Source organism: Bacteroides sp. BFG-606 (assembly GCF_024788145.1).
Lineage (GTDB): Bacteria > Bacteroidota > Bacteroidia > Bacteroidales > Bacteroidaceae > Bacteroides > Bacteroides vicugnae.
This window is the reverse complement of the sequence record NZ_JANUIL010000001.1, coordinates 3403574-3461244: the sequence shown is the minus strand read 5'-3', so window position 1 is coordinate 3461244 and position 57671 is coordinate 3403574. Positions and strand designations below refer to the sequence as shown.

At 38.1% G+C, this 57671-nt stretch carries 43 protein-coding genes, 1 tRNA gene and 8 pseudogenes (2 of these 52 running past the window's edge); 18 read left to right on the top strand and 34 right to left on the bottom strand.

Annotated elements, in window-relative coordinates:
- A pseudogene (gene mobC, locus NXV01_RS12695) lies at positions 1–1167 on the top strand (conjugal transfer protein MobC); it begins 855 nt to the left of the window's first position.
- 96 nt (positions 1168–1263) lie between these two features.
- On the opposite strand, the gene NXV01_RS12690 reads toward mobC, so the two are convergent.
- Positions 1264–2895 carry a hypothetical protein gene (locus tag NXV01_RS12690; protein ID WP_151879371.1) on the bottom strand — a complete coding sequence of 544 codons (1632 nt, stop codon included), beginning with the start codon at positions 2893–2895 and terminating at the stop codon, positions 1264–1266.
- Positions 2896–2934: 39 nt separating this feature from the next.
- Positions 2935–4407 carry a hypothetical protein gene (locus NXV01_RS12685; protein ID WP_151879372.1) on the bottom strand — a complete coding sequence of 491 codons (1473 nt, stop codon included), beginning with the start codon at positions 4405–4407 and terminating at the stop codon, positions 2935–2937.
- A gap of 272 nt (positions 4408–4679) precedes the next feature.
- Here NXV01_RS12685 and NXV01_RS12680 point away from each other — a divergent pair, with 272 nt between their 5' ends.
- The 5 genes and pseudogenes from NXV01_RS12680 (at position 4680) to NXV01_RS12660 (ending at position 11902) form a co-directional block, all read left to right on the top strand.
- Positions 4680–5966, top strand: a complete 1287-nt coding sequence (locus NXV01_RS12680; RefSeq protein ID WP_151879373.1) for a DUF3945 domain-containing protein — start codon at positions 4680–4682, stop codon at positions 5964–5966.
- Between the two features lie 101 nt (positions 5967–6067).
- Positions 6068–6514 carry a DUF1896 domain-containing protein gene (locus NXV01_RS12675; RefSeq protein ID WP_151879374.1) on the top strand — a complete coding sequence of 149 codons (447 nt, stop codon included), beginning with the start codon at positions 6068–6070 and terminating at the stop codon, positions 6512–6514.
- Positions 6504–6683 (top strand): hypothetical protein, encoded by a 180-nt coding sequence (locus NXV01_RS12670; RefSeq protein WP_005655137.1) that lies wholly within the window; start codon positions 6504–6506, stop codon positions 6681–6683. The genes NXV01_RS12675 and NXV01_RS12670 overlap by 11 nt, the downstream gene beginning before the upstream one ends.
- Positions 6684–6836: 153 nt before the next feature.
- A pseudogene (locus NXV01_RS12665) lies at positions 6837–10798 on the top strand (N-6 DNA methylase).
- Between the two features lie 81 nt (positions 10799–10879).
- A complete protein-coding gene (locus tag NXV01_RS12660) occupies positions 10880–11902 on the top strand; it encodes a hypothetical protein (protein ID WP_151879375.1) in 1023 nt (340 codons plus the stop codon).
- A gap of 162 nt (positions 11903–12064) precedes the next feature.
- Here NXV01_RS12660 and NXV01_RS12655 read toward each other — a convergent pair whose 3' ends face one another.
- Complete coding sequence (locus tag NXV01_RS12655) at positions 12065–12394, bottom strand: hypothetical protein (protein WP_151879376.1); 330 nt, start codon at positions 12392–12394, stop codon at positions 12065–12067.
- A 5-nt stretch (positions 12395–12399) separates the two neighbouring features.
- Positions 12400–12696 (bottom strand): DNA-binding protein, encoded by a 297-nt coding sequence (locus NXV01_RS12650; RefSeq protein ID WP_192938727.1) that lies wholly within the window; start codon positions 12694–12696, stop codon positions 12400–12402.
- Positions 12697–13365: 669 nt separating this feature from the next.
- On the opposite strand from NXV01_RS12650, the gene NXV01_RS12645 reads away from it, so the two are divergent.
- The 3 genes from NXV01_RS12645 to NXV01_RS12635 are packed head-to-tail and all read left to right on the top strand — an operon-like array spanning position 13366 to position 17401.
- The gene (locus NXV01_RS12645; protein ID WP_118423694.1) at positions 13366–14214 is read left to right on the top strand and encodes a DUF2971 domain-containing protein; all 849 of its coding nucleotides are present in this window, start codon (positions 13366–13368) and stop codon (positions 14212–14214) included.
- A gap of 55 nt (positions 14215–14269) precedes the next feature.
- Complete coding sequence (locus NXV01_RS12640; RefSeq protein ID WP_118423695.1) at positions 14270–16369, top strand: ATP-binding protein; 2100 nt, start codon at positions 14270–14272, stop codon at positions 16367–16369.
- A 12-nt stretch (positions 16370–16381) separates the two neighbouring features.
- Positions 16382–17401, top strand: a complete 1020-nt coding sequence (locus NXV01_RS12635) for an HNH endonuclease (RefSeq protein ID WP_151879377.1) — start codon at positions 16382–16384, stop codon at positions 17399–17401.
- A gap of 159 nt (positions 17402–17560) precedes the next feature.
- Here NXV01_RS12635 and NXV01_RS12630 read toward each other — a convergent pair whose 3' ends face one another.
- From NXV01_RS12630 to NXV01_RS12615, 4 genes are all read right to left on the bottom strand, one after another.
- Positions 17561–17809: a hypothetical protein gene (locus NXV01_RS12630; protein ID WP_259022594.1), complete on the bottom strand. Its 249-nt coding sequence runs from the start codon at positions 17807–17809 to the stop codon at positions 17561–17563.
- Complete coding sequence (locus NXV01_RS12625) at positions 17760–19598, bottom strand: RNA-directed DNA polymerase (protein WP_259022593.1); 1839 nt, start codon at positions 19596–19598, stop codon at positions 17760–17762. The genes NXV01_RS12630 and NXV01_RS12625 overlap by 50 nt, the downstream gene beginning before the upstream one ends.
- A gap of 168 nt (positions 19599–19766) precedes the next feature.
- A complete protein-coding gene (locus tag NXV01_RS12620; protein WP_151879598.1) occupies positions 19767–20990 on the bottom strand; it encodes a site-specific integrase in 1224 nt (407 codons plus the stop codon).
- Positions 20991–21230: 240 nt separating this feature from the next.
- Positions 21231–21315, bottom strand: a tRNA-Ser gene (locus NXV01_RS12615).
- 133 nt (positions 21316–21448) lie between these two features.
- Here NXV01_RS12615 and NXV01_RS12610 point away from each other — a divergent pair.
- From NXV01_RS12610 to NXV01_RS12600, 3 genes are all read left to right on the top strand, one after another.
- Positions 21449–23950 (top strand): endonuclease MutS2, encoded by a 2502-nt coding sequence (locus NXV01_RS12610; protein WP_259022592.1) that lies wholly within the window; start codon positions 21449–21451, stop codon positions 23948–23950.
- Between the two features lie 86 nt (positions 23951–24036).
- A complete protein-coding gene (gene corA, locus NXV01_RS12605) occupies positions 24037–25089 on the top strand; it encodes a magnesium/cobalt transporter CorA (RefSeq protein WP_259022591.1) in 1053 nt (350 codons plus the stop codon).
- Between the two features lie 19 nt (positions 25090–25108).
- Positions 25109–26317, top strand: coding sequence for an L-serine ammonia-lyase (locus NXV01_RS12600; RefSeq protein ID WP_074557704.1), 1209 nt, complete (start codon positions 25109–25111; stop codon positions 26315–26317).
- 64 nt (positions 26318–26381) lie between these two features.
- Here NXV01_RS12600 and NXV01_RS12595 read toward each other — a convergent pair whose 3' ends face one another.
- The 23 genes and pseudogenes from NXV01_RS12595 to NXV01_RS12485 all read right to left on the bottom strand — a co-directional run bounded on the left by NXV01_RS12595 (position 26382) and on the right by NXV01_RS12485 (position 51127).
- A complete protein-coding gene (locus tag NXV01_RS12595) occupies positions 26382–26882 on the bottom strand; it encodes a PepSY-like domain-containing protein (RefSeq protein WP_259022590.1) in 501 nt (166 codons plus the stop codon).
- Between the two features lie 40 nt (positions 26883–26922).
- Positions 26923–27369, bottom strand: coding sequence for a PepSY-like domain-containing protein (locus NXV01_RS12590; RefSeq protein ID WP_148365906.1), 447 nt, complete (start codon positions 27367–27369; stop codon positions 26923–26925).
- Between the two features lie 119 nt (positions 27370–27488).
- Positions 27489–29048 carry an ATP-binding protein gene (locus NXV01_RS12585; protein ID WP_234132120.1) on the bottom strand — a complete coding sequence of 520 codons (1560 nt, stop codon included), beginning with the start codon at positions 29046–29048 and terminating at the stop codon, positions 27489–27491.
- Between the two features lie 533 nt (positions 29049–29581).
- Positions 29582–29887, bottom strand: a pseudogene (locus NXV01_RS12580) (NAD-dependent epimerase/dehydratase); the annotation flags it as partial.
- Between the two features lie 369 nt (positions 29888–30256).
- Positions 30257–30547, bottom strand: a complete 291-nt coding sequence (locus tag NXV01_RS12575; RefSeq protein WP_234132121.1) for a hypothetical protein — start codon at positions 30545–30547, stop codon at positions 30257–30259.
- A gap of 115 nt (positions 30548–30662) precedes the next feature.
- Positions 30663–31289 (bottom strand): sugar transferase, encoded by a 627-nt coding sequence (locus NXV01_RS12570; RefSeq protein WP_217721437.1) that lies wholly within the window; start codon positions 31287–31289, stop codon positions 30663–30665.
- Positions 31290–31337: 48 nt separating this feature from the next.
- Positions 31338–32655: pseudogene (locus NXV01_RS12565) on the bottom strand (UDP-glucose dehydrogenase family protein).
- A complete protein-coding gene (locus NXV01_RS12560; RefSeq protein ID WP_217721435.1) occupies positions 32652–33725 on the bottom strand; it encodes an NAD-dependent epimerase in 1074 nt (357 codons plus the stop codon). Before NXV01_RS12560 ends, NXV01_RS12565 begins: the two are co-directional and overlap by 4 nt.
- Positions 33726–33730: 5 nt before the next feature.
- Positions 33731–34852 carry a glycosyltransferase family 4 protein gene (locus NXV01_RS12555; protein WP_217721434.1) on the bottom strand — a complete coding sequence of 374 codons (1122 nt, stop codon included), beginning with the start codon at positions 34850–34852 and terminating at the stop codon, positions 33731–33733.
- A complete protein-coding gene (locus NXV01_RS12550) occupies positions 34845–35945 on the bottom strand; it encodes a glycosyltransferase (protein WP_254883760.1) in 1101 nt (366 codons plus the stop codon). The genes NXV01_RS12555 and NXV01_RS12550 overlap by 8 nt, the downstream gene beginning before the upstream one ends.
- Positions 35946–35951: 6 nt before the next feature.
- The gene (locus NXV01_RS12545) at positions 35952–36779 is read right to left on the bottom strand and encodes a glycosyltransferase family 2 protein (protein ID WP_217721433.1); all 828 of its coding nucleotides are present in this window, start codon (positions 36777–36779) and stop codon (positions 35952–35954) included.
- The gene (locus tag NXV01_RS12540; RefSeq protein WP_259022589.1) at positions 36772–37992 is read right to left on the bottom strand and encodes a hypothetical protein; all 1221 of its coding nucleotides are present in this window, start codon (positions 37990–37992) and stop codon (positions 36772–36774) included. The genes NXV01_RS12545 and NXV01_RS12540 overlap by 8 nt, the downstream gene beginning before the upstream one ends.
- 57 nt (positions 37993–38049) lie before the next feature.
- Positions 38050–38727, bottom strand: coding sequence for an acyltransferase (locus NXV01_RS12535; RefSeq protein ID WP_259022588.1), 678 nt, complete (start codon positions 38725–38727; stop codon positions 38050–38052).
- 72 nt (positions 38728–38799) lie between these two features.
- Positions 38800–39999: a hypothetical protein gene (locus NXV01_RS12530; protein ID WP_217721429.1), complete on the bottom strand. Its 1200-nt coding sequence runs from the start codon at positions 39997–39999 to the stop codon at positions 38800–38802.
- 12 nt (positions 40000–40011) lie between these two features.
- Entirely contained in the window at positions 40012–40845 is an 834-nt protein-coding gene (locus NXV01_RS12525) for a DUF4422 domain-containing protein (RefSeq protein ID WP_217721428.1), read from the bottom strand.
- A gap of 9 nt (positions 40846–40854) precedes the next feature.
- Complete coding sequence (locus NXV01_RS12520) at positions 40855–41835, bottom strand: glycosyltransferase family 8 protein (protein ID WP_217721427.1); 981 nt, start codon at positions 41833–41835, stop codon at positions 40855–40857.
- Positions 41801–42829 (bottom strand): glycosyltransferase family 2 protein, encoded by a 1029-nt coding sequence (locus NXV01_RS12515; protein WP_217721426.1) that lies wholly within the window; start codon positions 42827–42829, stop codon positions 41801–41803. Before NXV01_RS12515 ends, NXV01_RS12520 begins: the two co-directional genes overlap by 35 nt.
- A 1-nt stretch (position 42830) precedes the next feature.
- Positions 42831–44369: a lipopolysaccharide biosynthesis protein gene (locus NXV01_RS12510; protein WP_217721425.1), complete on the bottom strand. Its 1539-nt coding sequence runs from the start codon at positions 44367–44369 to the stop codon at positions 42831–42833.
- A gap of 14 nt (positions 44370–44383) precedes the next feature.
- Complete coding sequence (gene glf, locus NXV01_RS12505; protein WP_217721424.1) at positions 44384–45532, bottom strand: UDP-galactopyranose mutase; 1149 nt, start codon at positions 45530–45532, stop codon at positions 44384–44386.
- Between the two features lie 133 nt (positions 45533–45665).
- Positions 45666–46783 (bottom strand): annotated as a pseudogene (locus tag NXV01_RS12500) (chain-length determining protein).
- 21 nt (positions 46784–46804) lie between these two features.
- Positions 46805–49220: pseudogene (locus tag NXV01_RS12495) on the bottom strand (SLBB domain-containing protein).
- A gap of 22 nt (positions 49221–49242) precedes the next feature.
- Positions 49243–49824, bottom strand: coding sequence for a UpxY family transcription antiterminator (locus NXV01_RS12490; protein ID WP_032846245.1), 582 nt, complete (start codon positions 49822–49824; stop codon positions 49243–49245).
- Positions 49825–50176: 352 nt separating this feature from the next.
- A complete protein-coding gene (locus NXV01_RS12485; protein ID WP_309569300.1) occupies positions 50177–51127 on the bottom strand; it encodes a tyrosine-type DNA invertase cluster 3b in 951 nt (316 codons plus the stop codon).
- Positions 51128–51263: 136 nt separating this feature from the next.
- Between NXV01_RS12485 and NXV01_RS12480 the strand changes: the two genes are divergently transcribed.
- Positions 51264–51467, top strand: coding sequence for a hypothetical protein (locus NXV01_RS12480; protein WP_259022586.1), 204 nt, complete (start codon positions 51264–51266; stop codon positions 51465–51467).
- Positions 51468–51546: 79 nt separating this feature from the next.
- Here NXV01_RS12480 and NXV01_RS12475 read toward each other — a convergent pair whose 3' ends face one another.
- Positions 51547–52725 carry a heparin lyase I family protein gene (locus tag NXV01_RS12475; RefSeq protein ID WP_148367959.1) on the bottom strand — a complete coding sequence of 393 codons (1179 nt, stop codon included), beginning with the start codon at positions 52723–52725 and terminating at the stop codon, positions 51547–51549.
- Positions 52726–52848: 123 nt separating this feature from the next.
- Positions 52849–53400: a DUF4738 domain-containing protein gene (locus NXV01_RS12470; RefSeq protein WP_195650178.1), complete on the bottom strand. Its 552-nt coding sequence runs from the start codon at positions 53398–53400 to the stop codon at positions 52849–52851.
- Positions 53401–53545: 145 nt separating this feature from the next.
- On the opposite strand from NXV01_RS12470, the gene NXV01_RS12465 reads away from it, so the two are divergent.
- Positions 53546–54850 (top strand): AAA family ATPase, encoded by a 1305-nt coding sequence (locus tag NXV01_RS12465; RefSeq protein WP_259022585.1) that lies wholly within the window; start codon positions 53546–53548, stop codon positions 54848–54850.
- A 6-nt stretch (positions 54851–54856) separates the two neighbouring features.
- Positions 54857–55687, top strand: coding sequence for a hypothetical protein (locus tag NXV01_RS12460; protein ID WP_148367962.1), 831 nt, complete (start codon positions 54857–54859; stop codon positions 55685–55687).
- A gap of 172 nt (positions 55688–55859) precedes the next feature.
- On the opposite strand, the gene NXV01_RS12455 is transcribed toward NXV01_RS12460, so the two are convergent.
- A complete protein-coding gene (locus NXV01_RS12455; RefSeq protein ID WP_258980034.1) occupies positions 55860–57074 on the bottom strand; it encodes an IS256 family transposase in 1215 nt (404 codons plus the stop codon).
- A gap of 54 nt (positions 57075–57128) precedes the next feature.
- On the opposite strand from NXV01_RS12455, the pseudogene NXV01_RS12450 reads away from it, so the two are divergent.
- The 3 genes and pseudogenes from NXV01_RS12450 to NXV01_RS12445 form a co-directional block, all read left to right on the top strand.
- Positions 57129–57446, top strand: a pseudogene (locus NXV01_RS12450) (two-component regulator propeller domain-containing protein); the annotation flags it as partial.
- Positions 57409–57534, top strand: a complete 126-nt coding sequence (locus NXV01_RS26030) for an AraC family transcriptional regulator (protein WP_148367976.1) — start codon at positions 57409–57411, stop codon at positions 57532–57534. The pseudogene NXV01_RS12450 and the gene NXV01_RS26030, both read left to right, overlap by 38 nt.
- Before the next feature lie 115 nt (positions 57535–57649).
- A pseudogene (locus tag NXV01_RS12445) lies at positions 57650–57671 on the top strand (cellulase family glycosylhydrolase) (its annotated part continues 1110 nt past the right edge of the window); the annotation flags it as partial.

Sequence of the window (57671 nt, the reverse complement as noted above, 5' to 3'; positions counted from 1 at the left end):
ACGGATATTTCGGATGCTTACGAATCCAGTTATACAATCATGCTTAATCTCAATAAAAGTTGGGTGCAGAAGCAGGGAGACTTCTTTGTAGAATCTCCGATTGTGCTTTTTACGGCCATAATTTGGTTTTTGAAAATCTATGAAGGCGGCAAGTACTGTACGTTTCCACATGCAATAGAACTGCTAAATAAAAGGTATGAAGACGTTTTTACAATTCTGACCAGTTACCCCGATTTGGAGAACTATCTAAGTCCGTTTATTGACGCATGGAAAGGTGGAGCGAGTGAGCAGCTCCAAGGTCAGATTGCAAGTGCTAAAATCCCGTTATCCAGACTGATAAGTCCACAATTATATTGGGTGATGTCCGGCAGTGACTTTACACTGGATATTAATAATCCGAAAGAGCCGAAAGTTCTGTGTGTGGGTAACAATCCCGACAGGATTTCAATCTATGGAGCAGCATTGGGACTCTATAACTCCCGTATCGTTAAGCTGATAAATAAGAAGAAACAACTGAAAAGCTGCGTGATAATTGACGAGTTACCCACCATTTTCTTTAAAGGTCTGGATAATCTGATTGCCACGGCACGAAGCAATAAAGTGGCGGTTGTATTGGGCTTTCAGGATTTTAGCCAGTTAAAGCGCGATTACGGAGACAAGGAGGCCGCTGTCATCATGTCAACTGTTGGCAATGTCTTTAGCGGTCAGGTAGTGGGTGAAACTGCCAAAACCTTATCGGAAAGGTTCGGGAAAATCCTGCAAAAACGGGAATCCATGAGCATCAATCGCAATGATACATCTACTTCTATCAATACCCAACTGGACAGTCTGATACCTGCATCCAAAATCAGCACATTGAGTCAGGGAATGTTTGTCGGTGCCGTAGCAGACAACTTTGGAGAGACAATAGAACAGAAAATTTTCCATGCGCAGATAGTTGTTGACAATGAAGCTATACAGAAAGAGACGGCGGCCTACCAGCCCATTCCCGAAATCAGCTGCTTTCTGGATGAGAATGGTAATGATACAATGGAGCAGCAGATACAGGCTAACTACCGGCAAATCAAGCAGGATATTGTGGAACTTGTAGAGAACGAGTTAATCCGCATAGAGAATGATCCTAAATTAAAGTACTTGTTAGGTGATAATGAAAATAATAATTCCTAATAAGGATTTTAGAGGATAGTCCTATTTCAACAAAGCAATATGTCAAAAATAGGACTATTCCAATAATTATATGCCAAATAAGGCATAATATAATAATTACTCAGTTGAAATAATTATAGGATTCTTAAAATATGGGTGAGAATATTTTAATATCCTTTTATTTGTCTTGTCTTCTAACTTAATAATCGGATAGTCCCATGTATTTTCTATGTATTCTTTTATACGAAGCAATGTTAAAGCCTTATATTTTCCATTAAACATATAAAAAGTTGGAGTGTTAATAAAAAAAACAGCTTCAACTTCGAAGCTTAAAATGCTATAATCAATATGAAACATTTCTTCTAAATGTTCTTGCAAAACTTGAAGGTTGTTTATAAGCCAATTCTTCTTTCTTTCAAGTTTTTTTTCATATTCAATAAAATTACTATAATCAATTCTGTAACCGACAGCATCATACCGGGCACGATTATATTTTGTATCTGCAATAAAAACTTTATTCTTATTTTTATTTACAATAATAAAATCAATTTCACCTACTTTCGGAGTGTTTATATTTATATTCTGTTTTTTACCTTTTTGTCTAAATGATTCTATATTTCTACAATATGGATATTTGTTTTGTTGAAATATTTTTTCTATTTCATTTTCTAATAGACGATCATGTTCTAATCCTTTCTTATTCATAAAATCAACCATACCTTTGTCCTTTAACCATTCTTCAGGCATATTATTCCAGTGTATCATATTTGAAGCAATAACCATCATGCTTTCTGCAATCTTATTGTTTCCTATTAAAGCTCTTTCCACACCATCAACAATATAAGTTAAAATGGGTCTAAACATATATCGTTTTTCAGAATAAGGTTTTAAAACAGCATTTTCGAGAGTTAATTTATTAGTTTTGGACAACATTAATCCAGAATAAAACATTGATGTGTTTTCTTCAGAAGTTTTACATTCAGTTGCTAAATTAATTGGTAATATATAAGGCTCTAATGTTTGCTCAGGATTATTACTATGATGTTTTTTTAAATATGGAATTATTCCAATTGCCTTATTATAATCAATTGAGAAATTATCTTCTAACGCTCTTTTCAATTCATTCAATGCTCCTTCATCAAAAAAAGTTTCATAATCTATACCGAAATATCTACACAAGGTTTCGTTGACTTTTCCGAAATTGTTTTGCCATCCGCATGTAAATACATTTTCTTCAAATTCTATATAATAAGCATTTTGAATCATCTTATGGTATGCGATATAAATTGCAAATTCATAAATCCAATTACCTAAATAATATAACTCTTGTATTGTATTTATTATCTCTTTATAATCAAGTCCTTTTTTTGCAGTTAATTCTATATCACATGCTTGTTCTAATATCAATTTTAGAACTCTTCTATAACGAGGAAAGTCAGACTCTATTACCTCTGGTAATTGGAAACCTTCGAGTTGCTTTATATACAGAGCAATTGATGCCTCATGAAATAGAAATACGCTTTTAAAAAATATTTCTGTATCTTGTTTTAATATCAAATCTTTAAATTGACCAATAAAGTATTCAAAGCATGACATTAAAATTTTCTCAACTTTTTCATGGTCATAAGTAGTTGAATTACCATATTGTTCTATAATATATTGGGATAAGCCTATATTCCAATATTTATCTATAAAAGGTTCAAACTCAAAAGTTAATATTGGATATTCATCAATAAATATATGAGACATAATTTTGATTTAAATTAAATAGTTAATTACATATAATTATTATACATTTGAAGCTGATATTTTATTATTTCGAGCATCAATTATTATAAGATTTTCCTTATTTGCTATATTAAGTTCTCTCAATAGGCGTTTAACTTTTTGTTCTTCTTTATCTGTAAAATATAAGATTACAGATATATATTTATCTGTATCATTTGCTTTTGCGTAAATAGATAGTTGGTGTTGTAAATTGGATTTTAGTTTGCTATTAGAAGCTAATTTAAACTCTATTAAAGTTTTATCCATTGCGCCTTTTGATATAGTATAATCAACAATTCCCCGTCCATTTTCAACCTCCCTATTGACATCAAAAGCAGTATTATACCACACGGCTTTAAATGAAATCTGCGCATCCTTCTCTCTTACAACCCCTTGTTGCCAAGATAAGCGATAACCATCTTTGTCTTCTATAAAATTTTTAAAATAATTAATTCGTGCTAAAGACTCATTATACGAATCTGTGTATAAATCTCCCTTTAATAGATTATTTAATTTGAATAAATTTTCCATTTGTTGAAAATACTTTTTCTGAACTTCTATCCATCGCTTGATAAAATCAATATATTTTAACTCGTTATTTGAAAATGATGTGAATATAATTTCATTTTCTATCTTATATCCACTTTTAATCATCAAAGAAGAATATTGAGCTAATTCATGATTTTGGGTAAGACTTGTAAAGTCTATTTTCTGAAGCAGCTTATGTGTCAGCGAATTAAGATAATCAACTAATTTACTTTCTGTTATTAGTCTCCCATGCGCGCACTTTGAATATGGATTATAAAAAATCTCTTCAACCATAAGAGGTGATTGTTGCGTAAAATATTCTTTAGCTTCTCGAAATTCAGGCAAATCAAAAGGGAATAATTTCAACCATACATTGTATTTTGAGATAAGGAGATTAAACGGATTTATTTTTGTGGAAGATGCAGGTTTCATGAAATCATCAAAATAAGATTTGATATAATCATATGTTTCTTTTTTAATGTCCTCATTGTTTTCTATGCGAAAAATAAGTAAATCTACAAATTCTTTTAGAAAAAGTGGAGTTCCACACCCTTTAGGAAAATTCCCAAAACTTTCTATTGTATATTCCAAATAATAAGTAATATCTTGTTTCCAGTCAATTCTGTCTTGATTATTAAGAATGTGCTGATAACAATAGATAACTTTGTCGGCTGTCATTTGTGGTGTATTCGCATAGTCCAGTTTATTAAACTCATTAATTGACAATAGTTTTTGATGCCATTGGCAACAAAAAGGGAATTTATCAAATTTCACTTTCAATTGCCTCACTATTTCTTTATTAGTTTCTTGACAGCCTTTACATTTTCTATAGTCATGAAGGTCACCTAAAGTTGGCTCAATAGGATATGGTTTTGTTAAAAAGGTGGCAATGAAATATTGAATATGTCTACCACCACATTCAACATCATGCTGTTCTTGCAGATAAAGAGCTGTTGGAATTTTCATATTATTCTATAAATAAACAATTGTTATCTTTTATACAAAAGTACAGAAAATAAGGAGAAGCATCATTCTTAGTAAAACAAAAAGTGACTTCCTATCTTTTTTAAGACTCTAACTTATTTAAATAGGGTTGCCATTTCTCGCCAATCACCGCCATCTGTTCCTATCCGTTTCAACAACATAACATCTTATTAATTAATATTCTACATTCGCACCGACGGGCTAAAGTTTACCCGGTATTGATTAATTATTGTATCACTTAAATTATTGATTTTATGGCTAAGAAAAAGCAAGAACAACAAGAACAGAGTCAGGACGAGCATGTAATGGCCATCCTTGACAAGCGAACGAACAAAACCGCAGTTGTTTCCAAAATGAATGAACAGGACGGCAGTCTCGAAATCGTGCCACCCGACAAGAAGAACAGCAGCAGTTTTCTCAAACTGGATCGTACCTCACCGCTGGAACTATTCTTCACCAATTTCAAGAACCAGTACGAAAATCCCACGAGTTTCAGTTTCTTCCTCGTACCTCTTGTCCTTTTGGAAAAGACACTGAATGCCGTAGTTCAGATCCGAAAAGGGGAAGACCCCGGAGTAGAAGGTAAAAAACTGGTGGAGAACAGCGAACTCAACGATGAAGGACGTATCGCCAAACTTGCCCGTCGGTATAAGTTCGACGAACACCAGCTTCCGTGGAAAGAACTTGCCGCATTGGGAGTTGACAAGCAACTCTTGTTTGATAACCACTGCATGGGTGAGATGCTAAAAGGAAGGATTACCTCTATGGCTTTCCCCATCAGCAAGGAAGTAAACGGTGAAAAGAAGGATATGGGGGAAGCCTGTTTCCTCTGTGTCAAAGGGGAGGACGGCAAGGTGCAACTGAAAACTCTAAGCAGGCTCGATAAACCACAGTACGACCTGCCTGCCTATAAAGGAGTATTCACAGACGAGGAAAAGCAATCGCTTAAAGACACCGGGACTTTGGGGGCTGTCAAGGAGATGAAGGATACCCATACGGGAACGGTCTGCAACTGTTATGTATCCTTTCATGAACCGAGCAACCGTATCATCACCATGCCGGTGGATGCCATCAAGATACCCGATTATATCTACGGGAAAAGGCTGGATGACAAACAGAAGCAAATACTCGCTTCCGGCGGACTGCTTTCCATCAACGACATACAGCGCAAAAACGACACGCTGCTTTCCGGTGTCGCTTTCGTCGATCCGAGAATAATGGACATCGCTTTCAAGCAGTCCGGGGAACAATTGAAAGTCAACGACACTATCATGGGGGCCAAAATCACCCCCGAACAGAAAAAGATGCTTCAGAACCATGAAATGGTATTCATTGAGAATATGCGCTACAAAGGCAGGGTATTTTCCGATGATGTGCGTTTCAGCAACAAGAGCAACCAATTGCTGATAGGTCGCAACGCCCGTGAATACAAGCCCGCCATTGATAACCGGAACGACAAGAAAAAGGAAGTGAAACAGCAGTCCCCCCGCCATGTGGCATCCGTAAAGGCACATTCGAAAAAGAGCTTGTCCGTCATGTAGTAGAAAAACTATCCATGTCCACATCAGATATATACCCGGTTCTCTTTTATGGCAGCCGGGTATATGTTTAATATCCGATTAACATTTTAAAGCGATAACAAATGATTATACAAGATAAAAATACCGCAACCGGAGAATTGTCCTATTTTGAGACGACTCTCCTTCTTTATTTGAAGGAAAGCCATCCGCATATTGCCGGTGACAAAGCACTTGTCCGGGTTCGGGCTGACGATGCGGCAGGCAGCTACGAACGTGCCATACATGACGGCTTATCCGTTACGCAGGCTTTGCAACTGGCCGAGGCCGTTCTCTATCAGGACTTGCGCTTTTCCAAATTCGATACGGTTTTCGAAGTCGTGTCGGAGTGGTTTCCCGAAGTGTGGCCCGAAAAACGGGCAGGTTTCTGCCTGAAAGTATTGTCGCCCGCAGAAACAGTATTCAGCAAATATCCCATAGATGACCGGTTTGAATCATCCCCGTCCTATCATACACTTACCGTTGAACTTACAGGTTTCATACAATTTTATATAGAACAATATGGCATATAACAAACGACAACATTTGGCGGACAACATAGCCGCACTTGAATGGATATTCATGCGCCCGGAGTTTTGTCTCACGGAAGAGGGACGCAAGGTTTTGAACGGTTATTCGGGTTTCGGGGGATTGAAGTGCATCCTGAATCCGGCGGAAAAGGACACGGACATTGAAAGATGAACGACAGACAGGGAACTGTTTCCCCAAGTCAGATTGCTGCATGAACTGTTGCGTGAGTATTCCAAAGACGAAAAAGAATACAAGTCATACGTCCAAAGCCTCAAAAACTCCGCTCTCACAGCCTTTTACACACCGGAGCTGGTGGTAACGGCCATGCAGGAATCCTTGCAGCTACCGGGAATCCGTCCGGGACGTTTTCTTGACCCTTCTGCCGGAACGGGCATGTTTATCAGCGGCTTGAAGGATGTTCCCGAAGTCCATTGTTTCGAGAAAGACAAGCTCACGGGAAAAATCCTCTCATCCCTCTATCCGGAAAGCAGAGTGACCATAGACGGTTTCCAGTCCATACAGCCCTATTATAACAACTACTTCGATATGGTTTCATCCAATATCCCGTTTGGAAATACCAGAGTTTATGACCGGGATTTTGACCGGAGCGAAGACGTCGTGCGTAAATCCTCACTTGCTGCCGTACACAACTATTTCTTTTTCAAAGGTATGGACACGTTGCACGAAGGCGGGATACTGGCCTATATCACGACTTCGGGCGTCATGGACTCGCCACAGAACCGTCCCGTCAGGGAATGGCTGGTGAACCATGCCAATCTTGTTTCAGCCATACGTCTGCCGGATAACCTGTTTGTTGATGCGGGTACGGAAGTGAGTAGTGACCTGATCGTATTGCAGAAGAATACCCGAAAATCGGAACTGACTGAAAAGGAACGGAACTTTATTGAAACCCGCCTTATATCAGGCAACATCAATATCAACAACAGCTATGCCGATTTAGACCATATCGTCCATACTTCCGTATCTATGGGCAAAAACATGTACGGACAACCGGCCATGAATTTTATTCATGAAGGAGGTGTCGGCGCCATTTCCGAACATCTCAGGCAGTTATTGGCGCAAGATGTGGAGAACCATCTTGACCGGAAACTTTATGATGACAATCTATCCCGCTCAAACAATTCCACCATCCTCAAAACGGAGTTTGAGACACTATTGGAAACAGCAGGAGAGGCAGAACGGCAGGAGGTACAGGAAAAAAGCTCCGCACAGTCCTATGAACCCATGCTCAACCTGTTTGCCGCCTATGCGGATGAAGAGCAAGCGGAGGTGCAAATCGTAGAAAGCAGACCTTCACCAAGCCGGGCACCGTCGGTATCCCGCAAAAAGAAAGGGAATGAACCGGAAATGTTCAATCTTTTCTCCCAAGAGAACATGTACGATGAAGCCGCCACGCAGGAAGACCTGACTGGGGAACGGGCGGCAGCAGAAGCAAAATGGCAGGAGCGCAGACAAAAATTCGAGGAAGAGCGGAAGAAAGAAATGGAACCACGACTGTTTACCGGAGAGATACGTCCCGAATACAAGAACGGCTCCATCGTGAAATCGGGTGAGCAATACGGATATTTAAGGGGGTGGGTACTCCCGAAGCACAATTCCATCCGCTTAAACTGACAGTCACCCAACAATACCGGGCCGCCTACTATATCCCGCTCCGTGAAGCCTACCACAATCTCTACAATAAGGAAGCCGAAACGGAAACGGAACAGCCGGAACTACGGGAAGAACTGGTCAAGCGGTATGACAGTTTTTACCGCATGTTCAGGGAATTGAACGGAAAGGACAATGCCAAGTTCCTGTTGATGGATGCCGGAGGACGGGAAATACTGTCATTGGAACGTTCCGTTAACGGCAAGATACAGAAGGCGGATATCTTTTCTGTTCCCGTATCGTTCAACGCCAATGAAGTGACACATGTGGATACACCGCAGGAAGCGCTTGCGGCATCCCTGAACAAGTTCGGAGAAGTCAATCTGGAATATATGGAAAATCTCAGTGAAACAGGCAGGCAGGAACTGCTCACACAACTGGAAAACCGTATCTTCTACAATCCTATGATGAAGAACTATGAAATCAAGGACCGTTTCATAGCGGGCAATGTAGTGGCCAAAGTCGAATGGATAGAGAACTACCTGAAAGATTATCCCGATGACGACGCAAGCAAGAAATCATTGGAAGCCTTGCAGAAAGCCATACCGGAGCCGATCAGTTTCGAACTGCTTGATTTTAATCTGGGAGAAAGGTGGATACCCGTGTCCGTATATGAAGAGTTTGCCGGTTATCTTTTTGAGGCAAAAGCCCATATCCACTATACGGAATCCATCGACGAGTTCAGTGTGAGTTTTGAAGAAACGAACGCGAACATCACCGACAGATATTATGTGAAAGGGGAAAAAAGAGGTTATTACGGAAACGACCTGCTGAAACATGCGCTGCACAACACGGTGCCCGACATAACAAAAACCGTGCAGGATGAAGAAGGCAATGATATAAAGGTACGGGATGCCGAGGCCATCCAGCTTGCCGACGCCAAAATCAATGAAATAAGGTCTGCTTTCACAGGCTGGCTGAATGAACAGCTCCCCGAATTTAAACAGCACCTTGCGGACATGTACAACCGCAAGTTCAACTGCTATGTACGCCCGGATTATGACGGTTCCCTGCAAAGTTTCCCGTTCCTTGACCTGAAAGGGCTGGGCATACCGTCCTTGTACGACAGCCAGAAAAATGCCGTATGGATGCTGAAGATGAACGGCGGCGGTATAATTGACCATCAGGTAGGTACGGGCAAAACCCTTATCATGTGCGTGGCCGCCTTTGAGATGAAACGTCTCGGACTGGCGAACAAGCCGATGATTATCGGACTCAAAAGCAATGTGCATGACATAGCCGACACGTTCAAGAGGGCCTATCCGAATGCCAAGGTACTGTATCCGGGCAAGGAGGACTTTACCCCGGAGAAGCGTGTCGGAATATTCCATGACATCAAAAATAATAACTGGGACTGTATCATCCTGACACACGACCAGTTCGGGAAAATACCCCAGTCTCCCGAAATACAGCAGGAAATATATACGCAGGAAATAGACAGCATCGAAGAGAATCTCGCAGTATTCGAGCAGCAGGGCAATGAAGTGAGCGGCTGGATAAAGAAGGGGCTGGAAAAAAGAAAGGAAAACCTTGAGGCCAAACTTGAAAAGCTGGAACAGGATATAAAAGACCGGACGGATGACGTGACCGATTTCAGGCAAATGGGCATTGACCACCTCTTCGTTGACGAATCGCACAATTTCAAAAACTTGATGTTCAATACACGCCATGCAAGAGTTTCCGGTCTGGGCAACCCCGAAGGAAGCACGAAGGCCATGAACATGCTTTTCGCCATCCGTACCATACAGGAGCGCACAGGCAGGGATTTGGGGGCCACTTTCCTGTCCGGTACGACCATTTCCAACAGCCTGACGGAACTCTATCTTCTTTTCAAATATCTCCGTCCGAAGGAAATGGAGCGGCAGGGGATCACCTGTTTTGACGGTTGGGCGGCCGTCTATGCGAAGAAAAGCACGGACTTTGAATTTTCCGTGACCAACCAGGTCGTGCAGAAAGAGCGTTTCCGCTATTTTATCAAAGTGCCGGAACTCGCCAATTTCTATGCGGAGATAACCGATTACAAAACGGCCGAAGACGTAGGGGTTGACAGGCCGGAACTCAACGAGCAACTCTATCACATACCGCCCACTCCCCAGCAGGAAATTTTCATTCAGAAACTGATAAAGTTCGCTGAAACCGGGGATGCAGCCTACATAGACAGGGAACCTTTGTCCAAGGCGGAAGAAAAGGCACAGATGCTGATCGCCACCAACTACTCGAACAAGATGTCGCTTGACATGCGGCTGATAGACCCTGAATACGGCGACAATCCGGGAAACAAGGCGTCCCATTGCGCGGCCAAGATTGCGGAATATTACTATAAATATCTCGACCAAAAAGGCACACAGTTCATTTTTTCAGACTTGAGTACCTATAAACCCGACCAGTGGAACATCTACAGTGAGATAAGGCGCAAACTCGTGGAAGACCATAATATTCCGGAAAAGCAGATAAAGTTCATTCAGGAAGCAAACAGCGACAACGCACGCAAGGAACTGTTCAGCGATATGAACTCCGGGCGCATCCGTTTCCTTTTCGGGTCCACACAGAAACTGGGAACGGGAGTCAATGCGCAGGAGCGTGCCGTGGCCATCCATCATCTGGACATACCCTGAAGGCCGTCCGACCTGGAGCAGCGTAACGGACGGGCGGTAAGAAAGGGCAATATCATCGCCAAGCAATATGCCGATAACAAGGTGGACTGTTACATCTATGCGGTGGAAAAGTCTCTGGACAGTTACAAGTTCAATCTGCTGCAAAACAAGCAGGTGTTCATCAACCAGCTTAAAAGCCGCAATCTGGCCGCCCGTACCATTGACGAAGGGGCGATAGACGAAAACGGCGGAGGCAATTTCAGTGAATATGTGGCTATTCTTTCAGGCAACGACGATTTGTTGGAAAAGGCAAAACTGGACAAGAAACTGGCAGTCCTTGAAAGTGAAAGGCAGGCGTATCACCGTAATAAAGGAAACGCGAAAGGAAAGCTGAATGAAAAGACCGCCGGAATAGAGAAGAACAACATTTTTATCGGACGCTTTACCAGAGATTGGGAATACCTCAATAAAGTGGCTCCGGTAGATACGGAAACCGGGCTTCGTCCCAATCCCCTGAAACTGGACGGTGTGGACTCGGACAATATCGAGATACTCGGCAACCGGCTTGCCGCAATCAATCAGAAGGCCCGGACGGAAGACGATTACATGAAAATCGGAACTCTGTTCGATTTTCGTATCCTTGTCCGTACCGAAAGGAGCTGTGACGGAGACACGCAAGCCTTGCATAACAAATTCATGGTCGAGGGACTGGACGGTATCAAATATACCTATCATAACGGTTACATTGCCAAAGACCCGAAACTGGCCGTAATGTATTTCATCAATGCGCTGGAACGTATTCCCGGCATGATTGAGAAACGGGAAAAGGAAAATGCGGAGTTGTCAAAAGATATTCCGGTCTTGCAGGAAATAGTGGCAGCCACATGGCCCAAAGAGGGAGAAATCAAAAAGTTGGGTGAAGAGCTTGCCACATTGAACCGGAAGATACAGCTTACCCTTAAACCGGTAGGACGGCATGGAAATGTAGAAGGTAAAGAAACGGGAGCGGAAGAACAGAGGCTTGTCAGTGGCAGTGACGTGACTCCGGATTTACCACGGCAGGCTAAACATGTACCGTCTATGGAAATCGCAAACCCGGCAAGGGAACTGAAAAAAATATCCTAATGTTTCCTGCGGCACATTGCTGTAACCCCCGGAAGCTACGCAGGCTCCACTTCCGCAGGTTACAGCAAAGAGCCGCTTTTCAGGAAAGGACAAAGGCACGGCCGGCACCCGGATAAATCCGACCTTGCCGACCGTGCCCTTGTCTGTCAGCCGTAAATTACATCATTCCTCTTCCTCAAAGGAAAGGCTTTCCACCTGTTTGTTGATTACTTTCCAGTCAATCGAGTCTTTCAGGTTGATAATATCCACAATCGAATAATGCTTTGTCCCGTTCTCTTCTTCCGCAAAACGCAGCCGTCCGCTCAAACGCCGTTTCTCAATCTCTGCCGGATCAAGATTTATCAGTTCGCAGACTTCATCGGGCAGCATGGAAAGCGCCACGTCATTTTCCTGACAGATATGTTGCAGGACGGCCAGCATGTTCAACGACTTCTTATAACTTCTCACGAGTGCAGCGAATGAACCGCTTTCAATTTTAATCATCTTCTTCATAACATTTATTTTTTAGAGTGTTCTTCTTTTTCCAGCAACATGGCACGCAGCACGTCCGAGCGGCGGTAATATATCTTCCCCTTGTCTCTGTGAAAGGGAAGTGTCCCGTCATTACGTCGTCTTAAAAGTGTCCTGTCCGACATTTTGGTGAGCAGGCGCACACCTTTTGAATCCAGTATCTCGCTGTCCGGCAAATTATATACGGCAGGAGCCAATAACTTTTCAATGTTGGTAACTTTAGCAAGTATGGCACTAAGCATGTGGATTGTCTGTCCACCCGGTGCAGTTCTTCTGTTATTCATAATGACCTTATTTTTATTGTTTATGGTACAATATTACGGAGATATTATAAGGCCATTGGTTACTCAACCGTTGAGCAACCGCCAAAAAAAGACAGAAAACGCCAATTTGAGACAAAAAAATAGCCGGGAGGCACTGTCCCCGGCTATTCTATAACAAGTAGGCATCAATAAGTTATGCCTTCAATTATTAATATGTTAATAATCAGATTTATATAAAAAATAAATGGCAGTATATTTTGCTATATTCTAAATATTGCCTACATTTGTATATGAGTTATTTGAAACTATGCAAAGCAGTGTAACCCGAAGCAAGACTTCCGTCTCCAAATCGTTACCTGCATCTTTTAAACTCTCTATATTTACTTTATCTTCAGAGAGTTATATCAAAATATATTGTTTCATACGGTGAAACAAATACATATCAGTCTTCTAAAATTATTATTTTCCCATCTTTTTCATTATATTTGCTCTATCTTGTTTGCGTGCAATGACTACCTGAGTAGAACCAAAGAATTATCCACGTCTTACCTTTTTACAAATGGCAGATTTAGTTTGCACACATAGCAAAAAAAGTTTGAATTAAACATTAACCGATTGATTAACCTATCAGTAAATCGGTATAGGATTTCTGATATATAAAAAGTTTGCATAAAGCTAAAATCTAAGAATATGGATACATTATATCATTACACCACAATTGATGCCCTCTTGAATATGGTGAAAACAGATAGCCAACTACATTTCTGGGCAACTCGATATGACTATCTGAATGATGGTGAAGAATTAAAAAAAGGAATAGAAGTATTAAATTCAATTATCCCCAAAATCGAAAAGGAATTCAACACAGAAGAAGCAAAAAAAATTTCAGGCTATATCACCGAGTTAGGCAATAAATTAGAGAAGTATTACAAATCGGGCAATGCCGGATTCTATGTCATATCTTTATCAGAAGAAGCTGACTCTTTACCCATGTGGCGCATGTATGGTAATGACTGTAACGGAATAGCAATAGGGTTGGATTTTGATACTGTATATCATGAATATGACAAGACAGAAATCGTAGGAAAAGAAAAATTTAGAGAAGTATCCTACGAAGGGGACAAAAATATCGAGCATACAATAAAAAGCATTTATGAGCTATGGAAAACTCTGGAAGTCCAAGAAGGGATGGAACTGGCAAATGAATATGCCAATATAGTCAACCTGCTATGTATCTATATCAAATCCCACCATTTTGCGTATGAAAAAGAGTGGAGAGTTGCTTTATATGATTGGGATATAAAGCCAGATGATATTGACGAAAAGTATTACAGACCTATTCGGTTTAGAAACAAGAACGGAATTATCATTCCGTATAAAGAAATATCCCTAACCACAAATGCTATCAAAAGCATAACATTAGGGCCGGGATATGATTTGAACCGCAGCGAAGCATCGTTAAAGATGTTCCTGAAATCAAAAAATATAGATACCGACAAAGTAAAAATCACCCAATCCAATGTACCGTACTACCCATAAGCGGGCTTACTCGGACAATATCGAAAAAATCAACTCAAATATATCTATATAAAAAATGGAAAAACAGTATAAAAAAGAACTCCTCAAAGTAATAGCCATACGCCCTTTAGAGGATTGCGAGCAATATATACTCAAAAGACTACATAAAGGAAAAACTTACTTCTTTTACAACAACTATAAAATCAAAGAGACGGAGCAAGATCCAGCTAAAGAGGAGAAGGAAAGAATGTGTTATTTTGATGAAAGTGCAGAAGAACTCCCTGCGGACTTCTTTTCTATATCAAATCTGAATCACCGTCCCATAATTAGTGTTTCAGCCTTGGTTGGAAAAAACGGAGATGGAAAAAGTTCTCTAATCGAACTTTTCATCAGAATCATTAATAATCTGGCCTGCCACATTCTGTCTGGAGAAAACGAAGATTTTATCCAAGCGCAAGGGGTACATGCAGAACTCTATTTTTCGCTCGAAACATACCAGATAGCAAAGAAACGGATAACCAGGAGGCAGTTCTTTAAATTGGAAGTCAAAAACGAACAAATAAAGCTATATACCGATTATGGCAATTCCGTTATTCACAACGGTACCGTCACAGACATCACTAGCCAGCTCAAAAAAGAACACCTCTCTGAACTATTCTATTCAATTGTTGTCAATTATTCCATATATGCAAATAATGTAATGGATTTCCAACAAGAATGGGAAGACCAAGACGACTATAGCAGTTGTTGGATGCATTCTCTCTTTCATAAAAACGATGGCTACACATGTCCCATTGTGCTTCATCCATTCCGGGACAGAGGCATTATAAACATTAATACCGAAAACTATCTTACCAAGAACAGGCTTATCTCACTTTATTTGCAACCGGTTAAAGACAAAAAATTCAATTTCCGCCAAGTTACTGATACCCAAATAGCACATCGGTTGACTTACACTTTGGCAGTTAATAAAAAGTTCGAAAATATAAAGGAAGAATGGTATAAATGGGAAAAGACGCAATCGAAGAAAATGCCGCACAGCCAGTTCAACAATACCATTACTTTCAATGAATTATACGATGAAATTATAAAAAATTGGTATGCCATCTTCCAAATAAAAGTAACTAAACCAGAACTTCCCTCGGAAAAGTTGAATATATACCAGAAAGCAGAGCAATATCTGGTATATAAAACAATATCAATATCCAAGAAGTATAAAAGGTACAAAGACACATTGTGCTTGATGCCAGACTCCATAGGCAATTATGGTCAAGAATTTTGGAATGATTTAAAACCCTTTATTCAAAATATGGCCAAAGACCACAGCCATATCACACTGAAGTTGCGACAAACAATCATTTTCTTGAAATATTACTATAATGCCTGGAATTCTGAAATTAGAAAATTCATCCTGGCTGATGGCGATACTGAAATACTCGATGACTTGAATAAAATGATAGAAGAATTCAAAAAAGAATTCTGGCACTTCAGAGAAACCAATTTGCTTCCCCAATATAAGGATTTTCCAATATGGGACTATATGGACTTTCTGCCATCTCCCATTTTCAATGTAGAAATAGGGCTTCAGATTGTAAACTCAAACGAGATAGAAAAATTCGAGAAACTCAGTTCTGGCGAAAAACAACTAATCTATAATGTCAGTTCAATCCTATATCATATTCGTAATATCAACTCAGTATTTGAGAATCCCAATACCGGTATAGTCAAATACAAGCATCTAAATTTAATTTTAGAAGAAGTAGAATTATATTTTCATCCGGAATTCCAACGCAGATACGTCAACTATTTGTTGAACTGCATCAACAGCATTAATCTACAACATATTGAAAGTATCAATATTTGTTTCGTAACACACTCGCCTTTTATCCTGTCTGATATTCCACAAAGCAATATCTTATTTCTTCAAGAGGGTCTCCCCTACTTCTTTGATGAGGAGAACAACACTTTCGCCTGTAACATACACAGCATGTTTACTAACCAGTTCTTCTTGCAAAACCACGTAATGGGCGAATTTGCACAACAACTTATCACTAAAGAAATAGCCCCCTTATTAAGAAGTGAGGAAATCGACAAGGAAAGATTGGAGACTATTATCAAGCTTATAGGAGAACCGGTTCTTAGAGCAAAACTTCTAGATATGTTAAATGACAAATAAGGAGGTAAAGCCATGTTTCGGATAAAACAGACAAAAAACAAGTATTCATTAGATCGTTTGGCTAAAAAATATTATAAGAAGCTGAATCCTTGCGCTCCCAAAAGAAAAACTCATACATTAGAAAATAGAATAAAGGAACAAGAAAAGGCTGAGACTGTTATTGAAAAGAAAAGATTCTATCAGTTATTGACTCAAAACCACTGTGCCAACTTAAAAAAAATAATAATTGGCAAACCAGCTGTTTTAGAGGCATGGTACAACAGAGTAGAAAGCCTTGTCAATCGCAAAGAGATCCTTCCTTTGTGGGAAATAAAAAATGGAAAAATAAAATCAACTGATTTTGGGAATGAAATATTATCCCTATTCAATTATAAAGGACAGAGGAAATCCGAATACACATTCTATTGGCTATTTAAAGAACTGAATATATTGGTTTGTCCATATTGTGGCACATCATACCTCGAATTTATAGATACTCCAAAACCGAAACTACGGTTCCACATTGATCATTTTATACCGAAAGCAATGGCTCCTTATCTATCTCTATCGTTTTATAATTTAATACCCGCATGCAATAATTGTAATTCCGGAGAAAAAGGAGAAAAATTTTTCAGACCGTCAACACATATCCACCCTTATATACATGATTTCAATCAATGGGCAAAGTTTACCATTTCTGCTCCCATTATTTCTAACAATCTCAAATCCTTTGATATCCAGATAAAGGCTATTTCCCATCGCAAACGAATCGAAAAAGCTAAAAAGGATCTTAATTTAGAACCTATATACAAAAATTTCAAAAACAGGGTCATACGTTTGGACGAAATAAAAAACGAATATAACGAAACCGCAAAACAATCTCTTTTGAATAATGGAACCTATAGCGGAACAATTTTCTCAAATAGAGAAGAAGTGCTAGCATACATAGCAAAAACTACGGATATACCTTATAATGAAGAAGAGGCAAGAAACAAATGCCTTGGTAAAATGCGCTTGGATTTAGCCAAGGAATTTGGAATCCTAGACCCATAATACTGATATCATTTATCATGACAAGCATCTCCAAAGAAAGTTTAGGGTCTTTAAATATATAGTCACAAAAAAAGTACAATGGCTTGCGTGATTCACTTACCCATTGTACTTTTTACTTTGAAAAGGATATTCTTATTTTCCCAATGTGAAGATATAAATTTATTTATATGTTGAGTAATGATTTAATTGAGATAAATAAGTTTCAAATAGTTCTGTCTCATCAATAGGCTTATCAGAGGCTTTTTTATCTAGTATACTATTAAAAAGATTCTCTTTTAAATCAATATATTCAGGGTCTTTTCTTAACTCCTCTTCTATTTCTAATATTCTTTTCTGTTTATCATTTTTTATTTCTTCTTCATCTTTTCCGAAAAAAAGAGAACCATAAATCATCAGAGTCTTCCTCATATTGTTTTTCTGCTTGTTCTTTAATTATCTTATAAAATAATTCCTCAGCTTGTTCTTTTGCCTCTCTTCGAAGTTTAATATTCATCTTTCTCCTATCAAATACATATTCAACAGTTTGGGTTCTAAGAGATGCATCTGAATCATAAAAACTTATATTCGTTTCATACAATATCTTAAAATAGTGATTTCTTTTTATTCTTGTCGAATTAATATTTAACCACCCTTTTAGGACTCCCTCATATAACAATAACCAATTTGAACCTAGCAGTCCTTCTTGAACTAATTTTTTACATAACGTTCGTAATTCAACAATTAATTCTTGTTTCAACGAGGATGTACCAGAATTAATAATATCCAATAAAATAAGTCGACTTATAGAATCTCGCATTAATAAAATCTTCGAAGCTTGTTCTTTGGTTATATCAAATTTAAAAATTTTACACATCCACAAGCACCAAGAAACCTCAAAGCTTTCATTCGTTTCAGCGTGGGAGTCTATAATAGAAGAAATAATAATGTGTAACTTTTCACTAGTTCGTTTTGTTAGAGAACCACTAAATTCAAATCTTCTCAATATGATTCTATACACAATTTCTATAATTGAAGGACATGTAAGCAAACTTTTCAACATTAAATCTTCAAAAATTTCCCAATTCTCAGATATATTAAAATACTTACGATCAAAAATATCAGAATCAAAAATAGCAAATGAATAATTAAATATTTGATTTTTTTTATGAGGTGAATGAGAAGCAAATTTCCAAACAATGCTAAAATATTGTTTTATGCTATATTCAAAATTATTATTTAAGTTGAAATTTCGTAGTTCAATCGAGAAATCTTCAACAAAATGAAATGGATATTCTTTTATTGACACTTTCGACTCATTAATTTCAAGATTATATTCGTATAAAATCTGTTCTACTTTCTTTAATACTTCATCAGCTCTTTCTTTTGAATTAGTATAAATATAATAATCATCAAAATACCGACATGCAGAAATGTCTCTTTCCCGCTCTACAAATTTATCAACTTGAGCAAGTATTAATTCAGCAATAATAAGCGATGTATCTGGACCAACAGGGATACCAATTGTTTGGTCTTCTTGAGTTGCTCTAGAGGCCACATCAATTTCATCTCCAATAACAAACATTTTATAATCATACAAATCTCTCGAATCAGAGGATGTCTTAAACTTATCAATATTATTATAAACCTGTTTTGCCCTATCTTTACCCAACAAAGCCCATGGTATTGAATGAGTATAAATACGGTGATAAAACATTGATATATCCAATCTCAACTCGAAAGTATGTTTAAAAGAAAGATCCAATGTCTTTGTCACAAAGTCAACAAAACGTTCGCTTCTAGTTCTAAAACATCTATCAATTAGTGATTTTTGAAATATAGGGCTACTCATTGAAAGACTATCATTAGCTAATTGAGGTTCTAATTTATCCCAATTTTCAACTATACATTTTGAAAGTTTTATATAATGTATTGGATTGGGGATCGATAAATATCTCCTACACAATAAACTCTTTGTAATAGAATATATCCCACATTTTGATCTTTTATTTGCAAGCCTAGTTTTTTTATTATATGTACTTTTCCTTTCACTAAAACTAGATATATCTTCTCCTGAATTTCTTACCAGTGAATTTTCTGGATTTTGCCACTTATTTTTAATCATAGAATAATTATTTGCTAAATCAATAGTATTAAATGGTGGTGGCAACTCTTTAGGAAAATATCCTCTTCCTATTAAATCCTCTATTTTTAGTTCCATATTTATATATTATTTTACAATAAAGCAAATATAACATTTATTTTATAAATATACAATATTACATCAAAAATAACCTTCTTCATCTTTTTCAAACATAGAATTTATTATCTGTCCAATTTCATGCATATAGTATAGAATTTTTCCATTCTTCTAATAATATGTCTACATTTATATAGAAAAAGAAAAATCAACTTCTATCTGTGACATCTCACGTATCACTGTACGGTCCAGCACACGTGCATAATGACGGGTCATCTGGACATTGGTATGCCCTAACATCTTAGCAACGCTCTCTATCGAGACACCATTGGCCAGAGCAAATGTGGCAAAAGTATGACGCCCAACATGGGTGGTCAATCTTTTTTTAATACCACAAATATCAGCCAGTTCCTTGAGGTATGCATTCATTTTTTGATTACAAAGCACCGGAAAAAGCACACCATGTTTCTTACAATATTCATTGGTGGAATACTTTTCCAAAATCTTCAATGGTATTTCCATTAATGGAATATTACACATGATTTTGGTCTTCTGTCTTCCCTTACGTATCCATTTGACCCCATTCGAATCCTCCACGATATGCTCCTTTCTCAAACCATGAATATCCGAAAAAGCCAGACCAGTAAAACAACAGAACACAAAAATATCTCGCACCTGACTTAACCGTGGAATATCAATCTCCTTTGAAATCAGTTTTCGGATTTCCGAATCTTCCAAGAAGTCCGGCTCCACCTTATCCAACGAGAACCTGATTTCCAAAAACGGATCATTTTTCAGCCATCCCTTAGCCAAAGCAATACGGATAATCTTCTTAAAGTTCTTCAGATACTTGGTGGCTGTATTATGGCAACACTTTTTCGCTGTCTTAAGCCAGAACTCATAATCCTCAATAAACTGGCGGGAAACTTCATCCAAAAGAACATCTTTCTTATGATATGTCTCCCAGACAAAATCCCGTGTATGCTTCAAGGATGTCTCATAACGCTGTACGGTCGCAGGTGCCATGTCCGTACCGGACAATTGAGCACATTTATCATTATGTTCCCGAAAAACCTCAAACAAAGTACGCTGCACAGGAGCATCCTTACCCAAGAAACGCTCCAGGACACTATTGGCAGAAACGGATACACCCTCTATCTCCAATTCACGCTGAATCTTCATTATCCGTAAGCGGATTGAGTCAAGATACAAATTCAGTTCCTTGTACTCCCGTTTCTTTTCCAAAGCCTTTCCTTTTGCCGCACTCCAGAACTCCGGAAGAATTGTTTTCTTCACTGAAGCATCAACCCGGACTCCATTCACTGTAATTCTCATCATTATCGGAGCCTCACCGTTCCGATTCAATTTCGTCCTACGAATGTAGAACAATAGACAAAATGTTGTTCTTTCCATCTTACTTGTTTTTTAATCACAAAACTAAATTTCCAAGAGCAACAAGTCAAGATGCAAAACACTGATAAACAATGAATTATTTACTTAACAGGTGTACCTGGCACTGAAGGCAATCAGGTACACCGAATAGTACACCGAAAGAATGCTTTGATATGCTTATTTTTGCTATGTACCAAAAACAAAAAATCCCCGTAAAGTATTAATTTACAGGGATTTTCTTTGTTTTGCAATTCTTTCCAGCGGAGAGACAGGGATTCGAACCCCGGGTACCTCGCGGTACAACGGTTTTCAAGACCGCCGCAATCGACCACTCTGCCACCTCTCCAAAACTCCTTTATCAGAAGTGCTTTCCGTTGAAAGCGGTGCAAAGGTACGAATCATTTTTAAATCTGCAAACATTCTGATATTTTTTTCGCGAATAAATCGTATTTTTGCAGTTCATTAGTAAGAACAGAAATATGATATACCCTCAAAACTTTGAGCAAAAGATAGGATTCGACCAGATAAGACAGTTACTAAAAGATAAGTGCCTCAGTACTTTAGGCGAAGAAAGAGTTACAGACATGAACTTTTCCGAGCAACATGAAGAGGTTGAAGAGAAATTAAACCAAGTAACAGAGTTTGTCCGCATCATCCAGGAAGAGGACGGATTTCCCGATCAATTTTTCTTTGATGTCCGTCCTTCGTTAAAACGCGTGCGGATAGAAGGAATGTATTTGGACGAACAAGAACTATTTGACCTACGCCGTTCATTAGAAACCATCCGTGACATCGTACGCTTTCTGCATCGGAATGAAGATGAAGAAGAGAACAACACCCCCTACCCCAGCCTGAAACGACTGGCAGGAGATATTGCCGTGTTCCCGCAACTGATAGGAAAAATAGACGGCATCCTTAACAAATATGGGAAAATCAAGGACAATGCCTCTACCGAATTAGCCCGCATACGTCGCGAACTTGCCAGTACGATGGGAAATATTTCCCGCTCGTTAAACAGCATCCTGCGTAGCGCACAGTCCGAAGGTTACGTGGACAAAGATGTAGCTCCCACCATGCGTGACGGACGTCTGGTGATCCCGGTTGCCCCCGGACTCAAGCGAAAAATCAAAGGTATCGTACACGATGAATCCGCCAGCGGAAAAACAGTGTTTATAGAACCGGCGGAAGTGGTAGAAGCCAACAACCGCATCCGCGAACTCGAAGGCGATGAACGACGTGAGATCATTCGCATCCTTACCGAGTTCTCAAACATTCTCCGTCCATCTATCCCGGAAATTCTTCAATCATACGAATTTCTGGCAGAGATAGATTTTATTCGTGCGAAAAGTTACTTCGCCATACAGACCAATAGTCTGAAACCCGCCGTCGAGAATGAGCAACTACTGGATTGGACGATGGCCGTGCATCCTTTATTACAACTTTCACTAGCTAAACATGGAAAGAAAGTCGTACCACTGGATATAGAACTTAATCAGAAACAACGTATCCTTATCATATCCGGACCGAACGCCGGAGGTAAGTCCGTCTGTTTGAAAACAGTCGGTTTGCTGCAATATATGCTGCAATGCGGTATGCTGATTCCCTTGCACGAACGTAGTCATGCCGGCATATTCAGCAGCATCTTTATCGATATTGGTGACGAACAATCTATTGAAGATGATTTGAGTACCTACTCTTCTCACTTGACCAATATGAAAATCATGATGAAGAGCTGTAACGAACGAAGCCTCATCCTGATTGACGAGTTCGGTGGAGGTACGGAGCCGCAAATCGGAGGTGCTATTGCCGAAGCTGTACTGAAACGTTTCAACCAGAAAGGAACATTCGGAGTCATCACTACCCACTACCAGAATCTGAAACATTTTGCCGAAGATCATGAAGGAGTAGTAAACGGAGCCATGCTTTACGACCGTCATCTCATGCAAGCACTTTTCCAATTACAAATCGGAAATCCGGGAAGTTCGTTTGCCGTAGAGATTGCACGAAAAATCGGACTACCGGAAGATGTCATCGCAGATGCTTCGGAAATCGTAGGAAGCGAATATATCAATGCAGACAAATACCTTCAGGACATTGTGCGCGACAAGCGTTACTGGGAAGGAAAACGTCAAACCATCCGTCAACGGGAAAAGCACATGGAAGAAACCATTGCCCGTTACCAGACAGAGATGGAAGAATTGCAAAAATCCCGGAAAGAGATTATCCGGCAAGCAAAAGAAGAAGCGGAACGCATGCTTCAGGAATCCAATGCCCGCATTGAAAATACGATTCGTACGATAAAGGAAGCACAAGCCGAAAAGGAAAAGACACGCCAGGCACGTCAGGAACTGACAGACTTCCGTACTTCTCTGGATGCACTGGCATCTAAAGAGCATGAAGAGAAGATTGCAAAAAAAATGGAGAAACTAAAGGAGAAGCAAGAGCGGAAGAAAAACAAGAAGAGCGAACCGAAAGCTGTAGTCTCTTCTCCATCAAGTGCCCCTAAAATAGTGCCGATTGCGGTAGGAGAGAATGTAAAAATCAAAGGACAGACAAGCGTCGGCCAAGTGATGGAAATCAGTGGTAAAAATGCGACTGTTGCCTTTGGAAGCATAAAAACGACCGTAAAAACAGACCGTTTGGAACGTGTCAATCATATGCCCAAGACGGAAGGGATTGCTAAAAGCACCTTTGTCAGCAGCCAGACACACGATCAGATGTATGAAAAAAAGCTTAGCTTCAAACAGGATATTGATGTACGCGGAATGCGTGGAGACGAAGCCTTACAGGCAGTCACCTATTTTATTGATGACGCCATATTAGTCGGCATGGATCGTGTACGTATCCTTCACGGCACAGGAACGGGAATACTTCGTACACTTATCCGCCAATATCTGGCCACCGTACCGGGAGTTAGCCACTATGCCGACGAACATGTGCAGTTTGGTGGTGCCGGAATCACAGTAGTCGATTTTGACTAACACGTAAACAAAACGTTCAAAGAACTTGTTCTCATTTAGAAAACCACTACCTTTGTTACAGTGGTTTTCTAAAACGAGAATAAAGCATGAAGAATAATCTGTTAAGCGAAAAGCTTATTTACACAGGAGAAAGTCTTACTCCTACCCATTTACATCTTTGTACTTACAATGCTACCGAGATACAGGAAAGCTCTAGTGATACTTTTCAGGCCATCAAAGGTACGCTAAACAATGATCAAATCAATTGGCTACAGATACACGGAATGAAAAATACAGAAACTATCCGGGAAATCTGCAGTCATTTCGAAATAGACTTCCTTGTCTTACAGGATATATTAAATGCGGATCATCCGACCAAGATAGAAGAGCATGATAAATACATTGTTCTGATCTTAAAAATATTCTATCCGAACGAACATAAAGAAGAAAATGAACTGGACGAACTGCTCCAACAGCAAGTCTGCCTTATCATAGGAAATAATTATGTACTGACTTTCCTCGAAAAAGAAACTGATTTCTTCGATGATATCAGTTCAGCCTTGCGTAATGATGTCCTGAAGATACGCAGTCGTCAAACAGATTATCTGCTTAGCGTACTGCTCAACAACGTGATGGGAAACTATATTTCAACCATCTCTTCCATCGATGACGCACTCGAAGATTTGGAAGAGGAACTGCTTACTATCACCAACGGAGATGACATCGGTATCCAGATTCAGGCATTACGACGCCAATATATGCTAATGAAAAAAGCAATCCTCCCCTTGAAAGAACAATATATAAAGCTACTGAGGGCAGAAAACCTGCTCATCCATAAAGTGAACCGCGCCTTTTTCAATGATGTAAACGACCACCTACAATTTGTATTACAAACCATCGAAATCTGTCGGGAAACCCTTTCTTCATTAGTCGATCTTTATATCTCCAACAATGATTTACGTATGAACGATATCATGAAGAGGCTGACCATCGTATCCACAATTTTTATTCCTTTAACATTTCTGGTTGGAGTATGGGGAATGAATTACAAATGGATGCCGGAACTGGAATGGCAGTACGGGTATTTATTTGCCTGGATTGTAATGGCAATTATCGGTATTATTGTATATTTGTACTTCAGAAAAAAGAAATGGTATTAACAAAAACACATCATCAGTCATGAAATCGATTAAAGAGCTATACAGGATAGGCACAGGACCTTCCAGTAGCCACACTATGGGACCGCGCAAAGCTGCCGAAATGTTTTTGGAACGTCATCAGGATGCTGCATCTTTTAAAGTCACCCTTTACGGCAGTTTAGCCGCTACCGGTAAAGGACACATGACGGATGTAGCCATTATAGACACCTTACAGCCCACTGCACCAGTAGAAATTGTATGGCAACCCAAAGTCTTTCTACCGTTCCATCCGAACGGAATGACATTTGCGGCTTTGGATAACAATAATAAAGTGCTTGAGAACTGGACTGTTTACAGTATTGGTGGCGGTGCACTGGCAGAAAATAATGATAATCCAACTATCGAAAGCCCCGATGTATATGGCATGGAAAACATGACCGAAATACTCCAATGGTGTGAGGATACCGGAAAAAGTTATTGGGAATACGTGAAGGAATGTGAGGAAGAAGATATATGGGATTACCTGGCTGAAGTATGGGGCACCATGAAAGATGCCATTCACCGTGGACTGGAAGCGGAAGGAGTACTTCCCGGCCCACTAAATCTTAGACGAAAAGCCTCCACCTATTATATACGCGCTACCGGATACAAACAATCCCTGCAATCCAGAGGGCTTGTCTTTTCTTATGCTTTGGCAGTAAGTGAAGAAAATGCTTCCGGTGGAAAAATAGTGACCGCTCCTACCTGTGGTTCCTGCGGAGTGATGCCTGCCGTACTATATCATCTCCAGAAAAGCCGTGATTTCAGTGATATGCGCATCCTACGCGCATTAGCCACTGCCGGATTGTTTGGCAACATTGTCAAATTCAATGCATCTATTTCCGGAGCAGAAGTAGGTTGCCAGGGAGAAGTAGGCGTCGCCTGCGCAATGGCTTCGGCTGCTGCCAATCAATTATTTGGAGGTAGCCCGGCACAAATTGAGTATGCAGCAGAAATGGGATTGGAACACCATCTGGGAATGACTTGCGACCCGGTATGCGGATTGGTACAAATTCCCTGTATCGAACGAAATGCATACGCTGCCGCACGTGCACTGGATGCAAATCTTTATTCAGCTTTCACCGATGGTATGCACCGTGTCTCTTTCGATAAAGTAGTGCAAGTAATGAAACAGACCGGACACGACCTTCCATCACTTTACAAAGAAACAAGTGAAGGAGGATTAGCTAAGGATTATAAACAAATGTAATTATAAAAAACAACGGGCTATTCCTTTCATAGAAATAGCCCGTTTTGATTTTTATGATTAAAAACTATTCAGTCGGCGGCCAATTTGTATCATCTCCATTGCTAATATCTTTTTCATGTAGCAATCCGCCTTCCTGTGAGAAATAAAGCGCATAGCGTTGACTACCTTGCTTCACCTGAATCACAGATTCCATCGGATTTTGTGGAAAAGTCAACACATACACATCCGTCACTACCCATACATTATATTTAGAATCCATGAAAGCGGTGTAAACAGCCGGTACGAGCTGATCTATGCTATTCAGTTCATTTTCCGTCATCACCCAATTGGCATTAGCATCAAACCAGACTTCCAGTTCGTCATTGCTTACCCAACAGTCAGCTACATAATAGGCACCTTTCATCTCCCATTCTACATTCTGGGCAGCCGGATATACCTGTTTTAAGGCTTCTGTAATATTACTGGGCGGAACAAAAGTATCATCATCGTCATTATCACATGCGCCAAACAAAAGAGCAGTCATCATCAATACCACTGCCCAAGCGCCAAACTTAAATCTCCACATAGCTATCTTCTTGTTTAGGTCTATTATCACAAATCTTCAATTAATCATCAGCCTTGATAAACTTTCCCTTCTTATCAAATTTGAAAGAAAGTCCGGTAGACAATTCTATTTCATATCCTTTACGGTCACGTTCCACTTTGGTCACTCCCTCATTTACAAAATTATGAGACTTCAAATAATTGACAGCAAATCCCGGAATAATACTAACAGGAACAACCTGTCCTTTCTTTGCACTTACTTCTTCCCAGTTGCCTTTACTGTCAAAATCAATTTCCGTACCATCCATCAATACCACTTCATACTTGGTAGACTCCATCATATCCTTATCAATCTTGATATGAGCCACCTCTGGTTTCGTAAAATTGCTATTGATAAAATTACGTGCCGGAAGCGGTAACTGATTCATGTCTTTTGTAATCACATCTTTTGCGAATGAGAATTGTACGGCTACAATAGCCAACACAAGTAAAGATAGAATTTTCTTCATAATCGTTATTCTTTTAGCGTTAATACTATACTTTCGTTTCATACAGCAAATAACGATACAGATTCTGGAAAGATTTAGGAATCATGCAAGTTTGCTCTTTTTTTATATTCTTTAACCATCTATTCTATCTTCCACTCTCCTATGGTGCAACGTTCTCTGTCAAAGCTAACAGCAACCTTCACTATTGGCAATCCACATAAAGCAAAGCGTTCAGGATAATTCTTCAAGTCAATTTGTTCCATCGCTTCGTTTGCATTCTTATCCAGTTTCAATTCCATTACATATAAGGTAGTTTTGGTACGCAATACCATATCCACACGACCGCGGGGAGTACGCACTTCCACATCAACATAGTTACCCAACAAACTGAATATGATATAAAACATCTGTTGATAATGACCCTCATATCGGGTGTTGTCGCAGTAAGGAATAGTAGACAAAAATGTTTGTAGACGACGCAACGCCGCATCCATATCACCATTCCGAATATCACGGGAGAGATAAGCCACCATCGTGGTAGTTTCCCGCGTTTTGCTGGCGACATAATTGGGCAAAAGACTCTTCATCAAACCCAACCGCACTTCCTTGTTGGGAATATCCAGTGTATACAAATCCAGAGTTTTATCATAATCCTTTATCGTGATATAACCACTCTGATATAATAACGGGATAATATCAGTCATTGTTTCAGTAGGAGCATCGAAGGCAGAAACCTCTGCATGATTATTCCCGATTTCAGAAGGTTCTACATTGAATTTTTTCAGCATTTGTATCAAATATGTAGGCGTACCGCTACCAAACCAATAAGAATTAAACTTTCCATCCGCAAAGGCATTAAGCAAACTGAATGGGTTATATATATCAGGAGATGGATAAGTGAAATGATAACCATCGTAGTTTTCTTTCAATTTCTGCACTACTTCTTCAGATGAAATCTCCATTTTTATAGCCAAGTTATCTATATCCTCTCTCATTTGGATAAGCATCTCATCTTCTGTAATGCCACAAATAGCAGCATAAGGCTCATCCATACTAATATTTTTAATATTATTCAGCTCACTAAAAATACTAAGTTGAGAAAACTTCGTTATACCAGTCAGGAATACATAACGCAGATAAGGGTCGCAAGCCTTTAACGGACTATAAAAATTACGCATGATATTGCGCAATATACCCAAATTTTCATGTTCATGCGCCACATCTAGCAAAGGAGCATCATATTCATCAATAAGCACGACTACTTTCCTACCAGTTTGTTCATAAGCACGTTTTATCAATCCCATCAAGCGTTGATTAGGATTGACCTCTTCCTCCATTTTTCCATAGATTTCTTCATAATTGAATAATTTCAAATTCAATTCCTGAAGCAATTGTTCCTTATCTACATGTTTGGCAGTACTCATATCAAAATGGAGCACCGGATACTCTATCCACTCTTTCTCCAGTTTCTCTATAGCTAACCCATGAAACAATTCCTTGCGCCCGGAAAAATAGCTATGTAGCGTGGAAGTCAGCAATGACTTCCCAAAACGTCGAGGACGGCTCAAAAACATATATTTAGAAGAGGAATGTGTCATCCGATAAACATATTCCGTTTTATCAATATAAAGATAATTCCCTTCTTGTATTTCAGAGAATGTTTGTATCCCAATTGGGTACAATTTTTGCAAATCTTCCATATCTGTTAGTTTTGTTACAAAGCTACAAAAAAATATCAGATTTGCATTGATAATGCTCACTTCTTCTGTACACCAACCCCTTAAAATACAATATACCAACGATCCTCACAGACAGTTGGTATATTTCACATATAGATACATATCAGCGTTTAAACCGATATGAGGGTCAAGTTAGAAATATACCGCTGTATTATTCCCAACCTGCATCATGTAGGGATTTCATGAGTTCATCATGAATCTAGGGACCTACATATTCTTTTATATTTATATTTGTGATTCATTTTTAAATATCAACGATCTTCACAGACAGTTGATATAGTGGGAAATTCACATCGGCTTTAACCTCCGATGTCAGGGCGTAAATTAGAAATGTACCGTCGTACTATTCCTAATCCACAATGTAGGAGAATCATGCCTTTACAGCATGAAGCTAGGGACCTACATTTCTTTCATCTCACATACGAAACACTCATGTGTTTATTACATCTCAACATTTTCAACATTTATTATATACCCAATTTATTTCAGAAAAATCACCTCAAATACAGATTATTATCTCTATACCAATCCTTAATTGCTTCTTCAAATGTATAATGAAACTTATACCCCGAATCAGCCAATTTCTTTCCGCATATATTAGTAGAGATCATAAATTTCTTTACACGAGCCGGACAAATACCTAAAGTTTTTCCTCCTAATGGAACAACAATACTTGCAACTGTCATTAAAAGACTTCCAGATACCTTGACAATGGTACGTTGTAGCCCTGTAGCCTTTTTCATCGGCTCGACTATTTGCTCAATAGTAAAAGCTGGTTCAAATGTACAGTTATAAATCTCAGCAAGAAGCTTGTCTGCGTGGGCACGGCTCACAGAATGAGCGTGCAGGCTCTCTGTACGAGCCCCACCCTGACTACTCTTGATAGCACGGAGCTCGGACAGAATCAGCTCATTCATCTGGTCTTTATCCAACAATTGTTGGTACAGGAATTTATACATGAAAATATAGACATCTCCATTAAGAGGATCGCGATGATAGCGCGTTCTGATGATCTCGGAAATACGAGGAGCTTTGCAAAGCATATCATGAAAATCCGTAAGATAATAAAAGTTCTTCAGCCCTGAAATGGTCAGCATAAAACCTCCAACTTCTCTACCAAATCTTTCAAGCCAAGGTAGTCTAAATTGCATTTGCAAATATGAAGGCCATCACAGGTTTGAATAGTAACCATAATTGAACCCTTGGCAACATAAGCCACTCTCGAGCCAGCAGAAGCAAATGAGCCGGCATCCTCTGAAGATACCAGAGTAGAAGCCTCTTCTACGGGAAGGCCCTCCACATACCGGAACTACCTTCTTCTGACGTTTGCGTAACCAGTCATAAAATGACTTATAAGGAATGTCCTGCTGAGCATAATAGGTATTAATCGAAATTCCCTTGGGTTGCCCCTCAGTAGTGTAGAGGAACCACAACTTCTCGAAATTTGTATTGATGTACATAACTTTGATACAGAACAAAGATAGAGGGGGTAAGCAGTAAAGGAAATACATCTTTTGGGGACGCTTACCGCTAACTATTTTATGCCACTTCTTATTATCTAAATATTCTACTATTCTAAAATTTCTTTCCAAAACATATATTGACAAAAGTCTTCACCAATATTTTAAAATCAAACCACCAGGAACGATGTTGTAAATAAAATAAATCATACCGCAAACGACGCAGCATCTTATCCATTGTATCCGTATAGCCATTATACAAAGTTGCATAAGAGGTTACTCCCGGCCGAATCTGATACAAGTATTGATAACGCGGATCATACTTTATTATTTGATCAATATAAAACTTTCGCTCCGGACGAGGTCCGATAAAAGCCATATCACCACAGAAAACATTCCAGAGCTGCGGTAGTTCATCCAAATGATGTTCACGCAAGAATTTTCCGACTTTAGTCAATCGGGTATCTTTCCCACCGGTATAAAGCCGAGGGCCGGCAGACTCCGCATCCAATCGCATACTGCGAAACTTATAGATATTGAATGGACGTCCAAAACGCCCGATACGCTCCTGTTTAAATATAGCCGGTCCACCATCTTCCCGCTTCACTGCTAAATAACAGATTAAAAATAGTGGAGAAAAAACAATCATTAAAACCATTGCAACCACACAATCCCCAATTCGCTTTACATTACGCTCAAAAGCATTCATTCCGTCTGGAATGAATTCCTCACTATACCCCATAATAATTATTAATTGTAAATTTGATAAGTATTTATTAGAATTATACTCTCATTTTTTACCTATACATATATAATCTATACCTGACTTCTTCAATTCCTGCTCATCATAAATATTCCGTCCGTCTATCAATACAGGTTGATTCATTAACTTCTTTACTACCCCCCAAGCCGGTATTCGAAATTGCTTCCATTCTGTAAGTAGTAGTAACGCATCAGCATTAAGCAAAACGTCATACATATCAGAAGCATATACGACTCTCTCTCCCACTCTTCGCCTACATTCATCCATTGCCACAGGGTCATATACCCTTATATTACATCCTGCACTAAGAAGTTTTTCAATAATCACCAATGCAGTAGCTTCTCGCATATCATCAGTTTCCGGTTTAAATGCCACCCCCCAAATAGCTATATTTTTACCGACCAATGAACCTTGGTAATAACGATATAGTTTATCAAAAAGCAATTCCTTCTGTTTTTCATTTACTTCCTCCACAACTTTCAACACACGCATATTGTAGCCATTATTCTCCGCTGTTCTTATCAATGCTTTCACATCTTTCGGGAAACAACTTCCTCCGTACCCACAACCAGGATACAGAAATTTATTTCCTATACGAGAATCAGTTCCAATACCTTTGCGCACCATATTTACATCCGCCCCCACCAATTCACATAGATTGGCAATGTCATTCATAAAACTAATGCGAGTAGCAAGCATTGAGTTGGCAGCGTATTTTATCATTTCTGCACTAGGTATATCTGTAAAAATAACTCGGAAATTATTAAGCATCATAGGACGATAGAGCCGACTCATAACCTCTTTAGCCCTTTCAGTCTCTACACCAATCACCACCCTATCCGGACTCATAAAATCATTTACGGCAGCACCTTCTTTCAGAAACTCCGGATTAGAAGCCACATCAAAAGGAATTTGTACCCCCCCGCCTGTCCAATTCATCAAGAATAGCCACTTTTATTCTCATGGCAGTACCTACAGGGACAGTAGATTTCGTGACTAATACAAGGTATTTATTCATATTTCTTCCTACACTACGTGCTACTTCAAGCACGTATTTCAGATCAGCGCTCCCATCTTCGTCAGGAGGTGTTCCTACTGCACTGAATACAATTTCTACATTATCCAAACAAGTAATAATATCCGTAGTGAAACGTAATCTTCCCTCTTTACTGTTACGTAGTACCATTTCTTCCAGTCCTGGCTCATAAATTGGTATTCTTCCATTCTGAAGTGCAGAAATCTTTTCTTGGTTTACATCTACACATATAACATTTGCCCCCATCTCAGCAAAACAAGCACCTGATACAAGGCCTACATATCCCGTTCCGACAATAGCTATATTCATACTTTAATATCCTCCTTATTTAATCTATAATAACTACGATACCATTTAATCGTCTCATGCACACCTTCTTTTAATGGCTTGCATGGCTTAAAACCTAACTCTTTTTGTAAGCGGCTAGTATCTGCATAAGTCTGATATACATCCCCCGGCTGCATAGGAAGAAATATTTTCTCAGCTTCACAACCAATCGCTTCTTCAATAGCCTGAATAAAGTCCATTAAGCGTATGGGGTGTGAATTTCCAATATTATAAACTCTATAAGGAGCAGATGAAGAACCGGGTGAAGGTACTGCAGAGTCCCAAGTGGTATCCGGCTGAGGAATATGATTTATCACACGAATTATCCCCTCTACAATATCATCAATATAAGTGAAATCCCGAAGCATATCACCATTATTAAACACCTTGATAGGACGGTTATGCAATATTGCATCCGCAAAGAGGAAAGGTGACATATCCGGCCGCCCCCATGGCCCATAGACTGTAAAAAAACGAAGGCCGGTAGAAGGTATGTTATATAAATGACTATAAGCATGAGCCATAAGTTCATTTGATTTCTTTGTAGCAGCATACAGGCTCACCGGGTGTGCAATACTATCCTCTTCAGAAAAAGGAACCTGCCCATTTAATCCATAAACACTGCTAGAACTGGCATACACAAGATGTTTGATATGATTATGGCGACATCCTTCAAGAATATTTAAAAAACCGTCAATATTACTATCAACATAAACATATGGATTCTCAATTGAATAACGTACACCTGCTTGCGCTGCCAAATTAATAACTATATCAAAATCCCCATTTGCAAAAAGCATCTGCATAGCATGTTTATCTTCAAGATTCATCTGCACAAAATTGAACAAAGGATAAATATTGCTTGAAGTAAACTTATACCATACTACCTCAGATTGAGAAATTCCTAAGGTCGAAAGACGTCCGTATTTCAAATCTCTGTCATAGTACGAATTTAAATTATCCACCCCTACTACTTTATCACCACGTTGTAGCAAACGTTCACAAACATGTGAACCTATAAATCCGGCAGCGCCAGTCACTAACAAATTCATTCTATTTATTTTAATATTTTTCCGTAAATCTCCAAATGCTTTGTTACGACATCATCAATAGAAAAATATTTCTCCGCTAACCGCCTTGAATTTTTACCCATTTCCCACCTAAGATGTTTATTTTCAATCAATATTTTCAATCGATCAGCTAAAGCATCACTATCCTTAACAGGAACTAAAAAGCCATTATACCCTTCAACCACAGTATCTTTACACCCCACAGAATTAGTAGTAACTATAGGCCTGCCTATAGCAGCCGCTTCTATCAAAGATTTGGGTAATCCTTCTTTGTAGTAAGAAGGAAAAGCAACTATGTGACAATCTTTTAATAGATTTAGAATATCTGTCCGATATCCTAACCATTTAATGTAATCCCCATCACACACAGCTTGCAGTTCATCTTCTTTAATAGCGACGGGATTATCATCAAGTCCGCCACATAATAAGAACTGGACCCTATCTTTATATTGCTCCTTTAATTTCATGGCAGCATCTGTAAGAATGAAAATACCTTTTTCTACAATCATACGAGCTGTTAACAAAACCTTAATTTTCTGCCCTTCAGGTTCAGGAGTATAACTATACTGCTTCAAATCAACCCCGGAGCCCTTTATTTTATAAGCTTGAGATTCATTTATTATTCTAGATTTTAGAAATAATAATTGATCATCATCATTCTGAAAAATGACAGCCAGTTTTTTACGATGATGAGAAAATCGTAATACCGCAGGAAGAAGCTTTGCTATCATTGTTCTTTTCTCCTCCGAGAAAATTATCCCCAAACCACTCACTGCATTAACAACTCCATGAACTTTAGCCAACTTTGCCGCTAATGTTCCCCAAAGTATTGTTTTCAATCCCACGTGATGTACAATCTCTGGTTTTTCGCGGTGATAAAGATTGTAAAGAAACCAACAAGTATATAATTCCTCCCATATTTTCTTCCCAGAACGACTCATTGGTAAATCTATTACCTTTAGCCCCAACATTTCTATCTCTTTAATCTTTCCGGTATCTTTCGTTACAATGGTAACTTCATAGCCTGCTTTTTGGGCATTTAAAGCAATTTCTTTACGATGAGAAAGAAAAAAATGATCGATATTGATTACTATAAAAAGATTATTCATTATATATTCCACTTAAAATATTAGTATATAGCTTAGTATATTTCTCAACCATGTGATGTATATCATATCTTTTAGCTCTATCCCAACATTTTGCCGATATTTGACTATAATATTGCTTGTCAACCAACAAATGAGTAATAGCTTCTGCCAACCGTTTCTCATCACCTACCGGGAACAGTAAACCTGCATCTTCCACCACTTGCTTTAACCCTGCTACATCTGAAGCTACAATTGGTTTATTTCCAGCCATGAATTCCACGGCAGTTAACCCAAATCCTTCCCACAAAGATGATTGTACCCCAATATAAGAAGCATTTATCAAATCAGGGATATCCGTCCTTTGCCCCCAAAAGACAACTTTATCAGATACTCCTAACTCATAAGCTAATTGCTTACATTTCTCAAGAGTAGGCCCCGAACCGGCAAAAGCAAAAAGTACTCCATCTACAGGTACATATGGAATAGCCCTAATGACAGTTTCCTGATCTTTCTGCACAGAAAATCTAGATATCATCAATACAATCTTAGAGAATTGCGATGCATCTGCAACATTTATAGTTCTATTTGAAGGAAGAAAATCATTTAGTTTGATACCATTGTCTATTTGAATAAATCTCGAATCAATCCCCTCTACTTTCAGCCACTGTTTTAAGATTAGCTGAGTTTGTGGACTTATCGAAATTACTTTACTATACTGTCTATACACATAACGTTCTATAAAAGAGAAGTACACTTTTCCTCTCCGCCTATTATTTGTACTATGCTCCGTAAATATCAACTTAGTTGAAACAAAGATATTGGCCAATGCCACCCAATACAAAGATGGAAACAAATGTACATGCACAATACTAAATTTCCGCAAAAATGGGATTAAACGTACAATTATAAATGGATTATGGTAGCTTCCTGAATTTAAAGAAAAGACTTCTATACCACTATTTTTTATTTTAGTGTAAAAAGAGGAATCAACACTTTTCAAAACAAGCAGAGAAACTTTCATTTTTTCATTATTCATTAAAGGCAGTATATCAACAAGTAGTTTCTGTGCTCCTCCAATCTCCAATGAATTTATTATATGTAGAATTTCAATCATATTCGTTTAAAATACTGTTATTATAGTATAATTGCATCGATTAAAGAAATGTCTCCAATTGGTTTTTCGCATATTCCTAAAGTTCACTAAAACAAAATAGCTCCAAGAAGCATAATACCGAATCACCCTCTCCAAAAACAATATATTCTTATATCCATTTTTACAAAGAACAGCATACGACTCCTCAAGTATTCTGCCTGAAGATGTAATACTTGCTTCATGTACTCTAAAACCCATTATATCGCAATTCACATATTTAAACTTGAATGTTTTAAATAATCTCAGAACATAATCATAATCTGCCGCTGCGCTAAACTGCTCAAAATCATACAAGCCCACTTCATCACATGCCTTTTGGGAGATGAAAAGCGTGCCATGACCAACAAATGTCAACTTTCTAGAGCATAATAGAGTCTTGAATCCAACAGGAATACCCTTTTTTCTTTTCATAAAATATCCTTCTGCTGTAAACTTCTGCAGATTACCGTAAAGACCTTTATAATATGACGGAAGTCCCTTCAATTTATCTGCAATAACAGATATGACTTCATTGTCTAAATAAAAATCATCCGAATTCAAAATAGCAATATAATCTCCTGTAGCCCATTTCATCCCCTTGTTTATTGCATCATACATATTTCTATCAGGTTCGCTGATAAAAATCGTTATATCTTTTCGGTATCTATTTATAATATCAATAGTACCATCCGTAGAGCCTCCATCTATCACAATATACTCTATGTTCTCATAAGTCTGAGCCAGAACACTCTTTATTGTTTGTTCTATATAGGCTTTACTATTGTAGCAGACTGTAATTATACTTATTTTAATCATGTGGCAAAAGTTTTTCTTTCGTTCGATAAACATACCCTAAGGCCAACATAGTCCAAAACCAAGGAAGATAAATCAAATCAACAAAACAGAAGTGAATGGTCGAGAGGATAAATGCAATTACAAATCCACAACGCATATCTTTATTCTTTATCTGTAACATACGATAGAATGTACACAATAGAAAGCCCAAGAATAATATGATACCGCAAATACCAGCACTCATTAAAATACCAACATATAGAGAAATAAAAGAGGGTGTTTTTAACGTACTAAAAGCGGCAGAGCCATAGCCTATCATTAAATGTATGCCAGTAAGATATTGATCCAGTCCTATAATTCTACTATTTCTATCACTGAACGAACTATTATCAACATCTAATTTGGCGGTAACAGTTTGATAGCCAATTTCCCAAATTGAAGGGAAAGCAATTATAATAACTAGAAAAATAATAAAAACAATAAATAAATTTTTCATCAAAGACTTTAAATTCCCTACTGAGAAAACATAATAATATAAATAAATAAATATAGCTATCACTAATGCAACCAAGCCATAAGCGCTAAATGAAAAGAACAAAGCAATCAGCACAATACTTACATACGATATCAGAATAATCTTATTTTTTCTATTTCTCAAAAGCCATGCCAAAGTGATAGGAGTAAAAATTTCCAGATATAATGAAAAATGACCGGATTCTTCCATAAATGATCTGGCACGAATAAAATTAGACGCTAATGGAGTATATCCTTCCACTCTTCCTCTAGGAATAATGTTCTCCAGATTTACTCCAACAAAGTTTACCAATAAAAATTCTACAATGGCAAATAGTGAAGATATAAAAACGGAAAATGAAATAATATTCAACATAGTATTGAATATTCCGCTATCGAATTTCAGCAAATATAGAACTAATGACTTGAACACATAATAAAAGGCAAAAAAAGAGAACATCCACATTATATAATGATTAAGACATTTTTCTCCTGTAGCAAACAAAATAAAAGAAAACGTCAAGACAAGCCAATACGCAAGTAGCCAGTATCCTTCTTTATGTAGCTTTATTCGAGAAGAAAGAAGTAAAATCAAATAAAGTAAAGAGTATATAGCAGCCAAGAATGTCGGCATTGAAATAAATGATGACACAGCAAAGGCATTTGTAAATATCCCGACAAAAAGGTAAGCTATAAGAATACGTATTATTATAAATTTCACTATCTTAAACACTTATTAGTAGTCATAATATATCTGATTTAGAGCGCATAGCTTTCATTAATAGTCCCATTTTACATTTTCTTTCAAAACTCCATTGCTACTCACTGTCACAAACTCTTTATCCACTCTACGAGTAATAGTTGAGTTAGCAGCCACAATTACGTTATCCGAGATACTTACTCCTTTAAGAATTATGCTTCTACAACCAATCCACACATGATTTCCTATAGTAATCGGTTTCGAAGGATTTAATATTCTGCCATCAACAGTCGAAGCCACTTGGTGCCAATCGTTATCCATAATAAGCAAGTCCCACGACAAAAGGCATTCATTTCCAAAAGTTATACTATTTTGACAAAGCAACGTAGAACGACCGGTCACATTAAAATTTTCGCCAAGCGTTAGTACGGCATTCCTCCCTACTTCCACACAACATCCCTGACCAAACCCAGCCTTACCATATATATGTAAAGTACCAGCTACATTCCATATTGAACAACATCTTTTTTTATCTATAAACCCCAAATTATTTTTTCCAATTTGAAGAATCCCCATTCGTAATGGACAATGGAAAATCAATCTTGCCTTTCGCGCATTTTTAATAGTCACTTTACCATATATAAGGATGGGAAAACGTATTGCTTGATCAAACGGAAGAGTTACGAAATTAAGATAAATGGTAGAGAATAAGTTCATCTCTCTCATTCTAGAAAACAACATATTAATAGGATACATAAATAGCTTTTTACATTCTAATCAAAAAGATATTAAAAGTCTTACAACGATTACTTGCACAATAGACAACTATTATTGCTCCTTTAAAATCTTGTCCATGATATCCTTAAATGAACTATCAAATTTCTTAAGCGAGAAATTTTCACGGGCATACTGAAAACATCCTTCCCTAAAAGTCAGAATCTCTTCATTAGTCATAGATACAGCACGATTTACCGCATTCTTTATATCCTCGATATGCCATCCTTCTAACTCAATAATATATTCATTAGGCTCAAAGCCACATTCTTTAGTAAGGATTGGAATAATACCATGAGCCATACAGGTCGCAACAGCAGTACTCATGCCTTCAGAGCAAGATGGAAAAATGATAAAACAATGTCTATTTATAACTGTATCGACAAATTCCGGATTCTGAACATTTATACGTCCACAATCTACCGTATTGGAGGCTTTCAATTTATGAAACAAACTCTTTTCAGTAGTAGGTAATCCATAGAAACTAATAGAGAACTCAGGCATCTCTTTAAATGCATCGATAAGAATATCACCTCCTTTATGAATAAAGCCATCTGAGCCAAACCAAAGGAAGTTGCGTTTTGTTTGTTCAATTCTACCCTGCATATTCGCTCTGTCAAAAGCATATCCCGTATTAATAAATGCATTACTGTTTATAAGATACACATTGTCAAAATAATGTTTCATTGATTCAGCATTATACCTGGAATTCATTATTATTGCTAAATCAGAAGTTTCAAACATATCTTCATCAATGTAACCTTTTCGTATAATGGAAGCATTACAATTAACAGATGGATGCCTTTGTTTGAAATATACTATTCGTTCAGCGTATTTCTGTGCTACAATAACGGGATTATTTTCGGTAATAAATATTATTTTTTGAGCATCAGGCTGATTCTTACAAATTCTTTTGAATACCTCGCCCAATCCGATTATTATATCATATTTCTTATGCTTCAATATCTCATATGAAAAAATATCAGAGCAAGCACATACATCTACACAATACTCATTATCAATAAAATACTTGACTATCTGATTTGCGTGCATATAATTAGCATGCTTAACTTTCGTCAAATCCACATCCTCCAAATATAGATAACATAAAAGTATTTTTTTTTGTTGTGAATTAAGCAAATCAAGATTAATATTTACTTGGTATTTTCCACCAAAGAAGCGACCTATTTTAACAGCTAGTTGAGGGTGTTTTCGTAACAAACTACGTACAAGTTCTTTAATAAGATTTTTCATACAAAAACTTTACTATTTTATTTCTATACCATCACTACGCAAGCCCTGTATAATGACTGAAGACAATCCCCAATCCGTTCTTTTCTGAGGAGTAGTGAACCTATAACGTATAGTATTAATTATTTTTTTAAAACAAGACTGTGAATATAATAATTGATTATCATCTACAAATGAAACCAATTCTTCACTCTTTATTCGTAAATGATGATGGAAACAATAAATAGGAAGTAAATACTCTGAAAAATGCCCTAAAATACGTCGAGCTCTTGAGTAACCAGAAAAACGTATGTACTTCTCACATTCAAAAAGAATAGAGAACTGCCATTCAGCAAATTGGTCAAACAATTCCTTTGAGCATACAAACATATTAAAAGCTATATCCTTATTTCCATGCATATATGCCAAGACTGCTTTTTTATATTTAGGATGTAATCTTTCTATTACCTGATATAATATAGCTACATCCTCCTCTATTGCAGCCCGATATATTTTTTGCTCCATAGAATACGAGCGATATATAGGTTCAGGTAATATTATATCATACTTTTGCAACAAAGATTCCAAATAGTCTTCGGTGTACTTAGTTTTAAAATATCTCCGATAATGGCACAGGCCAATATTTGTTGTATCTTTCAAGTTCTTCCAAGCCCAATATTGTGCTGTAAGCTCACAATACATTGGATTCTTTTCGCTAATATTATCTCCCGTATCATCTCCTTGAAAGCCTAAATCATTTGTTGAAATGGCTTTTCCCACATGAATAGGCGTATATATGTTGTCGCTATAAACAGGATCCGCTTTATGAATTGCTACAAGAATCTTTGTTTTGCTTTTCTGTTGTTCCATAAAAATATATTATAAGAATAAATCATCTCGGAAAGTTGATTGATAAGACAATATACCTATTTTGCATAATACATATTTCACTCTTTTCCTCCAAGTCAAATGTCTATTAAGCAATGGGGTGTTTTTCCATTGCGTCATATCACGATATTTAAAAAACTCGGCTTTGAATGGGTGAGCACAATGTTTAATCCAAGGCTTGTCATATGAAATATAATGCAAAATGCATGGATCTTTAAGTGCTTCACTCAATTCTAACTCATACTCCCAAGAAACATGTAATTCTTTGTTCAATAATCCATCTGTCACGTTATATTTTAATGGTAATATAAGCTTCTCATCTTTTAACACATAATTCATAATATCTTGATCATGATATAAAATCCGTTCAGGATATTGCTTTATGAATAAAAGAAATCTATCGAGCACATTATGAATTCGCCAATATTTTAGATTGATTAATAATACACCCGCGTTAAAGTAGCCTAATTTTTGAGAATATCTCAAACGATTATAGTTCAATATTTGTCCATCATCTGCATCAGGTACGCAGCCTATTGCATTATTTTCTATATCCGTATTCCACAAATTAATTAAAGAATGACGGACTATAATATCACAATCCAAATATAAGATCCTATCAAGATTCTCAGGTAAGATTTCCGTTAAAAAGAGACGAAAATAAGTCGCTAATGTTATATGGGATTGTTGTCCAGCCATTCCGACAGGCAAATTAACCACCCACGACTCATCTATTTCATAGAAAGTGACTTCATTTTTATATCTATTGACGATACCTATTAGACTCTCTTTCTCTTTTATAGAAACATTCTTATTGATGATTATATGAAAACATACATCTCCTTGCGTATTGTTCTCACATATAGAGCACAATAAAACACCACAAGGCATAATATAATTACTATCCGTGCAACAAACAATATTCATCTTTTCCAGCTTAATATTTTTTTCTTCGTATACTTTCCAAACCATATCGCAGTTGCAACATGGCATTGAATAAACATAAATTGCCACTTAAAGCAAAATAACAAGTAAGTAGCTGATAAATACTCACCTCCTTTTTCCATTCTTTCAGAAAACGATATTTATAACGATTTGCCTCCGGATACATCTCAGAATATTGCATTCTTAATTGCTTAGTTGCATTTTTCATACAAGTAAATTTTGTTTTGAGTTGCTTGTAGGCTAATTCATAATCATATCCTATTATATTGTTATTTTCAAGAAATTTGGTAGTGAAATCTATCACACCAATAAAATTACTCAAGTTCTTTTCACTAACAGGTAAATGGCATATCGATAAATCATTATATTGAACATAGTTATAAAAAGCCTGTGGAATATATTCAATTTTATTCGCAAAATAAAAGCATTGGATCATAAATATAGAATCTTCACCATAGTCAAGTCCCTCTACTATTTCTATAGTATTTTCCTTTAATAATTCTCTCTTTATTAGTTTGTTCCATCTTGCTGCATGTTGCGTTTTAATAACTTCACCCAATAATTCTACTTTATTTTTTAGAATATCATCTTTTTCATATACTTTTTTATCCATATATACACGCCACAAATCACACCCAACAATATCCGCATCCGTTGCTATCGCTTTTGCATACATCTTTTCTAACATATCCGTTTCCATATAGTCATCGCTATCTATTTGAAGTATATACTCTCCTGTTGCATGATTCAAAGCTGTATTCTTAGTGAAAGCAATCCCTCTATTAGTTTCATGATTTATAATTTTTAGTTCTTTTCCATTCAATGTATTTGAAGAACTATGAATAACCTCATTAATCACCCTCATACTATTATCAGGGGTACAATCATTCACTATAATTATTTCCATGCTTTCCTGTATAGTCTGATTCAAGACAGAGAGGATGCAGCGTCCCACATACTTCTCTACATTATAAACAGGTATCAATACACTAATTTTGGGAGGATTTAACTTTTCTAGCATATTATTTACGTTTTATTATTTGATAAATTCGCCGAGTAAATACTCTAAAATTCTTATCAAGCAGTTGAAAAAAACATAGACTGATCGTTCCATAAAGCAACAATACCTTGAACGAAATGAGAATCCAGTCCATAAAATTCCTACATGACAGATCTATGTATTCAAGAAAAAAACGAGAAATATACCATGGTACAAGTATCAGGCATATTATTTTACCAATAAAGTACAAGTAGTTCCATATAGAGATTTTAAAGCCACGGCTATATAAGAAATAGGGTTTCCAACAACAAATAATCACTAGCAAACTAATCAAGACTCCTGCAATGATGCCAGGTAATCCATAATAATATCCCAATAGTATGGACAAGCCCAAATTTAATGCTGCTTCAATAGCAGGAGCATAAATATCTTGAAACAGTCCATAGGCTGAAAGAAAAGAATCATTAGTACGAGTCATAGAGATAAAAGCATAAACAACCAGTAGAGTAAAAGATGTGGAATCAAGTAAGTAGTCTTCACCTATCCAAAGTATCATGAATGAATGAGCCAGATGGAATAAACAAAAACATATCACAGAAACAATCCAATAACGACTGACTGTATATTCTTTAAAGAAAGAAAGAATTTTATCTTGATTCCCCTCAGCAACCAAATTACCTATGCCAGCATTTACCCCATTATAAATAGAGGTAATAATCATGGATACACTTACTACCAATAACATATAGTTCCCATAAATAGCAACAACCGTCAATGACAAAAAAGCATAAATAATCAAAGGACTAGTTTGCCCCAGTACGTAAGATGCAAACCTATGAAAAAATAACTGCTTTGTTTTTCTTATGATTTCAACATATTTCCGAGACAGAGCTTTCCCTTTAGACAAATCAGGATGAAGCCAAGGAAAACTCTTACGAATGGTCTTATGCAAAAAGAAACAAGTAATGACGGACATTAATAGTTCCACTATCAACCAATAAATATATCCTTGCTGAAAATAACCGATACCAACAATCTGTAACAACAATTTCAAAACCCTGAACCCTTGTACGTTATAGTTTATTTTATACTCCTGTTGGTCGGCGCTTAATACAATCTGCTGATAATTGATGATATACCCCAACATGGCAGCTACCAACAAAACTCCGAATGAACTGTAAGCATACCATAATGGCAATTCCATTTTGGAGAATATCAACGGAAAGAAACACATTAAAACAACTCCGCCTGCAAGGACAATATAAGCGATACGCCTGTAAAGCCAACCTTGTACGGCAACAATTTCATTGATAGCATCATAATCTTTTTGGAATAACGGAGTATAAAGTGTATATGAAATAGCAGCACTTATACCCAGTTCCGCCAAATTAAGAAATCCAAGTAGATTAGCTGCCGTCGTATTTATTCCCAAGACCTCTGCGCCTAAACATTCTATAAGAATTTTACGCGAAAAGAATCCGAGAATTAAAACCCCAACACTAAAAAATAAAGAAACACGGACATTATTGATGCTTTGTGTTGTACGGGTAGGAGATTTCACCTGATAGCGTTCTATTAGAAGTTTACACGAAATTCTTTACTATTTAGTACATGCTGTATTATAGGAGCCATATCATAATATCTGTATTGCCCCAACCTTCCACCAAAGATAATATCCTGCTCATCTTCTGCAAGTTTTCGATACGCCTCTGCCAGTTGATTGTTACGATTATCATTCACTGGATAATATCGCTCCATACCTTCTTTATATTCCACTGAATATTCCTTTGATATTACCGTTTTTAGACAATCATATACCTTCTGTCCCAACATTTCAAAATGTTTATGCTCAATTATCCGAGTATAAGGAATCATACGCTCAGTGTAATTCACAACTGCATTTCCTTGATAATTAGGCGTATCAACAACCTCCGTCTCAAAAGAGACAGTACGCCAGTCCAGTTTACCAAGCCTGTAATTAAAGAACTCGTCAATAGCACCGGTAAACACTAACTTATTTGCAATTTCTCGCCAACAGTCTTTATACGTAGCAAAAAAATCGACAGATGTTTCGCATTTTACGCCTTCCAGTAAACCCTCAATAAGTTTATTGTATCCACCTATTGGAACACCTTGATACTTATCGTTGAAGTAATTGTTATCAAAAACCAAACGTACAGGAATACGTCTGATAATAAACGCAGGAAGCTCTGTACACTTCCGTCCCCATTGCTTTTCCGTGTAGCCTTTAATTAATATTTCATAAATATCTTTGCCTACAAGAATCAAGGCCTGCTCTTCCAAATTACGTGGTTCACTAACTCCGTCAGCTCTCATCCTTGCTATAGCTTCTGCTTTCTGTTGTTCTATTTTAGCCATCGCTTCAGTTGGAGTCGTTATTCCCCAAATCTGATAGAATGTATTCATATTAAAAGGAAGATTATAAAACTTACCTTCATAATTGGCAATTGGAGAATTTGTGTAACGATTAAATTCCACTATTGAATTTACGAAATCCCAAACTGCTTTATTAGAGGTATGGAAGATATGTGCACCATACTTATGTACATTAATCCCCTCAATATTTTCACAATAAACATTTCCTCCTATATGTGGACGCTTGTCAATTACCAGACATTTCTTACCCATTTGTTTTGCACAATAAGCAAAAGTAGCTCCAAAAAGACCTGAGCCTACTATCAAATAATCATAATAAGGAATCATATTATTAGAATAAACATTTCAATATACCGAAGTAAACACTCGTTGCTAAAAGACTGAGTAAGTTTTGGTAGCCTGCACCGAGTGTTTTTACTATTCAACAAATAATTCATAACATAACCAATGCAGCATCTTATCATTTTTTCAGCTTCGTCCAAAAATCCTTCACTAGCAACTCCCAACTAATGGCCCCTACTACACAAAGAAAAATAAAAGCTAGAGCATATACTTTTTTACTAGTTCCTGAAGGGCTCAATGGCACTATCGCAGGTTCTAGAACCGCAAATACAGGTTTCTCTTCTTGTACTTTAGCTCTGGCAACTTGAAGCTGATTCGCAACCTGACTATATACTTGATAAGCCAAGCTCATATCACTCTGCAGTCGTTCCTGTTCAGTACGGACACTCTGCAAAATAAGATCATCATGAGAATCTACATAATGAGCATATTTTCTTTGGGCAATATAATACTCTTGTTGACGTTCTTTACAAAGTTTCTCCAAATAGGCACAATCTTCTTTCGCCTTGGAAGTACGATAGTCTATGATATATTCTTGCAATTTCTTCACAACAGAATCGGCAACCACCGCAGTTGCCATTGGATTTTGCAAGGTCACAGCGACAGAAGTCATAGATGTTTTCTTATCTACTGAAGCCGTAATCTTTTCTCTCAACATTCCAATCTTCTGCAACTCTTTTTTAGATAATTCAATCGCACCTCTATTTGATTTACCAAGAAGTTTTGATTCATGTTCTTCTTGAACAAATAATGATTTTACTCCGCCAATTATCATACCAGGTAACCCAATTACATAACTCCACCAAGGAGAAGACTCTTCATCTAAATAAGTGTTTAGAGTCATAGTTTCACCTGTTGATACAAGTATTTTCATCGCAGAGAGTTCGAGCAAAAAAGGAGTGGAAGATACAATATCAGCAGATAAAGAAGCATTTAAAGCATCAACACCATCGCCCATTGTAGCACTGCTTCCCAAAAAGAAGCTGCTAAACCTGACAAACCACCACCTTTAGCACTACCCATCTCCGGAGAAAGAGTAACTTCAACTGTATATTGTTTAGGAATACTTATTGCCACAATACCCCCCATCACTAATCCAATACCGATAGCTTTATAAATTGTCTTACGAATAGCTATAATCTTATGAAGAAAATCTATCAGATATATTCCGTTCTCTTCATCCATATAATTATCTTGTCTCTGTTTTATTTCCTTTTCAGATTCTCGTTCTATCATAGTGGTTATAAGCTGTATTCGTTATTTCTTGATTAAGTTAGCAATAGAGGCAACCATCATTCCTAAAGTGCTGAATGTAGTAGCATAACCTAAAATATTGCCAATATTAGTTTTCTTCTTAGCTTTACTAGGCACAATTATCTCACAACCCGGCTCGATCTGTTTCTTACCACTACCTTTCACTTTAGTCACCTGACCATTCATATAAACGATGAATTTCTTACTCTTCTTCGCATTTTCAGAATAACCACCAGCTTGATCTAAATAGTAATCAACTTTTTTTCCTTCCATATAAGAAACAGTATTCGGAACCATTACGGCACCATTAATCGTAACCGTATTATTATTTTTCGGAATAAAAATCACATCACCCTCACGCAAGACAATATCTGCTGTACTGCCAGGATTCGCTAGTGCCTTTTCCAAGTCAATACCTACACTAAAGGTATCTTCCACACGGACACCCAAAGAGTCCATCATAGCTTCACCCAACTGTCTGCTCATCAAGCGGATCACATCACCCATGCGTTTCTTTTCACTTGCATTGGCCACACGAGTCAGTTTGGCACCACGTAAGTAGGCATAATTCGTTGCACCTCCCGCTTTATTGATTAAGTCCGAAAGACGTTCTTCACGGCTGGTCATAGCATAAGACCCTCCGAACAGAATTTCACCTTCAACAACTACATTCTGTTGAGCTTGATAACCCGGACTACGACGTACATAAACTTCATCATAAGGTTGAAGGACAAAGCCGGGAGTGCCATCCACTATAAAACCTTCTTTCAGGGAGAATGTATATATCTGGCCGATAGTATCGTTGTCTACTGTACTACGAGGATTCTTAATTCTACGGGATACATCTACACGGACTACAGAAGCGGCTTCCACGCAATCCACCTGCTTGAATAATCAAGTCTTCAAGGGTCATGTTATCTGCATAAGGATAAGAATCCGGTTTGGCTACTTCACCATGGATTACGACATTGCCTCTGTCTTCCAAGTCATGAATACTCGGAATATAAAGGATGTCATTTTTCATCAGGATGATGTTTTGAGAAGTACCGTCCATGATGGCTTTGATGTCTACCGGAACAACTTCGGTAGTCAGGTCTTCACGCTGACGATAGAGAACAGCACGATTCAGGAAAGCATCACCAGTCAGGCCTTGGGCTTCGTTTACCAGTTCACGGACTGTATTCAGTTTTCCATTCAGCTGGTAGATGCCGGGACGATAAACGGCTCCACGGATTTCAAGTTTATTGATGAAGCGGTTAAGGATGGCTTCGGCGGTCACAACATCACCGTTTCTCATTTTATAGACACTATAGTCAAGGTCTTTGACCGTATTTACTTCATATTCCTGTCCGTTCTGGCGTACGACACGCAAGGAACGGGTGTAGGCATCGGCTTCAAAGCCACCGGCATAGCTGATAAGAGTGGATAGACTCTCATCCCTTTTCATTTCGAAACGCATTGGGCGTTTCACTTTTCCGTCGATCTTAACCAATACGTCATAGGCGGGGACAATCACTACATCGCCTTCCTGAAGGCGGATGTCATCCTGAATGTTTCCTTTCATGATAAATTGGTAGACGTCGATCGTGGCGATATTTTTGCCGTTACGTACCAGCTGGACATTGCGAAGGCTTCCTATGTCACTGACTCCACCCGCACGGTAAAGTGCATGGAAAACTGTGGCAAAAGAAGAGAGGGAGTAAGTGCCTGGTTGGACAACCTCACCCATTACATTGATCTGGATAGTACGTATGCTACCCAAAGTCAGACGGATGTCAGAGGTGGGATCATTCGTATTATTAAGACCATTATATATCTTGTTTAATGTCTTTTTGAGATAGTCGTTGGCTTCAGCAATGGTTAGTCCGTTCAGGTTGACAGGACCTATTTTCTGAATGTTGATCGTGCCGTCAGGAGAAATATGCTGACGGATAGTGTTCTGGCTGGCTCCCCAGATGTCGATAATCACTTCATCACCGGGACCCAGACGATAGCTTAAAGGAGTGGCGATGTTGACGCTGGGTTCAAAAGTAAGGTTACGAGTATTGAAGATGTTTCGTCCGAAAACCTGGTTGCCACGTGCGAGGTCTTGAGTGCTCGGGTGGTCTTCCAGCATATCGGAAGTATTTTCTTTCATTTCCTCACGCAGGCGTGATTCATTGACATCGGTACCTGTTGCATTGGAAGCATTGACATTGTTTTGCTGCTCATATAGTTGCTTCACACGCGTTGCCTGTTCTTTGGTCACACCTCTACGTGCCAGTTCGGAGGCTAGTTGTTTCTGTTCTTTACCCTGGCGGATGCCATCCTTTACATATTCAAGAACTTGGGAGTCGCTCATGCTTTGAGCCATTAAAGGAGAAAAAACTCCCAGTATCAAAAATAGAAGAAAAGTACGAAAAAGCGTTTGTATTTTCATCGATCAATTCAAATTAGAAAAATTAGCCCACATGAATGTCTGCAGATTCAACATAACCAATAGGCATATCTACACAGGCACAGCCAAGCATATTCAACCGAACTGCAATCTTACTTTTACCATCAACACTGACCAATTCACCAACCAGTCCAGTCAAAGGTCCTTTCACAACACGAACTTTTTCGCCACGTGCCAAAGGAGAGCTATTCATACAAATAGCTTCTTCTGAATAATCAAGCATAAAACGGAAACGAGCCATCTGTTCATCAGGAATCACTGCCGGAGTACTTTCTCCACGCATCACCATATAACGGCTCACTGTAGAAAAGCTTAGAACTTCTTTACGTTCAGATGGATCAGCATGAACAAATACCATCATTGGAAGAAGAACAGATTCAACCATCTTACGACGGTCGCTCCATTGATGAATTTCCTGCTGAACGGGAACAAAAGAATCAATTCCCATCTTAGATAAACGCTCGGCAACTTTCTTCTCGTGATGCATTCGAACGAGTGCTACATACCAGCGTTTTGAGTGTGCTACGCCTTCCCCTGTCCCACTACTAGGCCCGGCATTTACTGATTTCGGTTTTGTTAAAATCATATTTTTTTACCCCATGTTATTCCGTTACTTCTTAGGTAACAGACAATATATACACGAAACGCATACTACAGTGAGAATAGAAATCACACACATGACAAAGGCGTATAAAATGGAAAAGCCTAATATTCAATAAGAAAACTATTGAATTAGGCAATGAAAAAGTATAGAGCATGGAAATAAGATTATTTCATGTTCAGACAATTTTTTGCTCTATGTTTTAGATAAAACGAAAAAAAGTGGAAGAATATTTGCTTACTATTCGTGTTTTTGCCTATCTTTGCGTCAAATTTAAGTTCTGTTACCTAAGAAGTAACACACATATTTTACTTCTGATTATCAACATTTTATATATCTACCATCTGTCTACACAACAGTTCCTCACGTAAGATAAATTCCCTTTATTTACCTCTGTACGTTCTTTAAGCCCGAAGCCTTTTAAATAGATTTGTGTGGTTTTTATAGATTTGTGTCCCAATGATTCACTAATCATTTCAATCGATACTCCCCGATACTTCGCGGTCGTTGCCCAAGAATGGCGAAGTGTGTAAGAAGTGACAGGAGACTTCAAACGTAAAGCTCTCGCTAAGTCCTTTAAACGGTTGTTGAATCGACGAAGGGCAGACTGGTATTCCCGATAAGCCCTTTCATCCGTCCGTTTCTTATCACTACTAAGAATATCAAACAGATAATCCGGAGAATCAGGATGAGAATCCTGGTTACTACGAAGCCGGTTAATTATTTCCTTTGCAGTATCAAGTATTTCCACACTCATTGGAGTTTTGGTCTTGATACGGTTATACCGTAACACATTCTGATCTAAAGCAGATTTCTCCAGATGAGCTAAATCCGCGAATGACATTCCACAGAATTGAAACATCAGGGCAGCAATAGCCTGCGTTCGACGCAAACGCTCCGATTTGGGATCCTCATACAGAAGTCTACGTAATTCACCGATAGGCAAAGCTTTCTTTTGGCGAACATCTACTCCCGTATAAACATCATGAAACAACCGAGGCACATAAGGTGCACTACCCGCTTCTACTCCCCGGTTATAAATACTACGAAGCATACGCATATACGTAGAAATCGTATTAGGCTTCAAACCACACTCATAAAGATACTGCCCGTAACGTCGTAAACGTTCGCGGGTGACCTGTCTGAACGACACATTGGACGTGCCACAAAATTTGCTAAAAGAGAAAATAGCATTCTTATAGACATGCGCTGTAGAATGCCTCCCTTCCTTCCGCAAACGACCGATGTAGAACTCTGCACATCGGCTAAATCCATTTTTGTTCATCATTTGCATCACTAGTTATTTTATATATATACCATTTGGCAAGCGGCAAAAAAACAAATCTTTTTGCATACCTGGCACACGCTTACCAAATGTAGACTTATTTTTTCAGCATTATTAACTTTGTTAAAATTAGCAAATTATGGCTAGTAAAAAAACAACTCACAGAGAGTCTAAAACACAAGTAGAAAACGGTGCTCAAAACCTGAAAAAAGAGGGAAGAGCACATCAGAAAGGGGAAATCATCAGAAGAGTCAAACGGGAACAGTTGGAAGAGGAAGAAAGACAGGCGAAAGAGAAAGTATCAAGCACCAGGAAAGTATATCATTGCTGCGCTGACAAATAAACGGTAAAAGCACTAAAAAAATATCCGGATGCCCACAAAAGGACACCCGGATATCACTCTCTTTTTACCTTCTGACTAATTACCTTTCTGAATAGTTTGTCAGATTGTAACATACCGGCTTAGTGCTATTACCTACACGGTAGATACCGAACTTGAAGTAATAACCATCATCGTCGTTACGTCCAATCATGATTTTTTCATTGTCTACAATGTGTTTACTAACCTTTTTCCCCTTTTCCTGATAGTCCATCTGCACATCGAGCATGCCCGGTTTTACAATCGTTTCCGCCTCTTTGCCATAGACTGTCCAGTCAATATGAATGCGGAATGTAATCCAGCAGTCTTTCGGAAAATCGGCATAAGGCATTTTGTAAGCAATGGTCGATGCTTTATAGTCTGATGTTACAGGTTTCATAATCGGTGTTTTTTCGGGATTTGCGTTGCAACGGTCGTCTTTATCCGTCAGCCACTTACGGTCGGAATTTGCTTTGATATAGAACCATCCGCCGGAGAACCCGAACGCCAATGGAGGATAGCCTCCTTGTTCCACGAGCCATCCGTTAGCCTTTCCGGCCTGATATACAGGATTTCCTTGCTTGTCTTTTAACGGGTTACCTTGTTTATCCAGCTTGGCAACTTTCTCGTGCCCTTCATTCTTTTTGAAAATCGTAGTCTTTTCCAGTTCAACGAACTCGTCAATCGTCAGTTTTTTCACTTCACCCTGTGGAGTCTGTACCAATGTACGATCCGGCATTCCATGCCATTGAGCAAAAATTGTCGAGACATCGCTACCCAATGAAGAAGGAATATATACGGAAAACTCATAGTCGCGGGAAGCTCCTTGCGGACAAATGCCTTTCCCATGATGATATACGGTTTTAGTGATCTGCGCTTTCTGATAAACATCGGCAGGCAGACCTTTGAAATCATCGGAAGTTGCATAACAATAAGAGAATTCCGCACGCCCTTTTGTTTCCCCTTTGGCATATCCTGACAGGGTGTTATCATCTTCCTTCAATTCAAAACGATAAGAAGGCTTACCATTGAACAGACGTGTAAAGTCGCGTTGAATTGCATGAGACTTTTTCGTCCCTACTGCTACCCAGCAATCGTCTATAATTTGATTGACGCGTGCCGAATCCGCCTGCACATTTACCCGTTCGGTAAGCGGAACCAATGTTTGTGTATCTTTGGTTTGAGCGGTCAGTGCCGTACATCCTACTGCTACCACACAGATAGCAAAAATGTTTTTCTTCATTCTATTCGGTATTAAGTTTGTTGACGGTGCAAAAATACGAAAGGCAACCCCATCGGCTGCCTTTCTTTTGTCTCAAATGTTTTCACATTTGTGCAATTTTACTGTCAACACCCGCCTACAAGCCTAATTGGGCGCTTCGTCGTTATAATCTTCTTCAAGCATATCCACTTTCTGTATACTCATTTTTCCATCAGCGGTGACCGTTATGGAAAGCGGCATATATAAATCTGTCTGCGGATAACAAACACTCGCAGCGTAGACAATTCCCTGCGGAGTAGTCTTGTCATACACAATGCCTTCCAATATGGACTTAGACAGGAAGTTCGCATCGACTACCGATGAAAAATCATTCTTGGTAAAGGTCTTGTTCAACACGGTTTCGTTACCACGCGTCAGGTGCAACACTATTTTATTGTCGACATAAGTATCTCCCATCTCGTTTGTCACATGGGGCAGATTTTCATCCGGAGTACGCGAAACGAGGGAATGATAATCTTTTCCCTTAAACTTAAAGTCGGTTTCGCTCTTAGACGTCTGCATACGCTGCAATCCGTGAGCATCCACACTATCCATCATTGCCAGTGTCGACTTATTATCTGAAGATCCTTTTTTACCGCCACATGCACTCACAGCCACTGCCAACGGCAATAAAAGCCAATAAATTAGTTTTCTCATATGTAAGTTTTCTGTTTATAAATAGATAGCAAAGGAACAAAAAGAGCGGGATATTTACAAGTGTAACCGACATTTTTCCTACATTTGCGAATGTAATACAGAAGATAATTAATACCAAACGTCCTATTGGATAACTATTTTAACCATGAAACTAAAAAAAGTACATTTGAGTAATTACCGTAACTTCAAAGACTATCAGATAGAATTCGGAGCAAAAACTACCATTTTTATCGGTAAGAATGGCATGGGTAAAACTAACATTATATCAGCATTAAAACAGTCGTTGAGTTTTATCTTCTCCAAAAAGAAAGATGAACCTCAATACGAATTTATTGCAAGTTCTAAGCAATTGGTGAAAGGATTTGCTGTAACCGATGCCAGATACTGCAATGAGGGTCCGTATGGTTATGATTATAAATATCCGGTATCAATAGAGACAACAGCTTCATTGAATAAAGAAACTATCAATTGGCATTTTTATAGCGAATATGCGAAATCAGGAGTAGATAAAAAGTTATTTCAAAAAGCCAAAAGTATATTTTGGAATCATTATCTATCAGAAAAATCACAATTTCCAGTATTAGCATTCTTTTCAGATTCATATCCTCATATCAAAACAAATATCGGAAAAGATATGCAGGAGATGCTTGATTCCAATAAGGAATTGCCCAAGAATATAGCATTTTTTAATTGGGATGAAGAAAAAAATTGTACGGAGATATGGGTACAGTATTTCACCATGCAATGGAAAAATCATAAATTTAAAGAGGATCAAGAGAAAGAAGACTATATAGATGCTATTACCCAAAAGATGAAACAATTCTCATTGCCGATACATGAGGATTTATCCACTCCCGAACTAGAATTGGATACTCTGGAAATAGAAGCACGCGGAAAGAACGATATATTGATCATGTCTTTTAAAAATGGCGATCGTATTCCGTTCGAACAACTACCACAAGGCTACAAACGTATCTTCTCTATTGTCTTTGACATAGCTAACAGAAGTTACATATTGAATCATAACTGTGATCCTTCAGGTGTTGTTTTTATCGATGAGATTGAACTGCATCTGCACCCTTCGATAGCACAAGAAATATTGGAACGTTTACAAAAGTCATTCCCCAATATACAGTTTATCGTATCAACTCACTCACCATTAGTAATCACCAACTTCAAACAGGATGGTGAGAACATACTTTATAGGCTGTACAAAGATGACGATGATTACAAAAACGAGCGTGTGGAAAACTTATATGGAGTGGACTATAATTCCGGATTGCGTTATTCAATGGATACTCCAGAACGTGAAACATTTGTCCGTGATCTTATTGAAGCTTATGGATATTGGAAAGAAGCGGACAATGAAGATATGATGGATAAATTAAAAGAAAAGATCAAGGAGGCAGTGGGTGTGTCAAGTCATCTTTATCAGTCGCTTTTTGAATAATACATCATGGAATATATTGATAAAACAAAATTAAGAGACGAGGGAGAGGCCATTATTGACGCTTTTTTAGAACGACTACAAGAAGCTGGAAAATATCCGGATGATCTGTATGAAGCATTTAAAAGTGATAAAGACGAAAACGGCGAATACTCTAAAGATAAACTGATAAAGGTTTTATTGACAGAACAAGAAAATCGTTGTTGTTACTGCATGAAGAAGCTCAACCAAGAGAAAGATGAGATAACATTAGAACATCTAATCCTAAACAGCATCACAGAACGCAGAAAATATAATGAGTATTTAAAAAGATACACAGTCTTGAATGCTAAAGTCTGCCTGGCTAAAGATTTCATCGATAAAAATGAAACAAACACGCCACCTTATCCACATACAGTTGCTTATGAAAATCTGGCAGCCTCATGTAATGGAAAACTCTTTTCGAGAACTGAAAAAATCGTTCAGTGTTGTAATCTGAAGAGAGAGAATAAATATATGGAGCCGATCGTTTTGTACGACACTATTCATGATGAGTTCGAATATACGGCTAATGGTTATACAATTTGGAAAAATGAAACTGCCATGTTTCCTACCACTTCTATATTAGGATTAAATGCTCCTGTTTTAAGAATGATAAGAAGGATATGGTTATATGCAAAAGATAATCAGATAGATCTAGAAAAAACAGATAGACAAAAAGTATTATTCGAACTTTTAGGTGAGTTTACGGACAAAGAGTTTGCTGAGACCAATAATCTTGAGATTCTATCCAACTTTCTGAATGACGGATATTGGAAACTGTTATTAAAATACAGTTATTTTGGTTCAAGCAAAGTTTAAGTCCTGACATACAGATAATAATTATAAGCAATAATGCCACATGTGCTAACGGATTAGATGGATTCGGGAGCGTAAAATAAACTGTGTCAAGCCTTCTTTTCTCTAAAATCTCTTCGGTCGGGGAACGCCCAGCGGCAAGGGGCGGGACCACCCGTCCCGACGAGCGACAAAATTAGATTAAAATCAATCGTTCTCCAAATTTAATTGCTAATTGTTGTGCAATTATAGCCCAATTAGCAATAGGCATAGTCCACTTTTTACGTACGTTCCGGTAAGCAAGATAAACCAATTTTTCAAGGGCTGTATCCGTAGGGAATATGCCCTTGTTTTTGGTAACCTTACGAATCTGCCGATGATATCCTTCAACAGTATTAGTAGTGTAGATAAGTGTTCTAATACCTTGAGTAAATTGGAAATACGCAGATAGCCGTTCCCAATTATCCCTCCATGATTTTATCACAATAGGATAAAGTTTTCCCCATTTCTTATCCAAATTATCCAGTTCCATTTCAGCTGTTTCTTTGCTTACAGCTTTGTAAACAAGTTTAAGGTCTTTCATAAATTCCTTTTGATTCTTGCTGGCTACGTATTTGATGGAGTTGCGAATTTGGTGGACAATACAAAGTTGGACAGTAGTATCAGGATAAACACTCGCAATAGCATCAGGAAAACCTTTCAGGCCATCTACACAAGCTATCAGAATATCCTTCACACCACGATTCTGAAGATCCGTAAGGACGGACAACCAAAAATTAGCGCCTTCGCTATGAGCAATATACATCCCTAAAAGTTCTTTATGACCTTCCGAGTCTATTCCCAAAACATTATAGATAGCGCGGCTGACAGACTGACCGCGATCATCCATTACTTTATAATGAATAGCATCCATGAAAACAATGGGGTAAACAGAATCAAGACTGCGAGACTTCCAAGCCTTTATTTCCGGAAGTACACGATCGGTGATTGAACTGATTGTATCGGCAGATACACGATTACCTAAGTTTTCCTCCATCCAATCACTGATTTGACGCGTACTGTTACCCAAAGCATACAAACCGATAATACGATCAGAAACGCTCTCCGCAAGAACCGTTTCACGCTTCTTTATAAACTGAGGATCAAAGCTGGAATTACGATCACGGGGAGTGGAAACAGTAACCTCCCCTAAGGGAGTTTGAACCTGCTTATGCATCCTGCCATTACGGCGATTACCCTCTTCACGCTCTGTTGGACTAAGATGCGCATCCATCTCACCTTCCAAGGCGGCGTTAAGAATACTTTCTAAAAGAGGAGCAAAAGCACCATCTTTACCTAACAAGGATTTACCCGATTTAAGTTGTTCGAGAGCCTTGTTCTTAATACTTTCAAAATCAAATTCTTCGTTCATAAAAAAAACTGTGTTAGCAAAATTAATTCTTTTTTCTTTCCTGACACAGTTTAAATTACATTCTCATGGATTCTTTTACTCATTTATATATACTGTATCTGCTATGATGTATATGGGCAAAAAGTAAATTATCAGCAATTCGACAACGTCTATCTCGGGACCGAAGCTTCGGTGATCAGTTGCTTCCTGCAAAACACCATCTATTCCATCATTCAGACAAAGGACAATCAAATTTATATAGGTACTTACAACGGACTTTATGTATACCAGAATGACAAAGAACCTTTGCAGCATATCATTCACGATTCACGCAATATCCAGTCATTAACCAACAATATTATCTGGAACATATTCTCGGATCAGGGACATAGTAGGCTTTTCCAATCATTTTTATTTCTCCAAATGTTTTCAGGCAGAATTCGGAAAAACGCCACGTCAATACCTGAATGAAGAGTTGTAGAGGCATTTTGAGGCATTTCGTCCTATTCTTATCCTTATATGTCCAATCTGTGCTTTTATTGAAATTACTAATAATTTACCTTTGTTGCTGTCAATAAACCGATAAATTTGATTGCATGAAAAGACTGTTGATCCTTA

What these genes read in the sequence shown, in the direction of transcription:
- NXV01_RS12655 (WP_151879376.1), bottom strand. Translation starts at nt 12,394, where the DNA reads ATGAAGAAGATGATTAAAATTGAAAGCGGTTCATTCGCTGCACTCGTG.
- NXV01_RS12640 (WP_118423695.1), top strand. Translation starts at nt 14,270, where the DNA reads ATGGAAAAACAGTATAAAAAAGAACTCCTCAAAGTAATAGCCATACGC.
- glf (WP_217721424.1), bottom strand. Translation starts at nt 45,532, where the DNA reads ATGATTCCTTATTATGATTATTTGATAGTAGGCTCAGGTCTTTTTGGA.
- NXV01_RS12630 (WP_259022594.1), bottom strand. Translation starts at nt 17,809, where the DNA reads ATGAGGAAGACTCTGATGATTTATGGTTCTCTTTTTTTCGGAAAAGAT.
- NXV01_RS12650 (WP_192938727.1), bottom strand. Translation starts at nt 12,696, where the DNA reads ATGAATAACAGAAGAACTGCACCGGGTGGACAGACAATCCACATGCTT.
- NXV01_RS12680 (WP_151879373.1), top strand. Translation starts at nt 4,680, where the DNA reads ATGGCTAAGAAAAAGCAAGAACAACAAGAACAGAGTCAGGACGAGCAT.
- NXV01_RS12620 (WP_151879598.1), bottom strand. Translation starts at nt 20,990, where the DNA reads ATGGAAAGAACAACATTTTGTCTATTGTTCTACATTCGTAGGACGAAA.
- NXV01_RS12455 (WP_258980034.1), bottom strand. Translation starts at nt 57,074, where the DNA reads ATGAACGAAGAATTTGATTTTGAAAGTATTAAGAACAAGGCTCTCGAA.
- NXV01_RS12555 (WP_217721434.1), bottom strand. Translation starts at nt 34,852, where the DNA reads ATGAATAATCTTTTTATAGTAATCAATATCGATCATTTTTTTCTTTCT.
- NXV01_RS12470 (WP_195650178.1), bottom strand. Translation starts at nt 53,400, where the DNA reads ATGAGAAAACTAATTTATTGGCTTTTATTGCCGTTGGCAGTGGCTGTG.
- NXV01_RS12670 (WP_005655137.1), top strand. Translation starts at nt 6,504, where the DNA reads ATGGCATATAACAAACGACAACATTTGGCGGACAACATAGCCGCACTT.
- NXV01_RS12560 (WP_217721435.1), bottom strand. Translation starts at nt 33,725, where the DNA reads ATGAATTTGTTAGTGACTGGCGCTGCCGGATTTATAGGTTCACATGTT.
- NXV01_RS12645 (WP_118423694.1), top strand. Translation starts at nt 13,366, where the DNA reads ATGGATACATTATATCATTACACCACAATTGATGCCCTCTTGAATATG.
- NXV01_RS12590 (WP_148365906.1), bottom strand. Translation starts at nt 27,369, where the DNA reads ATGAAGAAAATTCTATCTTTACTTGTGTTGGCTATTGTAGCCGTACAA.
- NXV01_RS12535 (WP_259022588.1), bottom strand. Translation starts at nt 38,727, where the DNA reads ATGTATCCTATTAATATGTTGTTTTCTAGAATGAGAGAGATGAACTTA.
- NXV01_RS12490 (WP_032846245.1), bottom strand. Translation starts at nt 49,824, where the DNA reads ATGATTTTAACAAAACCGAAATCAGTAAATGCCGGGCCTAGTAGTGGG.
- NXV01_RS12475 (WP_148367959.1), bottom strand. Translation starts at nt 52,725, where the DNA reads ATGAAGAAAAACATTTTTGCTATCTGTGTGGTAGCAGTAGGATGTACG.
- NXV01_RS12515 (WP_217721426.1), bottom strand. Translation starts at nt 42,829, where the DNA reads ATGCTAGAAAAGTTAAATCCTCCCAAAATTAGTGTATTGATACCTGTT.
- NXV01_RS12690 (WP_151879371.1), bottom strand. Translation starts at nt 2,895, where the DNA reads ATGTCTCATATATTTATTGATGAATATCCAATATTAACTTTTGAGTTT.
- NXV01_RS12485 (WP_309569300.1), bottom strand. Translation starts at nt 51,127, where the DNA reads ATGATGAACAAAAATGGATTTAGCCGATGTGCAGAGTTCTACATCGGT.
- NXV01_RS12525 (WP_217721428.1), bottom strand. Translation starts at nt 40,845, where the DNA reads ATGGAACAACAGAAAAGCAAAACAAAGATTCTTGTAGCAATTCATAAA.
- NXV01_RS12460 (WP_148367962.1), top strand. Translation starts at nt 54,857, where the DNA reads ATGGAATATATTGATAAAACAAAATTAAGAGACGAGGGAGAGGCCATT.
- NXV01_RS12675 (WP_151879374.1), top strand. Translation starts at nt 6,068, where the DNA reads ATGATTATACAAGATAAAAATACCGCAACCGGAGAATTGTCCTATTTT.
- NXV01_RS12465 (WP_259022585.1), top strand. Translation starts at nt 53,546, where the DNA reads ATGAAACTAAAAAAAGTACATTTGAGTAATTACCGTAACTTCAAAGAC.
- NXV01_RS12595 (WP_259022590.1), bottom strand. Translation starts at nt 26,882, where the DNA reads ATGTGGAGATTTAAGTTTGGCGCTTGGGCAGTGGTATTGATGATGACT.
- NXV01_RS12530 (WP_217721429.1), bottom strand. Translation starts at nt 39,999, where the DNA reads ATGAAAAATCTTATTAAAGAACTTGTACGTAGTTTGTTACGAAAACAC.
- NXV01_RS12545 (WP_217721433.1), bottom strand. Translation starts at nt 36,779, where the DNA reads ATGATTAAAATAAGTATAATTACAGTCTGCTACAATAGTAAAGCCTAT.
- NXV01_RS12570 (WP_217721437.1), bottom strand. Translation starts at nt 31,289, where the DNA reads ATGGGGTATAGTGAGGAATTCATTCCAGACGGAATGAATGCTTTTGAG.
- corA (WP_259022591.1), top strand. Translation starts at nt 24,037, where the DNA reads ATGAAGAATAATCTGTTAAGCGAAAAGCTTATTTACACAGGAGAAAGT.
- NXV01_RS12635 (WP_151879377.1), top strand. Translation starts at nt 16,382, where the DNA reads ATGTTTCGGATAAAACAGACAAAAAACAAGTATTCATTAGATCGTTTG.
- NXV01_RS12600 (WP_074557704.1), top strand. Translation starts at nt 25,109, where the DNA reads ATGAAATCGATTAAAGAGCTATACAGGATAGGCACAGGACCTTCCAGT.
- NXV01_RS12575 (WP_234132121.1), bottom strand. Translation starts at nt 30,547, where the DNA reads ATGTACATCAATACAAATTTCGAGAAGTTGTGGTTCCTCTACACTACT.
- NXV01_RS12520 (WP_217721427.1), bottom strand. Translation starts at nt 41,835, where the DNA reads ATGGTTTGGAAAGTATACGAAGAAAAAAATATTAAGCTGGAAAAGATG.
- NXV01_RS12585 (WP_234132120.1), bottom strand. Translation starts at nt 29,048, where the DNA reads ATGGAAGATTTGCAAAAATTGTACCCAATTGGGATACAAACATTCTCT.
- NXV01_RS12685 (WP_151879372.1), bottom strand. Translation starts at nt 4,407, where the DNA reads ATGAAAATTCCAACAGCTCTTTATCTGCAAGAACAGCATGATGTTGAA.
- NXV01_RS12610 (WP_259022592.1), top strand. Translation starts at nt 21,449, where the DNA reads ATGATATACCCTCAAAACTTTGAGCAAAAGATAGGATTCGACCAGATA.
- NXV01_RS12480 (WP_259022586.1), top strand. Translation starts at nt 51,264, where the DNA reads ATGGCTAGTAAAAAAACAACTCACAGAGAGTCTAAAACACAAGTAGAA.
- NXV01_RS12550 (WP_254883760.1), bottom strand. Translation starts at nt 35,945, where the DNA reads ATGATTGAAATTCTACATATAATAAATTCATTGGAGATTGGAGGAGCA.
- NXV01_RS12625 (WP_259022593.1), bottom strand. Translation starts at nt 19,598, where the DNA reads ATGGAACTAAAAATAGAGGATTTAATAGGAAGAGGATATTTTCCTAAA.